Raw genomic sequence first — 57,671 nt, 5'->3', positions numbered from 1 at the left:
TCTTGGTAATTTTAATGCTACTGACATTCCAGTAGGTGAGGTCGAATCTGTGACGCATAGCAATGACTATCTGACAAGAGAGGTGTTAGTCAAACTTCAGTCTGATTCAATGAATACCAAAGTCGTAGAGTTAGTGGGGAACCAATCATGAGACTGTTGAAGCAGATAGGGATGTTTTTACTCTTGCCTATAGTTGTCTTAATAGACAGTCATTTAGGGCAATTTGTAAATAGTTTTTTTCCACATTTTCAAATTGTGAGTCACTTTATCTTCATCTTCTTGTTGTTTGAAACTATTGAAGTATCGGAGTATCTATTTTTAGTTTATTGCTTATTTATTGGTCTTATATACGATATTTATTTTTTCCATTTAGTAGGGATTGCTAGTCTTCTTTTTGTGATTATTGGTGCGATCATTTATAAAAATAATGCGATTATTTTATCAAATAGATGGACTAGACTATTAGCTATTTTAATGATGACTTTCTCTTTTGAATTTGGTAGTTTTCTTCTAGCGCAAATGATTGGATTAACTGCTGAAAGTATAACAGTCTTTATCGTTTATGGTCTAGTTCCGTCAATGATATTAAACTGTCTATGGATGTTAGTTTTCCAGTTTATTTTTGAAAAAATATATCTATAAGAAAGAAACAAAACTGTAATAAAGGCGTAATATTTATTAGGCCTTTTTTTGATATACTAGTATTGTCTTAAAAGAAGGAGTATTCACACTTATGAAGAAAAAAATCCTAGCATCACTTTTGTTAAGTACAGTATTGGTCTCACAAGGAGCTGTTCTTTCAAGTGTTAAAGCAAATACAACAGATGAAAAGATTGCTGCTCAAGATAGTAAAATTAGTAACTTGACAGCTCAACAGAAAGAAGCTCAAAAACAAGTAGACGAAATTCAAACTAAAGTTTCAGCTATTCAATCAGAGCAAGAAAAATTGCAATCTGAAAACGAAAAACTTCAAGAAGAATCTAAAAAACTTGAAGGTGAAATCGCAGAGCTTTCAAAAAATATTGTAGCTCGTAATGCATCGCTTGAAAACCAAGCTCGTAGTGCACAAACGAACGGAACTGCTACAAGCTACATCAATACGATTATTAACTCTGACTCAATCACAGAAGCTATTTCTCGTGTAGCAGCTATGAGTGAAATCGTATCAGCAAACAATAAAATGTTGCAGCAACAAAAAGAAGATAAGAAAGCTATCTCTGAAAAACAAGTTGCAAACAACGAAGCAATCAATACAGTCATTGCTAACCAACAAACACTTGCTGACGATGCTCAAGCTTTGACAACAAAACAAGCAGAATTGAAAGTAGCTGAGTTAAATCTTGCAGCTGAAAAAGCTACAGCAGAAAATGAAAAAACTAGCTTGTTGGAGCAAAAAGCAGCAGCAGAGGCAGAAGCTAAAGCGGCAGCAGAGGCAGAAGCAGCTTATAAAGCTAGACAAGCAAGTCAACAACAATCAGTTGCAGCATCAGCAAATACAAGCTTTGCTGCACAAGTGCAAGCAACTTCAAGTTCTTCATCATCAGATGATGATTCAAGCTACACACCTGTAGCTACTCGTACAACATCACGTCCAACATATAGTACAAATGCTTCAAGTTATCCAACTGGTGAATGTACTTGGGGAGCTAAAACATTGGCACCTTGGGCTGGAGATTACTGGGGTAACGGAGCGCAGTGGGCAACAAGTGCAGCTGCAGCAGGATTCCGTACTGGTTCTCAACCACAAGTTGGTGCGATTGCATGTTGGAATGATGGAGGATATGGACACGTAGCGGTTGTTACAGCTGTTTCATCATCATCAAGTATTCAGGTATCTGAATCTAACTACGGTGGAGATCGTACAATCAGTAACAAACGTGGATGGTTCAACCCAACTACAACTTCTGAAGGCTACGTTACTTACATCTATCCAAACTAATGAAAAAAACCGAGACTCAATTTGAGTCTCTTTTCTTATTTATAAGATGGTGAAATCCCAAGTTTGAGTTTTCGCTAAATACCCAAACTAAGTTCCACTATGGTAGAAGTTAGTGTGAGACGTTTGGGTTTTCATTGAAAAACTAGCAAAATTACTTGAAAAAAAGGCTCAACTATGATACAATGTAAATTGTCGTGTAAACGATAATACTCATTCTTGATGAATTGTGAAGCTGTTGCCTTCGGGTCGTTTTGCAAGCTGAAATCAAGAAGAGGAAAAAAACAAAAAGGAGAAATACTCATGGCAGTAATTTCAATGAAACAACTTCTTGAGGCTGGTGTACACTTTGGTCACCAAACTCGTCGCTGGAACCCTAAGATGGCTAAGTACATCTTCACTGAACGTAACGGAATCCACGTTATCGACTTGCAACAAACTGTAAAATACGCTGACCAAGCATACGACTTCATGCGTGATGCTGCAGCTAACGATGCAGTTGTATTGTTTGTTGGTACTAAGAAACAAGCAGCTGACGCAGTTGCTGAAGAAGCAGTACGTTCAGGTCAATACTTCATCAACCACCGTTGGTTGGGTGGAACTCTTACAAACTGGGGAACAATCCAAAAACGTATCGCTCGTTTGAAAGAAATCAAACGTATGGAAGAAGATGGAACTTTTGAAGTTCTTCCTAAGAAAGAAGTTGCGCTTCTTAACAAACAACGTGCACGTCTTGAAAAATTCTTGGGTGGTATCGAAGATATGCCTCGTATCCCAGATGTAATGTACGTAGTTGACCCACATAAAGAGCAAATCGCTGTTAAAGAAGCTAAAAAATTGGGAATCCCAGTTGTAGCGATGGTTGACACAAACACAGATCCAGACGATATCGATGTAATCATCCCAGCTAACGATGATGCTATCCGCGCAGTTAAGTTGATTACAGCTAAATTGGCAGACGCTATCATCGAAGGTCGCCAAGGTGAAGATGCTGTTGCAGCAGTTGAAGCAGAATTTGCAGCTTCAGAAGCTCAAGCAGACTCAATCGAAGAAATCGTTGAAGTTGTAGAAGGCGACAACGCTTAATTCATATAAATAGTAATTACCTAGGAGGGCGGGGCTTAGCCCGGCTCTCCTATTTTTAAAAAATATAGGAGAATCAAAATGGCAGAAATTACAGCTAAACTTGTTAAAGAGTTGCGTGAAAAATCTGGTGCTGGTGTTATGGACGCTAAAAAAGCATTGGTTGAAGTTGAAGGCGATATCGAAAAAGCGATCGAATTGCTTCGCGAAAAAGGTATGGCAAAAGCAGCTAAGAAAGCTGACCGTGTTGCTGCAGAAGGTTTGACTGGTGTTTATGTTGACGGTAACGTTGCAGCAGTTGTTGAAGTAAATGCTGAAACTGACTTCGTTGCGAAAAACGCTCAATTTGTTGAGTTGGTAAACGCAACAGCTAAAGCAATCGCTGAAGGAAAACCAGCTAATAACGAAGAAGCTCTTGCTTTGACAATGCCTTCAGGTGAAACTCTTGAAGCAGCTTATGTGTCTGCAACAGCAACTATCGGAGAAAAAATCTCATTCCGTCGCTTTGCTTTGATTGAAAAAACAGATGCACAACACTTCGGAGCATACCAACACAACGGTGGACGTATCGGTGTTATCTCTGTAATCGAAGGTGGAGACGAAGCACTTGCTAAACAAATTTCAATGCACATCGCTGCTATGAAACCAACAGTTCTTTCATACAAAGAATTGGATGAGCAATTTGTTAAAGATGAGTTGGCACAATTGAACCACGTTATCGACCAAGATAACGAAAGCCGTGCTATGGTTGGTAAACCAGCTCTTCCACACTTGAAATATGGATCAAAAGCTCAATTGACTGATGAAGTGATTGCTCAAGCTGAAGCTGATATTAAAGCTGAGTTGGCTGCAGAAGGCAAACCAGAAAAAATCTGGGATAAAATCATCCCAGGTAAAATGGATCGTTTCTTGCTTGACAACACTAAAGTTGACCAAGCATACACACTTCTTGCACAAGTTTACATCATGGATGACAGCAAGACAGTTGAAGCTTACCTTGAATCAGTTAATGCTTCAGTAGTTGAGTTCGCTCGCTTTGAAGTTGGTGAAGGTATCGAAAAAGCTGCAAACGACTTTGAAGCAGAAGTTGCAGCTACAATGGCAGCAGCCTTGAATAACTAATAAAAAGTAAGGAAGCAAATCAGCTTCCTTTTCTTTTGTTGGAGGGGAACTTAGAGGAATCTCTTTGAAGGTAAACAAAAAGCCCCATACTTAGGGCTTAATGTATTTAGGAGACTATACTTCAAACTCATAGAGTGCTGTAGATAGATAACGTTCTCCGTTATCTGGTGCAAGCGCAAGGACTTTTTTACCTGCTCCAAGTTTTTTAGCGACTTCAATTGCTGCATAGATAGCTGCTGCAGAAGAAATACCGACTAAGAATCCTTCTTTTCCACCGATTTCACGGCCAAGTGCTAGAGCATTATCTGATGTTACACGAACGATACCATCGTAAGCTTCTGTATCAAGTGTATCTGGAATGAATCCAGCAGAGATACCTTGAATTTTGTGAGGACCTGGCTTTTCACCAGACAAGATAGCTGACTCGTCTGCCTCAACAGCAAAAACTTGAATGTTTGAGTTAGCAGTTTTAAGAGCATGAGAAACACCAGAAATAGTTCCTCCAGTACCAACACCGGCAACAAAGGCGTCTAAACCATCAGCTCCGAAATCAGCTAGAATTTCAGCTCCTGTTGTTCTTTCGTGAACCTCTGGGTTAGCTTGGTTATTAAACTGTAATGGTAGGAAACCATCACGCTCAGCAGCAATTTCCTGCGCTTTTGCAATCGCACCTTTCATTCCTTCGCTACCAGGAGTGAGGACTAGTTCAGCTCCATAAGCTTGGATAATTTTACGACGTTCCACGCTCATTGTTTCAGGCATAACGATAACAACTTTGTAACCTTTAGCGGCACCAACCCATGAGAGACCAATACCAGTGTTCCCACTAGTTGCTTCTACAATGGTAGAACCAGGTTTCAATTTACCTTCTTGTTCTGCTTTTTCAATCATGCTTAGGGCGATACGGTCCTTAACTGACGATCCTGGGTTAAAAGCTTCAAGTTTTACATAAACATCTGCTGCACCTTCTGGTACAATGTTATTCAATTTAACAATCGGTGTTCTACCGATGAGTTCTGTGATATTGTTATAAATTGCCATATTAGCACCTCTTTATATAAGATGCTACTAGTATAACGCTAACTTTAACTTTTGTAAAATATAGAAATCCTATCGGAGTGATAGGATTTTTTTATATCAATGATTCAAACCATTCATATTCAAACGATTATGATAAGCTAAGTCAAATAGATAGGTGTAAAGAGGTACAATATCAGTTTTCTTTGGAAATTCAAATTTGTGAGAATTAAAATGCTCATTGTGAGATTTTAAAAAGGCATTTTCTAAATAAGTAATCGTAATCTCACTATCATCAATCCCAAGTCCAGCAGTTTCCATTTCAACATTGACAATGTTCATGAGGAAAATTGATTTGATAGACATCTTCCGTCCGGTTGCCCCTTGTTTATCTGTAAAGATGATTCGGATATTTGTAAAGATAATTGAGTCACGAATGAGTTTATATCCGCTTTGAATTTCTTCATTTTCTAATAAATATTGTCCAAACTCCTTGGTAAGAGTTTCTTTACTTTGCTCACTGAAGTTTCCAGCGAGTCCCTGAATTAATCTTCCAAAAGCCATATGATATTTCCTTTCTTTACGATAGGTTTACAGGTACTTCAACTTCACGTAAACCTTTGTCAGTTAGAGTAACTTTTCCATTGAAAAATTCAATGAGATCAGCCTTGATATCGTCTTTCCTTTCTTTGTCAACGAAAATCATTGTGTCAACTTGGTCTGTAAAGTTTGTCTCTAATTCTATAAGATTATTCTCTTTAAGAAAATTACCGTATTCTTGATATTGGGCATAAGACATTTGAATGGAGATGCCAGCTTGCTCTTTGATTTCAATAATGCCAATTTCCTTAACTGCTAGAGCAACGCTACCAGCATAAGCGCGAATCAAACCACCAGCTCCTAGTTTGATACCACCAAAATAACGAGTAACTACCACACAGACATTAGTAAGGTTGTGATTCTCCAGAACTCCTAGCATAGGAACGCCAGCAGTCCCACTAGGTTCTCCATCATCACTAGTTCGCTTGATTTCACTACGCTCACCGACAATAAAAGCAGAGCAGTTGTGGGTAGCTTTATAGTGTTCTTTTTTGATAGCTGTGATAAAGTCACGAGCTTCTTCCTCACTATAGACACGTTTGGCATGACAGATAAAGCGTGATTTTTTGATTTCTTCTTGGACTTGTCCGTCCTCTTTTATAGTTCTGTATTCCATATTTTTATTGTACTAAAAAATAGCGTAAAGTTCTACATTTTACGAATAAAGAAATATGAAAGTAAATCCAAATTATCTCGGTCGCCTTTTTACCGAGCAAGAATTAAGTCATGAGGAGAGACAACAAGCAAAACAAATTCCATCCATGAAAAAAGAAAAGGGTCAACAATATTGTCAGCGTTGTGGTAGTCAGATAGAAGAAGAATGGCATTTGCCTATTGGTGCTTTTTATTGCCGAGAATGCTTGATTATGAAGCGAATAAGAAGTGATCAAAATCTCTATTATTTTCCGCAAGAAAGGTTTCCACAGCAAGATGTACTAAAATGGTCAGGTCAACTGACTCCATTTCAAGAGCGGGTATCACAAGGACTCCTTCAGGCGGTAGATAAGAAGGAGGCTACCTTGGTACATGCAGTGACAGGAGCTGGTAAGACAGAGATGATTTACCAAGTTGTTGCCAAGGTGATTGATCAAGGTGGAGCTGTTTGTTTGGCCAGTCCACGAATTGATGTTTGCCTAGAGCTCCATAAACGACTACAAAATGATTTTGCATGTGATATTGCGCTATTACATGGGGAGTCGGATCCCTATTTTCGTACTCCTTTGGTTATAGCAACCACTCACCAGCTATTAAAATTTTATCAAGCTTTTGATTTATTGATTGTGGATGAAGTAGACGCCTTCCCTTATGTTGATAATCCTGTACTTTACCATGCTGTCAATAATTGTGTAAAGGAGACCGGATTGAGAATATTTTTAACAGCAACGTCAACTGATGAGTTAGATAGAAAAGTTAAACAAGGGGAGTTAAAGCGTCTCAGTTTACCTCGTCGTTTTCATGGAAATCCTCTCATTGTTCCCAAGCCAATCTGGTTATCGCATTTTAATAGATATTTAGAAAAAAATGGCTTACCTCCAAAATTAAAACTTTACATTGAGAAACAGAGAAAGACGGCCTATCCCTTACTAATCTTTGCCTCTGAGATTAAAAAGGGAGAAAAACTAAAAGAAATTTTGCAGGAGAAGTTTCCGAATGAGAAAATAGGCTTTGTATCCTCAATTACGGAAGACCGATTAGAGCAGGTACAGGCCTTTCGAGATGGAGAGTTGACGATATTAATAAGCACAACTATATTAGAGCGTGGAGTTACCTTCCCTCGTGTAGATGTTTTTGTGGTGGAAGCCAATCATCAACTCTTTACCAAGTCAAGTTTAGTACAAATTGGTGGGCGAGTTGGAAGAAGCATGGATCGTCCTACCGGAGAACTGATATTTTTCCATGACGGACTCAATCTGTCCATTAAGAAAGCCATAAAGGAGATTAAGCAAATGAATCAGGAGGCAGGAGTATGAAGTGTTTATTGTGTGGTAAAAGCTTGCAAACAGAGATAACTTTTACTAACCTCCTCTGTTTTAAAAAGGAGGAGGAACTAGTTTGTGAATCCTGTATTTCGTCTTTCGAGAGCATTGGTGGTAATCATTGTCCTAGTTGTTTTAAAAAAGGAATGTCAATCATCTGTCAAGATTGTCAATTTTGGTGTAAAAAAGGTGTAAAGGTTGATCATGTGGCTCTTTATTCCTATAATCAGGCCATGAAAGAATATTTTAGTCACTATAAATTTGATGGTGATTATCTTCTTAGAAAGGTATTTTCTGAGATATTGCAAAAAGAGTTAAAGAAGTATAAGGACTATCAGATTGTGATTGTTCCTCTGAGTGACGAGCGTTTTACAAGTAGAGGATTTAATCAAGTTGAGGGTTTGATAAAGGATACTGGGTTAGCATATCTGGATATTTTGGTTAAAAAAGAAGTTGAGGCTAGTTCTTCAAAAAATCGATCGGATCGCTTACTTGCAGAGTTTCCATTTTTATTGAAAGGTGGAGTGAAGCCCCCAGAAAATATCTTACTCTTTGATGATATTTATACAACTGGAACTACCTTGAATCGTCTTAAAAGTATGCTTTTAGCAGCTGGTTGTCAGAATATTAAAACTTTTTCCCTCGCAAGATGAGGAAAAAGTTTGCAAAAAAAATATGAAAGCGTTATAATATAATTAGAAAAACAAATATGTTTAGAAAGAAGGTACTTATATGATTAAATATAGTATCCGTGGTGAAAACCTAGAAGTAACAGAAGCAATTCGTGATTATGTAGTTTCTAAACTCGAAAAGATCGAAAAATACTTCCAAGCAGACCAAGAATTGGATGCGCGTGTTAACTTGAAAGTTTACCGTGAAAAGACTGCTAAAGTAGAAGTAACCATTCCGCTTGGATCTATTACTCTTCGTGCAGAAGATATTTCTCAAGATATGTACGGTTCTATTGATTTGGTGACAGATAAGATTGAACGTCAGATTCGTAAAAACAAAACTAAAATTGAACGTAAGAACAGAAATAAAGTATCAACAAGTCAACTCTTTACAGATGCTTTAGTTGAGGACTTAGATGTAGCACAACCAAAAGTTGTTCGTTCAAAACAAATTGATTTGAAACCAATGGATTTGGAAGAAGCTATCTTACAGATGGATTTATTGGGACATGACTTCTTTATCTATGTAGATGTTGAAGATGAAACAACAAATGTTATCTATCGTCGTGAAGATGGAGATATCGGTCTTCTAGAAGTTAAATAATCTTAATAATTAGTTTGTAAAAGTGGTTTACACTAGTGTAAACCACTTTTTAGTTATGTGACTATTAGTCCGTCTCGCTCCGTGAGGTGCGAGACAAATAAACCACCCGCTATTCGGGTGCGCGTCGAAGGTTATACCAAAAAAAACTCCAAACGCGATACAATAAAGATGTTCAAGCCAATTGTAAAGCGAAAGGAGAAAACCATGGTACAAAAGTCTCATAGTTTATCACACACAAAGTGGCACTGTAAGTATCACATTGTGTTCACCCCTAAGTATAGACGAAAAGTGATCTATAATCAATATCGGAGTAGTTTAGGTGAAATATTTCATCGCTTGTGTAGTTATAAAGGAGTTGAAATTATCGAGGGTCACTTAATGCCAGACCATGTACATATGTTAGTAAGTATTCCACCAAGGATAAGTGTTTCGAGTTTTATGGGTTATTTAAAAGGTAAAAGTGCACTCATGATGTTTGACAAACACGCCAACCTCAAGTACAAGTTTGGGAATCGGCATTTCTGGGCAGAAGGTTATTATGTGAGTACAGTAGGGCTTAATGAAGCCACGATAAGGAAATACATACCAGATCAGGAAAAGCATGATATAGCACTAGATAAATTAAGTGTAAAAGAATATGAGAATCCCTTTAGGGATAGTGGCAAGTAATACTCACGCCTCTTTAAGAGGCAAGTGACGAGTCAAGAGCAATGAGGCTTGAACAACGTGAAAGCTAGCGTCTTTAGGCGCTGGCTGGTAATTTGGGCTTATAGCCCTGGTGCAAACCACCCGTTAGACGGGTGGTTATGATTTAGATATTTTACGATTATCTGAATATAGGGTTCCCTCTTTAAAAGTCGCTTTTTGGCTACATTTGTGGTATAATAATGCGCAAGAGGTTTGTAATGAAAAAAAATGAAATAAATCCCTTTTTTATGTATCTGATTGCTATGGTAACCTTTACGATTATGACCATTTTGATTGTGTTAGTAAAGGATAATCTTATCACTATAGCAAGTCTATTTTTATTTATTGTATTCTATGTTTTGCTATTTAATTTCCAGAAAAAATATTACAAAAAAACAGATATCGAGCAAATCCAGTATGTCAATCATCAGGCTACGGATAGTTTGAGTGCCCTCCTAGAGCAAATGCCTGTCGGGGTTGTTAAATTAAATATGAACAGCAGTGAGATTGAATGGTTCAATCCCTATGCGGAGTTAATTTTGACAACCGAGGATGGAGAAATTGATTTTCCTCAATTTCAAAAGATTTTAAAGAGTTCGATTTCTACTCCAGGGGCTTATGCCATTGTTGGGGAGAAACGTTATGCAGTGCATTTGGATAGAAATTCGGGTGTCTTATACTTTTTTGATGTTTCTGGTGAGTATGAGGCGACTGCTGAATTGGTAACAAGTCGTCCTGTAATTGGAATTATCTCAGTTGATAACTATGATGATTTGGAAAATGAAACGTCTGAATCAGATATTAGTCATATCAATAGTTTTGTTGCAAATTTTGTTTCAGAATTTGCTGGGAAACATGCCATGTTTTCTCGTAGAGTGAGCATGGATCGCTTCTATTTATTTACGGACTATACCGTACTTGATCACTTGATGCAGGATAAATTTTCTGTGATTGATACCTTTCGTGAGGAAGCTAAGCAACGAAATTTGCCACTAACGATGAGTATAGGAGTTTCCTATGGTGATGGGAATCATGACCAGATTGGGAAGGTTGCTCTCCTCAATCTCAACTTAGCGGAAGTTCGTGGTGGTGACCAAGTAGTTGTAAAAGAGAATGATGAAACCAAAAATCCAATCTACTTTGGAGGCGGTTCAGCAGCATCTGTTAAACGTACTCGGACACGAACTCGTGCTATGATGACAGCTATCTCAGATAAACTTAAAAGTGTCGATCGAGTTTTTGTTGTTGGTCACAAGAATCTTGACATGGATGCTCTTGGTTCAGCAGTTGGAATGCAGTTGTTTTCGAGTAATGTACTGGAAGATAGTTATGTGATTTATGATCCTACACAGATGTCTCCAGATATCGCTCGAGCGGTCAATTATTTGGAAGATGAGGGTGTTTCAAAACTTCTTCCTTTAAATCAAGCGATGACAATGGTTACCAAACGCTCCTTACTGGTGATGGTTGACCATTCTAAGACAGCTTTAACCTTATCCAAAGAGTTTTATGACTTGTTTACCCAGACGATTGTCATTGACCATCATCGTCGTGACCAAGATTTTCCAGATAATTCGGTCATTACCTATATCGAGAGTGGAGCTAGTAGTGCTAGTGAACTTGTAACTGAGTTGATTCAATTTCAAAACTCTAAGAAGAAACGTTTGAGTCGTATTCAGGCTAGTGTTCTTATGGGGGGAATGATGTTGGATACTAAAAATTTCACCTCTCGGGTAACTAGTCGAACTTTTGATGTTGCAAGTTATCTCAGAACGAGAGGGAGTGATAGCATTGTCATTCAGGAAATTTCAGCCACTGATTTTGAAGAATATCGTTTGGTGAATGAGTTAATTTTACAAGGGCAGATGGTACAACCATCAATTCTGGTTGCTCAAGCTTTGGAGGATAAAGAGTACGATACGGTTGTTATTAGTAAAGCTGCTGATGCTTTGCTTGCCATGTCTGGTATAGAAGTCAGCTTTGTACTTGCTAAGAATAGTCAAGGAGCAATCTCTATTTCTGCGCGAAGTAGAAGTAAGATTAATGTTCAGCGAATTATGGAAGTGTTAGGTGGCGGTGGTCACTTTAACTTAGCTGCAGCGCGGTTGACAGATATGAGCCTGCAAGAAGCAGGAGATAAACTTAAAACAGTTATTTTTAATGAAACAAAAGAAAAGGAGTCAGAAGAATGAAAGTAATCTTTTTAGCAGATGTTAAAGGTAAAGGGAAAAAAGGTGAAATTAAGGAAGTGCCAACTGGATATGCACAAAACTTTTTAATTAAGAAAAACCTTGCTAAGGAAGCTACCGCTCAAGCTATTGGTGAGTTGCGTGGTAAGCAAAAATCAGAAGAAAAAGCACATGCAGAGATGCTTGCAGAAGCGAAGGAAATTAAAGCAAAACTGGAAGCAGAAGAAACAATCGTTGAGTTTGTCGAAAAAGTTGGTCCAGACGGACGAACTTTTGGGTCAATTACTAACAAGAAGATTGCAGAAGAATTGCAAAAACAATTTGGTATTAAAATTGATAAACGCCACATTCAAGTTCAATCACCAATCCGAGCAGTTGGTTTGATTGATGTTCCGGTTAAGATTTATCAAGATGTAACAAGTGTAATCAATCTTCGAGTCAAGGAAGCTTAATTTACGATTGGTTGACAATATTGTAAAAGGAAGGAAAGTCTGATGGCAGAAGTTGAAGAACTGCGTGTTCAGCCTCAAGATATCCTGGCAGAACAATCTGTTTTAGGAGCCATTTTTATTGATGAGACTAAACTCGTTTTTGTCCGAGAATATATCGATTCACAGGACTTCTTTAAGTATGCTCACCGTTTGATTTTTCAGGCTATGGTTGATTTATCTGATCGTGGAGATGCTATTGATGCAACCACAGTTCGGACGATACTAGATAGTCAGGGTGATTTACAAACTATTGGAGGCTTGTCTTATCTGGTTGAGATTGTCAATTCGGTGCCAACCTCTGCCAATGCGGAATACTATGCTAAAATTGTAGCAGAAAAGGCTATGCTTCGACGTCTAATTGCTAAGTTGACAGAGTCTGTAAACCTAGCCTATGAAGCTTCTCAACCTGCGGACGAAATTATCGCTCGTGCAGAAAAAGGCTTGATTGACGTTAGTGAGAATGCCAATCGAAATGGCTTTAAAAATATTCGCGATGTATTGAATATCAACTTTGGGAATTTAGAAGCTCGTTCGCAACAGACTTCAGATATCACGGGTATTGCGACAGGTTATCGAGATTTAGATCACATGACGACAGGTCTGCATGAGGAAGAATTGATTATTTTGGCAGCTCGTCCTGCGGTTGGTAAGACAGCCTTTGCTTTGAATATTGCGCAAAATATCGGAACCAAATTAGACAAGACAGTTGCTATTTTCTCTCTGGAAATGGGTGCTGAAAGTTTGGTCGATCGTATGCTGGCTGCGGAAGGCTTGGTAGAGTCGCATTCTATCCGTACAGGGCAATTGACTGAGGAAGAATGGCGCAAGTATACGATTGCTCAGGGTAATCTGGCTAATGCAAGTATCTACATTGATGATACACCAGGGATTCGGATCACAGAAATTCGCTCTCGTTCCCGTAAACTGGCTCAGGAAACAGGTAATCTAGGCTTGATTTTGATTGACTATCTTCAGCTGATTACAGGGACTGGTCGAGAAAATCGTCAACAAGAAGTATCTGAGATTTCCCGTCAGTTGAAAATCCTAGCAAAAGAACTCAAAGTTCCAGTTATAGCTCTTAGTCAGCTTTCTCGTGGTGTAGAGCAACGTCAAGATAAGAGACCAGTTTTGTCTGATATTCGTGAATCTGGATCTATTGAGCAGGATGCTGATATTGTAGCCTTTCTTTATCGTGATGACTATTATGAGCGTGGTGGTGAAGAGGAGGAAGGCATTCCAAATAATAAAGTAGAAGTGATTATCGAGAAAAACCGTAGCGGTGCACGTGGAACGGTAGAATTGATTTTCCAAAAAGAATATAATAAATTTTCAAGTATTTCGAAGATGGAGGAACCAAGATGACAGACGCATTTACAGATGTGGCTAAAATGAAAAAAATCAAAGAAGAAATTAAGGCGCATGAGGGACAAGTGGTGGAAATGACCTTAGAAAATGGTCGTAAACGCCAAAAGAATCGTTTGGGAAAACTAATTGAGGTTTATCCATCGCTCTTCATCGTTGAGTTTGGAAATGTTGAAGGAGACAAACAGGCTAATGTCTATGTTGAATCTTTCACCTATTCAGATATTTTGACAGAAAAGAACTTAATTCATTATTTGGATTAAGGATAATCATGAAAGTGAGAAATACTCTCACTTTTTTCTTTTTCTTTCGAATGATATAGATGAGGTCAACCTCAAAAATCTAATTATTTGAAGGAGAATGAATGACATTTACTAAAGCAGGACATAAAAAGGGAACTTTTCTCAGAAAGACAGCTGTAGGATCAGCTTCACTATTACTAGCAGGAGCTTTTTTGTTTGGTGGAGGAGCTGTTCATGCTAATCAGGTAAATGGTGGATCACTAGCACGTGGAGATGATTATCCCTATTATTATAAAAATGGGAGTCAGGAGATTGATAAATGGCGCATGTATTCTCGTCAGTGTACTTCTTTTGCAGCCTTTCGTTTGAGTAATGTCAATGGTTTTGAAATTCCGGCGGCTTATGGAAATGCTAATGAATGGGGATATCGTGCTAAACGAGAAGGTTATCGCGTAGATCAGCGCCCAGCAATTGGTTCTATCGCTTGGGATACGAGTGGACAGTATGGTCATGTCGCTTGGGTATCCAATGTTTTTGGTGATATGATTGAAATTGAAGAATACAATTATGGAGTCAGAGAAAGGTACAATCGACGAACGGTAAAGGCCAATTCTATGACTGGATTCATTCATTTTAAAGATGTGGGGAATACTAGCTCAGGAAATTATCAGTTATCACTCGTATCTAGTGGGACACATATTTTTACAGAAAAAGCAGCCATTATGGATCAGCCATCACTAACAGCAACGATTATCGATTATTACTATGCGGGAGAAAGTGTGCATTATGATCAAACTCTTGAAAAAGATGGGCATAAATGGATTAGTTATATTTCACGAAGCGGGAACAGACGTTATATCCCCTTAACTAAAACAAGTAGCTCTAAAAATGGTTGGGAAAAAGAAGGAACTGTTTGGTATTATTATGAAAATGGTCAGAAAGCAGTCGGTTGGAAGAAGATTAATGGAAACTGGTATCATTTGCAAGCTGATGGTACAATGACGACAGGCTGGTTAAAAGATGGTTCTAAGTGGTATTATCTGAAGTCGTCTGGCGAAATGCAGACAGGCTGGTTAAAGGATAATGGAACATGGTACTATCTTGAAAGCTCAGGTGCTATGAAGGCTAGCCAGTGGTTTCAGGTTTCAGGGAAATATTACTATGTGAATGCATCGGGAGCTTTAGCAGTCAATACGACTATCGATGGTTTCCAAGTTGATAGCAGTGGTGCACGAGTAGAAAATCCAGCATCATAAGTGTTATTCAGTATTTGGGCTCTTCCTAATGGTATTTTTCCCTGCTTTCCTTTATAATGGGTGTATGGACAAGAAAAAATTATTACTAATTGACGGATCTTCAGTTGCTTTTCGGGCATTCTTTGCACTTTACCAGCAACTGGATCGTTTTAAAAATGACAATGGACTACATACCAATGCAATCTACGGTTTTCATTTGATGCTAAATCACCTGTTGGAGCGTGTTCAACCGAGTCATATCTTGGTTGCTTTTGATGCGGGGAAGACGACTTTCCGTACAGAGATGTATGCAGATTATAAGGGTGGTCGTGCTAAGACTCCGGATGAGTTTCGTGAGCAATTTCCTTTTATTCGTGAGTTGCTAGACCATCTTGGAATTCGTCATTATGAGTTGGCCCAGTATGAAGCAGATGATATCATTGGAACTCTTGGTCGTTTGGCTGAAAAGGATGCTTTTGATGTAACTATCGTCAGTGGAGACAAGGACTTGATCCAGTTGACAGATGAACATACAGTGGTTGAGATTTCTAAGAAAGGTGTAGCTGAGTTTGAGGCATTTACACCAGAATATCTCATGGAAAAGATGGGCATCACACCAGCTCAGTTCATCGATCTTAAGGCCCTCATGGGAGATAAGTCAGATAATATCCCTGGCGTCACCAAGATTGGTGAAAAGACTGGTATTAAGCTCTTGTTAGAACATGGCTCGCTCGAAGGTATTTATGAAAACATCGATAGTATGAAGGCTTCTAAGATGAAGGAAAATCTCATCAATGATAAGGAGCAAGCCTTTCTGTCTAAAACACTGGCGACGATTGATACGAAAGCACCGATTGAAATCGGCCTAGATGATTTGGTTTATAGTGGTCCAGATGTGGAAAATCTCGGGAAATTCTACGATGAGATGGGCTTCAAACAGCTCAAGCAGGCTTTAAATGTATCATCAGCTGATGTGGCTGAGAGTTTGGACTTTACTATGGTTGACAAATTCAGTCAAGATATGCTAAGTGCGGACTCCATCTTCCACTTTGAACTCTTTGGAGAAAACTACCATACAGATGACTTGATTGGCTTTGCCTGGTCTTGCGGAGACAAACTCTATGCTACAGATAAGCTGGAACTTCTGCAGGAGCCGATTCTTAAGGATTTTCTAGAAAAAACACCTCTGAAAGTATACGACTTTAAGAAAGCAAAAGTCCTCTTAAATCGCTTTGGTTTGGACTTGCAGGCTCCTGCTTTTGACAGTCGTTTGGCCAAATACCTTCTCTCTACTGTCGAGAATAATGAAATTTCAACTATTGCTAGTCTCTATGGTCAAACTTACCTAGTCGATGATGAAACCTTCTACGGTAAAGGTGTCAAAAAAGCTATTCCAGAGCGAGAGAAACTCTTGGAACACTTGGCTCGTAAGGTTGCTGTATTGGTTGAGACAGAGCCTGTTTTACTTGAAAAATTAAGCGAAAACGGACAACTTGACCTTCTTTATGATATGGAGCAACCTCTAGCCTTTGTCCTTGCTAAGATGGAAATCGCTGGGATCAAGGTCAAAAAAGAAACCTTGCTTGAGATGCAGGCTGAAAATGAGCTTGTCATTGAAAAGCTGACGCAAGAGATTTATGACCTAGCAGGTGAGGAATTTAATATCAATTCACCTAAACAGTTGGGTGTCCTTCTTTTTGAAAAACTAGGTCTCCCTCTCGAATATACCAAGAAAACCAAGACAGGTTATTCGACAGCCGTGGATGTATTGGAGCGTCTAGCTCCTATTGCGCCGATTGTCAAGAAAATCCTCGACTACCGTCAGATTGCTAAGATTCAATCCACTTATGTGATTGGTTTGCAGGATTGGATTTTAGCTGATGGCAAGATTCACACGCGCTATGTGCAAGATTTGACTCAGACAGGTCGTCTGTCTAGTGTCGATCCAAACTTGCAAAATATCCCTGTTCGTTTGGAACAAGGGCGCCTCATTCGTAAGGCTTTCGTGCCAGAATGGGAGGACAGTGTCCTTCTCAGCTCGGACTATTCACAGATTGAGCTACGAGTTTTGGCCCATATTTCTAAAGATGAGCACTTGATTAAGGCCTTCCAAGAGGGAGCTGACATCCATACCTCAACAGCCATGCGGGTCTTTGGAATTGAACGTCCTGAGGATGTGACTCCAAACGACCGTCGTAATGCCAAGGCGGTTAACTTTGGAGTGGTTTACGGGATTTCCGACTTTGGCTTGTCTAATAATCTGGGCATCAGCCGTAAGGAAGCAAAAGCCTATATTGATACTTACTTTGAACGCTTCCCAGGTATTAAAAACTACATGGATGAAGTGGTGCGTGAGGCGCGTGATAAGGGCTATGTGGAGACCCTCTTTAAACGTCGTCGTGAGTTGCCAGATATCAATTCGCGCAACTTTAACATTCGTGGTTTTGCGGAACGTACAGCCATCAACTCACCTATCCAAGGATCAGCTGCAGATATTCTCAAAATCGCTATGATTCAGCTAGATAAAGCCTTGGTAGAGGGTGGTTATAAAACCAAGATGCTGTTACAAGTACACGATGAAATCGTTCTTGAAGTGCCTAAGTCAGAATTAGCTGCCATCAAAAAACTCGTCAAGCAAACCATGGAAGGAGCCATTCAACTTAGTGTGCCACTGATTGCTGATGAAAATGAAGGCGTAACTTGGTATGAGGCCAAGTAAAAAATAGACTATTAAACAAAAAGAAATCCCCTTGAACATCATGGTTCAAAGGGGATTTTTGGTGAGAAAATTTTTGTAAGCAAAGATAAAATCGATTTTATCTAACTAATAGTAGCATTATTTGATTTGTTTCTTTTGTTCTTTTTTGGCAAGTACTGGTAGAATCACACCTAATCCAATCAGAATAATTGGGGTCAAGATGTTTGTAAGAAGAGAGAATTGCCAAGCAGTTGGATTCTCAGCGTAGTTAATTTTTGGAACCATACCAAGGATACAAGCAAAGGCAGTAAAGAGGAAGCACCAAGTACCGATAACAAAGCCAAGTTTAGGATTGTTCACAAACTTGTATTCGGCATTTTTGTATGTTTTCCAAGCACGGTTAAGCATCATGTAGGCAAGGAATACCCAGAGATAACGCATTGGCATTACGATAGAATTGAGGTTGGTCATCCATTTTACAAGTCCGTCAATTTCCTGAATACCAAAAATTGGAAGGATGATGATAAGGCTAACGAGGACACCTGTAAGAAGGTAGCCGTTAATGAGGACACCTTTTTCAGTACGTTTGCGAAGCCAGCTTGGGATGTAGTCTTCATCAGCGTTATTGAGAAGGATTTGCAATGGTGCGTCAATAGAGAAGGCAAGCGCAGCGATTTGTCCGACCATGTTTGTAAGAGCGTAGATCACGACAAAGAGGTTTCCAACTCCCCAAGAATTTCCTAACATTTGGAAGGCTTGATAGGCTCCATTACGCATGAGGTCTTCAGGGATGTTATTGCCATCAAATAGCATTCCCATGGCAACTGAACCAAGGATAGCAGAGAGACCGACCATGATGGCCATGACAATCATACCTTTTGGAAATTCTTTTGCAGGGTTGCGAGTTTGATTCACATAAGGGGAAATTTTTTCACAGCCACCAACTGCAAAGACTAGTAGTGAAATCGTTGTAAAATAAGAAAAATCAAAGTTTGGAATGTAGGTGCTCAGTTGATCCATGTGTGGTGTAGCAAACTGAATATCTGGCTTGATGAAAGGCAGACCGACAGCCAAAAGCACAAATAGTAAAGACATAATCAGCATAGCACTTCCTGCCAAGCTACCGATGACTTTTAGAGTTGCCAATCCCTTTGTAGAAAGGTAGAGGAAAAGTCCAAAGATTAGTAAGCAGAGAATAACAATCCAGTGGAAGTCAATTTGTTTTAGAAATTGACCGTTGCCTTGCAAGGCCCATCCAAGCGGAATAAGAATTCCTTGAGGTTTTTGTGCGAGATACGGGATATGTACAACCCAGTAGGTCCAAGCAGCAAAGTAAGCTAAACGTTTGGTTGATGTTTTTTCAACCCAGTCACTAACACCGCTTCCGCTTTCCTTAAAGGTAGAACCTAGTTGTCCAACGATGAGGGAATAAGGGATGAAGTAGAGTGCGAGGATTAAAATCCAAGATACGACGACTGAAATTCCCTGTTGAGAATAGTTGTTGACGACGTTTCCTAGCCCCCAAACCATGTTGAAGGCAATCAGAGAAACCATCAGCCAATTAAGTTGGTGTTGATCTTTTTTCATAATGTCTCCTTTTCTTATAATTTCAGTATATCATGATTTTTTGAAAGCGCCTAACAAAATTTGAAATTTACTATAAAAAATGTAGGGGGGAATTTATCAGATGGAGTTTGTACTTGAGTAAAAGTTATACACAATCTGTGGATAACTTTGTGAAATAAAAAATTGTTTTCCAAATGTTAGTTTAGAAAAAAGAGATAGAATGTGTGAGTTGGGTACTAAGCTAGTCGGTTATAAAGATTGATAGAACAGGATATTGAGGGTGTTTTAGTTTAGGATGTCAAAAAAATAGTTGAGAGAAATCGTTTGGAAGTATATGAAATTGATTTGAAAGTTGATTGAAAGTTATACACAATCTGTGGATAACTTTGTGGAGGATTTGGTATAAATTAGAAAATCCCCTTGTACATGACAAAGGGATTTGAACTATTAGTGATTTGGTAACCAGCTGAGGGTAAAGTCGAGAGATTGGGCGTTTAGCAAATCCTGGTGACCAATACTCTGAACTTCTTTTCCGTCAAGATGACAGTCTTGTACAAAGTGGAAGTGTTCATGATTTTGTTGAGTACGAATATCCAACCACTGTTTTTTTTCTGCAAGATAGACACGAAGGTGATCAAAGAGCGGAATCCCAAGATCATAGCTTGCTTTTCCTGGGCAGGTTGGGTAAAGCCCAAGAGTGGACCAGACATACCAAGCCGATAAACTACCGTTATCCTCATCTCCTGGATAAGCATCCCAGCCAGCTCGAAAGGCTTTTTGACGGAGAGTCTTGATTAAGAGACTGGTATATTGGGGATAATTACTGTAGCGGAAGAGATAAGGGATGTGGAAACTTGGCTGGTTTGAAATGGCTAGTTGACCAAATGGCGCTGTTGCCATTTCACTCATCTCGTGAATTTCATATCCATAACCCGTCGTTTCAAAGAGTGGGATACTTTGACAAGCTTTTAAGAGATAGTTGCTAAAGGCTTCTTTTCCACCCATTAGTTGACTAAGTCCAGAAATGTCATGTAAGACGCCTAGGCTTGCTTGAATGGCTGAACACTCAGCATAATCACGGCCCCAACTGTAAGGAGAAAAGTCAGGACGGAAGTTACCATCTACATCACGCGCCCTCATATAACCTGTCTCAGGGTCAAATAGGTTTTGATAGTTCTTAGAATATTGAGTATAGGTCTGAGCTAGATCTGCTTGATCTAATTTTGCTGCGCAAGTAGAGATACAAAAATCACTGTAAGCATAGTCTAGTGTGTGACTGACACTTTCGTGGTGGTCTGTGGATAGATATCCTAGCTTTTGGTATTGTGCCAGGCCGTGTCGTCCGTTGATAGCTTTTGGATCTGCCTTGGTCGCAGTTTCAAGCATGGCTTTGAGAAATTCCTCCTCAAGTTCAGGAGCCATGTTTTTGCAGGCGCTATCTGCAATAAGACCATCGATCAAAGTACCAGGCATCATGCCTCGTTCGTCAGGAGCCAGCCACTTAGGGAGGTATCCGGTGTCACGGTAGCTATTGAGGAAGCCTTCGAGAAACTGGCGATAGTATTCCGGAATAATCAAGGCAAAGAGTGGGAATGAAGTGCGGAAAGTATCCCAAAAACCATTGTTGGTGAAGAGTAGACCAGGCTTGATAGTTCTCGAAGCAAGGTCCATATGGATGTTTTCACCCTGCTCATTTACCTCATAAAATGTTTGCGGGAAGAGAAAGAGTCTATAAAGACAGTGGTCAAAAAATGTTCGGTCTACTGAGCCGGTTTCCACGACATCAAAGCGGCCTAGAAGGTTTTCCCAACTTGTCTTGGCGTCTTGTTTTGTTTCTTCAAAATCCTGTTTAGGAAGATTAAAGAGGGCCTGTTCTTTGGAAATAAAAGAAGTTGCCAGTTGAACTTGAACTTCCGCTCCAGCCAAGTCAATACGCCAGTCTTGCCCCTCTTGCGTAATAGAAAGGATTTCTACAGAAAATGCGAGAGCAGTATACATGACGAGAGGACTTTTATTGGTTTCACCTTCTTGTCTCAGGGTCATAGTTCGCTTATCGACTTGTTCAACTCTCAGTTCATCTGCTGCGTGAAGATAGAGGGAGAGGGCTTTTCCTTGTATCTGTCTTAGTTGAATAGAAGATCCATAGCAAGTAGGACTTAGTTGCGTTTCAATCTGGTAGCGCAAAGAGAAGATTTTCAAATAATGAGGCTGGAAAGAAGCTTTGTCCTGAGCATAAGAAGACTGACGATGGAAGAGGGTGTCGCCGCTGATTTCTCCTGTAATTGGTGTCAGCAAGAGCCAGGAGTAATCGCCAATCCAAGGGCTAGGTTGGTGGGTTAGTCGAATACCCTGAAAGATAGGAAGATGGGGATCAAAGAACCAGGATCCTTCTTGATCACTGGTTTGGGGGACAAAGTAATTCATGCCGAATGGCACTCCGGTGTAGGGTAGTGTATTGCCTCGCGAAAAAGCGTGTTTACTGGCTGTTCCAAAACGCGTATCAATGGTTTCAAGTATAGGTTTCATAGTAATTCCTTCAGTAGTTTTATACATTATATCAGAAAAAGGAGACTTTTAGAAAGCGACTTCAAAATATAACAATTTTGTAGAAAAATGAGCCTTTTGACAAAATAAATCTCACAAAACACCGTTGTTATTGGCTTTTTGCTTTGTCTTGAAGCGTTGATTTTTGAATTTGCTCCCCTTTTTGCTCCCCTTATAGTGCTTTTAGTGCAGCTTCGTAGAATGATACTGCTTTTTTTGCGTTCTCTTTTGAGAGGTGGCTATATGTGTCCATGGTCATTGATAAAGTTGAATGACCTAGGCGGTGCTGGAGTTCCTTGTAAGGTATTCCAGAGTTAAGCAGTAAACTAGCGTGAGTATGACGGAAACCATGAAAACCTATATTCGGAACATCAGCGTGTTTAAAATGTGTTAGTAATCTTTTTTTAAGTTTTACGATGCTAGTATATTCATGAATGAAGTCAGAAAATACTACACTTTCACGTTGTCCGATCTTCCAGGCCTCTTTAGTTTGGCGTAGTTTGTACTGCTTCAGCATGCTAACAGTCTCTTGATCTATATCTATATCCCGATAACTAGACTTTGACTTTGGGCTGTTAATTTCTAAATACCGATTTAGTGTTTTGGTGACGTGTACAATGGCATTATCTAAATCTATATCAGACCAAGAAAGGGCTAAAGCTTCATTGATACGACAACCAGTAGCAAGTAAGAACTTATAGAGCGTTACATCATAGTAATAACGATATTTACAACTATCTAAATTATCAAGATAAACAAGAAACTTTTTTAATTCTGGATTATCAAAGTGTTTTACTTTTTTTCGCTTTGCTTTCTGAGTGTTACGAGGTAAAACAACATCACGGGCAGGATTGGACGGTATCGCTTGCATGGTTACGCCATACTGCAAGATACGTTTGTTTAAAGCGTGTATCATATCATAGTGTAGAAAAGCCCCTTTTTCCCCTCTATTTGCCTTGTCAGCAAGTTTGTTGATAATTGACTGGATAAGTGGAGTAGTGAGTTTGTCGAGCTTGTAAGCCCCGAAAATCGGCAATATATGATTATCGATTAGCTTTCTAACATTGCCTTGAGTGTTTGGCTTAACAGTATTTTTATAACTTTCCCACCAGAGAGTGGCTAATTCTTGATAGTTTTTTATGGTACTAGCTTTTTGTCTAGTACAACCGTCTTTCTGAAAAGCAATTTTTTCTTGAGTAGCTTTCTGTTTAACTTCCTTTTGTGTCCGCCCTGTTACCTTAGTTTTAACTTTCTTTCCTGTTATCTGGTCAATTCCTAGATATACATTAGCACGGTAAACTTTACAACCGTCTTTTTTTATAACTTCAGTTATTTTCATGATGATAAACCTTTCTAAAATACATCAGCAGGCAAGCTATTATTAAAAAGGTTTTAGATTGTGGTTTATATCATGCTAGGGCTTCACAGATTACCCTGTATTCAATTTTAAAGAGTCAGATGGTAAATAATACCAGAGTATGAAACAAGGCAAATATGGGGCTAATATTGCCCGCTATTACATATCATCAAAGAGCGAAAGTTGGTTATTATCAGCTTGTTTTTCAAGTTCTTTCTGTTTATTTTTCAACTCTTGTATACTTTCACGAGGAGTAGGGAGATTCTCCGGCATGGTTGTTCCGAGTTCTTTCATGGTATTTCTAATGGTTCGGCCTACGTTGAAATGGGTATCATTTGCGAGATCTTCGCCTTTTATGTTTCTACGTCGTAGAACTTCGTCGGTCTGAGTGGCACGGAATAAATTAGCAGCTAATTCAGCACTCCCCATAAAATCCAGAATATGCTCCCCTTCGTTTAGTTCTTTGAGGTTATGGATATCCTGCATAGTCAATCCACCATATAACCCCTGATATCCTGAGTTGTGAAATCGGCCAAAGTTTTTAACGCCAGCATTGCCAGCGGATTCGGCTAATGATTTGTTGTGGCGTTTAATTTCATCACGAATAGCTATTCGTTTTTGATCTTCGGTCAGTCGATTAAAATCATCGTGTAATTCTTGCTGACGAGTTTTAATAGCAAAATATGATTGCCCTAGTGCAATGACTTCTTTTCTAGGATCGCCATTTTGTACAATTAAATAACAGGCATAGCGTGATAGTTTAATATCTGCAATTTCTCGCGTTCCAAAATTAAGTTGTACAGTTTTGTTGACGTCAACAAAATTGGTAACCACGCGCTCTCCGGAGTTTTCACAGGCTATTTTTGCTTTGTCTATAACTTGGTTAAAGTTACGCCACTCCATATATTCTAGAATGGTTTGTAGTTCTCTGGCATACCAAAATTCTACTCCATTTTCGTCTATATGTTTGATATTTTCAAAAGTTAATTCATCGTACTGTTGGAGTTCCATAATAAAGTATCCTTTCTAAAATATTGTTAGCAGTTAAGTTACAAGCCTAGTATGGGATTGTTTGTGATAGGTGCTTTTGATATAATGTTTTTTGTCATCGGTTACCGATTACGTTCCTTACGGTTCGTGAGAGGAGGTGAAACTAATGAACCTTATCCCAGAGCTCGCTTTTACCATTATAGCGGATGTTATAGCAGGAATTATCTTGTATTTCGTCTGCAAATGGCTAGATGGTAGGAAGTAAACCGAGTGACTAGCCTAAAAACACCCGTTAAATCTATAAGATACGTCAAAAAAGCCCTTAACTACTGCAATAGTTAGGGGCTTTGGTGTTCTAATGAACCTTATCCATTAAGTTCATTCTAGCATACAAGCCCCAATATTTCAAGAGTTTTATTTTGTTAGAGTGTATTAGCTCCCTTTTAGACGTGAAAACATTTAAAATTATCAAAGCTTACCGTTTTTAGAGTGTATTAGAGAGCATTGAACTCCGAGAAAGCACGCGCTGCAGGATTGTTGAACATTGTGGCGCGTGGGTATGGTGTAGGTCGCATTTTAAATGCAAGAGTGGTATAATGATGTTGTAAATACCTGACCTTTCGCTTATTTTCAGTTAGGTACTATTAGACAAGTTGGCAGTAGCTAGCTTGTCTTTTTTTATTTCTCTCTATACAAATCCACAACTTCGCCGATAATTCGGAAGTCCGTCTCTGGTGTGATTGGCATATCTTTGTATGCAGGGTTCAAGCTATGTAAGTAGGCTTGGTCTTCATCAATAACAAGCTGCTTGATATAAGCATCACCGTTGTAGTTGAATACGCCGATAACTCCGTCATTCAAGTCTACACTTGTCTGAATGAATACCAGGTCGCCATCGTGATAGTCTGGCTCCATGGAGTCCCCTTTGATTGGTATGACAAAGTCGGCATCGATATCTACTGGTAACTCAATCCGCTCCACTCGTACATCATTCAAATACTGGCCTGTACCTGCAGAAGCTGGGTGGTCGTAGTAGTCGTAACTGTAGAGCTGAATAATATCCTCCGATACTTCGTTTATCTTCGTTTCTTCTTCGTTCTGCTCCAACAGTTGCTTTTCAAGATAAGTCAAGGCTTTTGCTTGTCTTGGTGGGGTTAATTGGTCATAGATGGCTTGAACTGGGGAAGTGGTAGCAATTTCTTCGGTTTTATTTTCTACTAAGTCAGACTTTGAAACGTTGAAAAAATTAGCCAGCATTTCAATTTTATCTATACGTGGGTAAGTTTTGGCATTTACCCAGTCGTTGACGGTTGTATACTTAAAATCTAACGCAATAGCTAACTGACGAGGGTTTAAGCCCTTTGCCTTTAAAAGTCTTTTGATATTATCCGCCATTATTTGCTTATTTCCTAATGACATGGTACAACCGCCTTTCTATAATTCACAATTTAATTATACGGTTAAAACGTAAAAAAAGCAAGTGAGGTGAAAAAAAATAAAATAAAATCAAAAAAAGTGTTGACAAATTATCGGTTATACCGTATACTGTCGTTGTATCCGATTTAAACGGATATCCAAAAGAAAGGAGTGAGGGCTATTTGCGTCTTACATTGAAAGCGTTGCGTGCTAATAGCAACATGAAACAATTAGAGGTAGTACAAAAATTAGGAATTTCTGCAACTACTTGGAGCAAGTGGGAAAATGGAAAGAGTTTCCCTGATGTTGCCCAAGTAAAAGAGATTGAAAAACTTTTCGGTGTTGCTTATGATGACATTATTTTTTTAACTTGATATCCGATTTAAACGGATATAGAAAGGAGCGAACCAATCGTAATACTACACTACATTTACAGATTTCTTAAGTGGTGCTTTACTACTTGGGATTGAAGAAAGGCAGGCAAGCAAATCAATGAGGAAACAAGTATTTACTCAGGAATTACTGAGGAACATACAGGAAGAAAATGGAATCATCACACTAGACCTAATACTGGACGCTTTACCAACTTGGTCAGAAAAAGACATCAAGGGCCGATTATCAAATTGGCGTTACCGTAAGGCTATTGACTACAAGGTAGAAGATGGGGAATTTAGTGAGATTTTCCTACTAAAAAGCAAGCAGGAAACAAAAGAAGAGATCAGCGCTGGTCAACGTTTGAAAATGGATTTATATTTCAGGCAGGTTTTAGCCTTAACTGGAATCATTGAATCAAACACCAGCAAGGACAACGATAAGACCAAGGCAGTTGAGTTGCAACAGAAAGCCATGCGAGCAATACCAGACGACATTTTCAAAGAATTGTCAGAGGTTTATGAGTAGATGGAACAGTACGGAAAGTTTCCGTAGAAAGGAGCTATCAGGAAATTAAGTTCACAGTATTCAGAAATAAAAAAACACGCCAAAGAAGCGCGTGAGAGCAACAAAAAAAGGCTTAGCAATAACCACACCGCAGAGCCTTTCACACTAACACTAAAACGAATTTAACAAAGCAGGCAAGCTGTTATTAAAAGGGTTTTAGTAACGATTTATACCTAGATTATACCATATCTAGGGCAATTTGACCATACGGAGAGCGCCAACTCTTAAAACTGGTACTTTCTCACGCTTTCAATTTGGCGAGTCTGGGTGTGGGAATTAGCTAGTATAGGAAACAACCATTAAAAAGCCCATCAAGGCAATTACACAAACACAGAAACAGAGGTAAAAAACATGACAGAAACAACATACGAGAATTTAACTAGACGTATAAACAGAATTAGCGCAGAAATGCTAGAAATTGGCGAAAAAAATGGCCTAAGAAGACTTTCTTTATTGGCAAATCAGACAAAATCAATCAAAGAAGATTTATCCCGTTTACTTTGGATTGAACTTCCTGAATTGAATGAAAGTCATAAAATCGAAACCGTTTCTAAAAGCGCTACTGGAATGTTTTTCCACCCTGGTATTTTTGAAATGGATGCTATGCGACAAGCATTCTTTAAACGTCAAGCAAAGCACTTTTTTGAGAACGAAGCAGAGCAACAGGCGTATATAGAACATGCTGAAAAGGAGTATTTAGAGGCTACTGTAACCTTAAAAGATATTCTTTTTAACTCTAAAAATGGAACTCAAAAAGTAAATAAAAGTTGTCTTATAGAGAAGTTTGAGGAGGCAATGCAATGACAACAGACCTAGACAACATGACACAAGCAGAATTTGATAAACGAATGGCTGAGATCAAGGCAAAAAATCCAAACCTATTCCAGTTTATCGCTGATTTTGTAAACAGAAAAGTAAGTACCGAAGAATTGGACGACTTCCTGAAGATGGAACGAAGTGACCAAGTGGACTACATCAAGAACTACAAGGCGAGGGCATAACATGAACGAACTAGATTTAACCAATACACAGGCGGTTATCTTCGTGATGATATTGATTGGCTTGCTGCTTTATTTAAACCACCGAGACCGCAAAAAAAGCGCCCAAATTGAGCGAGAAAGCACACAGGGGATAGAAACACCTAGCGAGAATTTAAACCCTGATTATGGGCGATACATCCAGCTTTCAGGGGTTAACGTATGGGGAGGGATTCAATGAGCCTAACAGAGAATGACAAGCGAGTATTAAGACTAATCAAGATAGGTGCGGAGAACTCCATAACGGGGGCAGAGATCAGCCTGATCACTAAGCTAGCAGAAAGAACCGTACAGGACATTATCAGCCGTCTGATCACGCGCTACGGTGTTCCTATCATCGGGGTACGTCATGGGGCTTTCAGAGGCTACTTTATCCCAGCTAACAAAGAGGAGCTACTGGACGGAGCAAAGGCGTTCTATAACCAAATACAGGAGGAACAGAAGCGCCTAACTGTCCTTTTAAATGCTGATTTAGAGAGCTACAAGCAACTACTGAAGGGAGCTGATGAATATGTTTAGTCTCAGCAAAGAAAGCGAATATGAGCTAACTCATGGCGTTCTGGAGCTTGTGGAGAATTACCTGGAAGCGCGTGATACAGTCAAACCACGATTGACAGGGTTAATCTCAGCCCAGGAAGTCATGGACGAGTTAGACGTAAAATATAAGACACTTCAAAAGTGGGAAGATGCTGGGCTAAGACGATACCAGCCCCCACTAGAAGATACTAGGAAAATCTATTATAAAATATCTGACATCTGGAAGTTTTTTGGGGTGAAAAATGGGTAGATACATGACAGAGCCAGCTTATGCTGGTATGAAGTTAGCCAAGGAAGATAAAACCAAGGTCAGACGCCCAAAGTTGAAGCAACTCAAAGCACGGAAACAACTGAAGAAACTGATGAAGAAACGAAAAAAGGGGCGATAGTATGACAATTTACGAGGCTAGAGGCTTTCAGGGTAATCTTGTCTATCCATTTGATAAGATTGAGCCTTTCCAGTATATTGAACGCTTTAAACCTTTTGTAGTCCCTGAAAGTGCTGATCCGGAGGAATACAAAAGAACCCAGGCGCCATATTGTTTAAGTGGTAAGGTTATGCCGGAGAAAAACGGGAGTTACAAGCGAAACAACTCCAGTCTAATCTATCGGGATTTGATTTTTCTTGATTATGACGATATACAGGGAACGTCTGAGGACTTCATAGAAGCCGTTTCTAGCGCCTTGTTTGGCTACTCCTACATCTTGTACCCGACTATCAAACATAGCTTAGAAAAGCCCCGTTTTCGCCTTGTAGTGAAGCCTGACAACGTGATGAATGAGGCAACCTATAAGCAGGTAGTGAAGGAGATTGCTGACAAGATAGGACTACCCTTTGACATGGCCAGTCTAACCTGGTCACAACTCCAAGGGCTACCAGTAACCACTGGAGAACCATCCGAATATCAGAAAATTGTCGAGCATGGCCTAGATTATCCAGTCCCCAAGGTTGAACCAAGAGCGAAGCAAGAAACTACTGGTAAATTCACACCCAGACCGAGGGGGCAGAGATCTATGACCATGAGGATCATTGACACGCTTTTTAATGGCTTTGGAGACGAGGGAGGGCGCAACGTAGCACTGACACGCTTCGTAGGTTTACTCTTTAACAAGTGGGTTGATTGTGACCTAGAGACCGCCTACGAACTTACAAAGATAGCTAATAGCGTGACTGCTGAACCTTTACCAATCGAGGAACTAGACCGTACTTTCAGCAGCATAGCACGGGCAGAATACAGAAAGAGAGGGTAGGACCATAGAAAAGGAAAAATTGAAAAGCCTGGAAAGTGAAATATTAGAGGTGCGTGAAAGTGAAGATAAGCACTTTAAGACTTTCAAAGGTGTTAGGGGGCAGCTTATCAAAGAGTGTCAAGAAATCAAAGACAAGGCTTATCAGCAAGCTTATGAAGAAGTTATGACAGACAGCAAACACCTTGAAAATGTAAAGGCCGGCAGGTTGACCGAGGCCCAGCATGAAGAACTAGCCCAGCAGAAAGGCGAGGAAAAGAGCAGCAAGGCTTTACCAACTAATCCGCTGGGAGTTGCTATTATGTTAAAAAAGCATATCCGATTTATTAGAATTAAGCCAGAGGCACAAGGGCAAAAAGCCCCACTATATTTCTATAATCCTGATTTTGGTATCTGGTTAGAGGATAATGAATTTTTGCAAGATCTTATTTCTGTCATTTATCCAAACACAACAGAAAAACAGGCATTTGACACGCTTTATAAAATAGCAAGACAAAGCCAAATGAGGGAAATCCAAGGCAATTATACTGTAATTGGGAAACAGCTATACAATGCTAAGACAGGCATTTTTGAAGAAACTACACCAGAGATTACAGCAACAAGAAAGATAAAAACAGGTTATAACCCTGGGGCAGAAGAGCCTATAATTAACGGCTGGAAGCCGACAGCTTGGCTTTTAGAGTTGTTTGACGGTGACGAGGAGCTTTATAACCTTGCTATCCAAATTATAAAAGCAAGCATCACAGGGCAGTCATTACAAAAGATCTTTTGGCTTTTCGGTGAAGGTGGAACAGGAAAAGGAACTTTTCAGCAGTTACTTATAAACCTAGTTGGTATGGAAAATGTGGCCAGTTTGAAGATCACTGGTTTAACAAAAAGCCAATTTTCAACTTCTATATTATTGGGAAAGTCGCTTGTAATCGGTGATGATGTACAAAAGGACGCAGTAATTAGAGACACTTCAGATATGTTTAGCTTAGCAACAGGCGACATAATGACCATAGAGGACAAAGGAAAACGCCCTTACAGCATACGCCTTAATATGACGGTGGTACAGTCATCTAATGGTTTACCAAGAATGAACGGAGATAAGTCAGCTATTGATAGGCGATTTAGAATTTTACCTTTTACCAAAGTATTTAAAGATAAACCTAATAAGGCTATCAAAGACGATTACATTAACCGCAAAGAAGTGCTGGAGTACCTGGTTAAGTTGGCCATTGAAACACCAATCGCTGACATTAACCCTACGAAGTCGATTGAAATTTTAGAAGAACACCACAAGGATATGAACCCCGTTATTGATTTTGTTTCTAAGTTTTTTACTGATGAATTGACAAGTGAGTTTATCCCTAATAGTTTTGTCTATCACGTTTGGAAAGGTTTCCTAGAATACTATGGTATTAAAGAAAACAGGTCAGAAATGGGCTTACATCGAGAAATCAAAAGCAACTTGCCTGAAGGTTTTGCAGTTGGCCAGAAGGTTATCCCTGCAGGGCAACAGATCCATAAAGGTTTTTATCCTAAAGAAGACCTACCGCCGTTTGCAAGCGTAGCCTATACTAATGGTAGGGCAACACCCGAAAAGCAGAAAAAGCCAAAGAATGAACGCGGGTATTACAACCATTGGCCAGAGTACAAAAAGAGAAGGAAAAGAAAATAAGAATTTTATACACTTTATACAGTAGGGCAAAAATTTTATACACTTAAAAACGTTGTCATATCAAGGGTTTTATACACTTTATACGAAAAACACGGAAATAAAAAAATTTCCTTATATTATGTTTCAAAAATGGGGTTCCTATTATCCCCTATATATATTTTTATTTTAATGTATAAAGTGTATAAAGTGTATAAAACAATAGCAAAACCCTTGGTACTACTGACTTTATTTTTTATACACTTTCAAAAACAAGTGTATAAAATTTTCAAGAAGCGTATAAAAAAGGAGCTAAAAATGAAAGTCAAGCTATTTTATCAGCAACAGAAGCAAAGCCTGCAGGAATTTGAAAACCAGGTAAACGACTTTATGGCAGGCGTTGAAGTTATTGACGTGAAATATACAGAGGCAACTAGTGGCGACTATGAAAATTTAGATACAATCACAGCGTTACTGGTCCTATACAAAGAATAAGGAGGAAACCCATGACAGAACCAGCATACTTTGAACAGGCAGATCAGGAACTGGAGGAACTCAACCGTAAGCGTGACGATTTTATGGCGGATGTAACACCGGTGTGTCTTGAAGATACGCCTGAATTGATTGAACTAGGTGAGAAGCTCCGGGCAGAAGACACCAGCATAAACGCCTATGAGTTATACAGACACCCTGAAGCGCGTGCAAAGTTATTCGCCCAAATCGCGGAAGCCTGCTTCTTGCTGATTGCAGATAGTTCACCAGTACCAGTGCAGCCAACACAAGCACAGCGGATCCATTTTTGCGAGTACCTAGAAGGGCAGTTCCAGAATATCATTAAAAAGTTGATTGCAAGCACAGACAAGCAAGCTCTGGAGTCTTTGCTTGAAGCCCTGCAACTGCCCAAAGAAAAACAAGCTCAGTTTATCCGTAATGTGGTAGTAAGCGGCTTACTCAGTGAAGAATAGCAGCAAAGGGGCATTGCCTCTTTTTGTGGTTTCATTGCTACTAAACCCAATCAATTTGGGTTTTTCTATATAGGGGGATTTTTGAACGAATGGAAGTTATAAAATCAATAACCATAGAGACATTTATAAAGCCAATGAAAAACAAGAATATCAGTCACGGTATAGCTGAGTTGGACGGTAGAAAACTAGAAATAGACCTAGATAATCTGTGTATCACCTTTGAACGTGATCGTTTTGATTTAGCAAGAATACCAGGAACTAAGGGAGGAAATCGCTACTTTTTTCTCTGTCCTATTTGTGGTAAACGATGCAGAAAACTCTATAAGAGACTTTTGCTATATGGTTGTGGATCATGCCAGAAAATACACAAGTCAACACTGAACCGAAGTAAGACAGATTGCCAATACTATTGGGAGCTTGCGCTTAGGGAAGCTAGAAAGGTAGAACCAGGTTGGAGTCCCAAACGTGGCGGATATATGTTTGACAGTTTTCCTGAAAGACCAAAGTATATGAAGCGTGACAAGTATTACAAGCATTATCAAAAGTTTGTTAACTACACCAGAAAAGGGGATAGCTTTTGGCTGAATGGTTTGAGATTGTGAGACAATATGAAGTAGTTTTTTGGAACATTTTCAAACAAATCTAAATAAAGAACACAGTTACAACAGTCAATTACAAGATACTAAACATGTATGAATACGAGACAAGAGGCAGAGATACCCCCTTTATTTTCAGACGGGGGTATATTTTGCTAGAGGAAAAGAACGCTGCCCTCTTCTGTCCGAAAAATTCCCTTTTTGAAATGTTTAAAGGTATTAGGGAATGTAGTGCTATCAGGAAGTTAGCTTGATTTTTTCACCTCTAAAGCTACCCATTAACTAAGTAGTTTAGGAGGCCTTAGATAATTTGTAGTAATGGAACAATTCTACCAAACGAACACCGTAGAAAGGTGCAATATGGAACGTGATAGCCGAGGGAGATTTTTGCCGGGCAACCAAGTAGCAAAAGGCAACAGGGGAAACAGAAAACCAAAATATGGCAATAGCAACGCTTTGAATCATGGACTACGCAGAGGATATACTGGACTGTTACCAAGCCAAAAAGGTGGGGTATCTATTTATAAAATGGGTGCATACCTTGGAACGCTACCAGATAAGTATTTCCACCACTCAGAAGATGGAGCGCTTTGGGTAGATTATAACGCTTGTCAGTATTTAATTTCAGTTTGTGGCTTTCCTGAAAGTATGTTTAGCGAACCAGAGGAATGGTAAGGTTTTGGTAAGGTAGTGGCAAAAAATATGCCTGACAAATGGCAGGGTTATGTGTGTTGAACTCCGAGCGAACGCCGAGAAAATAGCTCTTGAACAGAGAACGAACAGAGAAGATTACATAGCTTGAAGCTAGAGCGAAGCCTGAGAAAGTGGGGTATATCCCCTATCATTTATCAAGCAGAGAAGGAACAAATAACTTGCCTTATTTACACTTACAACATGCTTTCGAATATGGACATTTATGAACATATCCCGCCCGTCGTTGAAAATGCAAAAAAGCCAAGGCTTACCACCTCAGCTATAATTAACACAATAAAATTATACCATACAGGAGGCCAAGGTATGACACCAGAGCAGGTAAAAGAAAAACTAGAGGGCGTTAAGTGGATAAACAAGGAGATCAAAGGCTTATATTTGGAATTGGAAGCCTTGGAAGGTGGTATTATCAAAAAGCAAGAACTGAGCACTACCAGAGTACAAACAAGCCGGGTAAATACAGCAGAGAATAACCTTATAAGTGTTCTGAAGTTGAAAGAGGACACTTTACAGAGAATTGAGCGACTTACTGAGGAGAGAATGGCAATATCTGGGCTAATTGATAAACTGGACAATCCGCTTGAGCGATCTGTTCTAAGACTTTTTTACTTGAACGATCTTGTAGCTTTGGAAGTCGCTGAAGAAATAGGAAAATCAAAGACTGCAGTATACCTTATAAGGCAAAAAGCTATAGAACACTTAGCTGATATGGTAAATGGGGATTGATTTAACCTTACCACATAGACTAGTACATATAGGGAGCCCTAGGCTTCATATTCGCCCCTATTTCGCTTTGTTTCGTACTGGACAACTAAAACACCACGGACAAACTACAAGTCTCCCAGAGAAGACTGCTTGATGACTAACTTGAACTTGAAATTTGGCTTTAAAAAAATATGTTTTAACTTAATTTTAAAGCGAAATAGATTGACATAAGTATAGTGAGCTGTTATAATTTTTTTAGAAAGGAGTAGAAAAGAGATGAAAAAATATAGCATTTTTAATATTTCTGATTGGTTTCTATCAAAAGAAGCAATGACTCCTAAAAAGTTACAAAAACTTTCTTATTATTTTGAAGCATGGAGTTACGCATTGTTTAATGACTCTCTTATATCTGATACAAAATTTGAGGCGTGGGTACATGGTCCTGTCTCTCCAGAATTGTATAGCAGATATAAAGAATTTGGATGGAATGATATTGAACAAACAGAAGATAATTCAGATTTGTTTGATAATAAGACATTAGATTTATTGGAATCTGTATGGATTACATACGGGTCAAAATCTGCAAACGAATTAGAAGCATTGACACATAGTGAACTTCCTTGGATAAATGCTCGTAAAGGTTTAGGGGAAACAGAACCTAGTCATGAACTGATTAATGCCGAAGACATGAAAGAGTACTATCTTTCAATTTATATTGGAGACTAATTCTTGAAGAAACTAACAAACAAAAATAGTGCTTCTTCGAGTAAGGGCGCTTCATTAACAGCTTTACGAGATGTTCCTTTTAAATTCTCAATTAGTGAGCAATTAGATAACAATTTCGCATTTAAAGACTTAAAAGCTGCAGATATTAAAGCCTTACACAACTTCATTGATATAACTATTGGAAAGAAATTAACGATAACTCAAGTAGATAAACTGTATTTGAGAACAAAAGGTGGGGTAACACAAACCATCAATAACAAAGATGTTGTACATTACGGGAAAGATTGTAATTCATTTAGAGTGTTTGGATATTACAATAGTGAAAACTATTTTAATATAACCCGTATAGATCCCAAACATAAAACAAATGCTGAGTAATGGAGAAATTTACTAAACATATATACGTTTGTTTGCTTTTAGTAAACGTATACCTTGATTTCCTAATAAAAAAGCACGTTTGACCGTGCTAGTTTCTTGCCTGCTGAACTCGTCAAATCCTAGCCCTTTTGTGGGGCTTTTTTGCTCCCCTTTTTGCGTACTTTGGGGGAGCAAGTAGTAAACAGTAATATTAGTGATTTTTGTCAAAAATCGCGTAATATAAGGGTTAGGGAACTATAAAGAAACATAAAATAAGCAATTTTTGATTTTGTAGAATAATGACTAACATTTGTGTATATATTTTCTGGACTAAAAGCTATATACTGAAAATGAAAATTTGTTTGAAAGAGGCAAAATAGTTTATGGTATATTCAAAAGAAATTGTCAGAGAGTGGCTAGATGAGGTGGCAGAGCGTGCTAAAGATCATCCTGAATGGGTAGATGTCTTTGAACGTTGCTACACAGACACTTTAGACAATACAGTTGAGATCTTAGAAGACGGCTCAACTTTTGTACTGACAGGAGATATTCCAGCCATGTGGCTTCGTGACTCAACTGCTCAGCTGAGACCTTACCTCCATGTGGCTAAAAGAGATCCTCGTTTACGTCAAACCATTGCTGGGTTGGTCAAACGTCAGATGACTTTGATTCTCAAAGATCCCTATGCCAACTCCTTCAACATTGAAGAGAACTGGAAGGGTCACCACGAGACAGATCATACAGACCTCAATGGCTGGATTTGGGAGCGCAAATATGAAGTGGATTCGCTTTGCTACCCCTTGCAGTTAGCATATCTTCTGTGGAAAGAAACTGGTGAGACTAGCCAATTTGATGAAACCTTTGTCACAGCTACTAAGGAAATTCTTCATCTGTGGACGGTAGAACAAGACCACAAGAACTCTCCTTATCGCTTTGTCCGTGATACTGATCGCAAGGAGGATACCTTGGTAAATGACGGCTTTGGGCCAGACTTTGCTGTGACAGGGATGACCTGGTCATCCTTTCGTCCAAGTGATGACTGCTGTCAGTATAGCTACTTGATTCCATCAAATATGTTTGCAGTGGTTGTCTTAGGTTATGTCCAGGAAATCTTTGCAACATTGAATCTAGCTTATAGTGAAAGTATTATTGCTGATGCCAAACGCCTCCAAACTGAGATTCAAGAAGGGATCGAAAACTACGCCTACACCACTAACAGCAAGGGTGAGAAGATTTATGCCTTTGAGGTAGATGGTTTAGGAAATGCTAGTATCATGGACGATCCTAACGTGCCAAGTTTGTTGGCTGCTCCATATCTTGGTTACTGTGATGTCAATGACGAAGTGTATCAAGCAACTCGTCGCACTATTCTGAGCCCTGAAAATCCTTACTTCTACCAAGGAGAATACGCTAGTGGGCTCGGAAGTTCTCATACCTTCTACCGCTATATCTGGCCGATTGCTCTATCTATCCAAGGCTTAACTGCTACAGATAAAGCAGAGAAAAAATACTTGCTAGACCAACTAGTTGCCTGCGATGGTGGAACAGGTGTCATGCACGAAAGCTTCCACGTAGACGATCCGACTCTCTACTCTCGTGAATGGTTCTCATGGGCCAACATGATGTTCTGCGAATTGGTCTTGGATTACTTGGATATCCGCTAATGAGCTGTCGTTCGACAGATTATTATCAAGAATCACAAATATATTTTTAAATTTAAGTTAGAATGAGGTTTTACTCATGGAAAATGTTGTTGTACATATCATCTCTCACAGCCATTGGGATCGTGAGTGGTATTTACCGTTTGAAAGTCACCGTATGCAATTGGTGGAACTTTTTGACAATCTGTTTGATCTTTTTGAAAATGACCCTGAGTTCAAGAGTTTCCACCTGGATGGACAAACCATCGTCCTCGATGACTATTTAGAAATTCGTCCCGAAAACCGTGACAAGGTTCAGCGTTATATCGATGAAGGGAAACTCAAGATTGGACCTTTCTACATCTTGCAGGATGATTACTTGATCTCCAGTGAAGCCAATGTCCGCAATACCTTGATTGGTCAAGCTGAATGTGCAAAATGGGGCAAATCTACGCAGATTGGTTACTTCCCAGATACCTTTGGGAATATGGGGCAAGCTCCTCAAATCCTTCAAAAATCAGGTATTCACGTAGCAGCCTTTGGTCGTGGTGTCAAACCGATCGGCTTTGACAACCAAGTCCTCGAAGACGAGCAATTCACCTCTCAATTCTCTGAGATGTACTGGCAGGGAGCTGATGGTAGCCGTGTGCTTGGGATTCTCTTTGCTAACTGGTACAGTAACGGGAATGAAATTCCAGTTGATAAAGATGAAGCCTTGACCTTCTGGAAACAAAAATTGGCAGACGTCCGTGATTATGCATCGACCAACCAATGGTTGATGATGAACGGTTGTGACCACCAACCAGTTCAACGAAACTTGAGTGAAGCCATTCGTGTGGCAAACGAACTTTTCCCTGATGTGACCTTTGTTCACAGCTCCTTTGATGAATACGTTCAAGCAGTGGAAAGTGCACTTCCTGAACACCTATCAACAGTTACAGGTGAGTTGACTAGCCAGGAAACGGATGGTTGGTACACCCTTGCTAACACCTCTTCTTCACGCGTTTATCTCAAACAAGCCTTCCAAGAAAACAGCAACCTGTTAGAGCAGGTCGTGGAACCATTGACCATCATCACGGGTGGACACAACCACAAGGATCAATTAACCTATGCTTGGAAAGTGCTTTTGCAAAATGCACCACATGATAGTATCTGTGGATGTAGTATTGACGAAGTTCACCGTGAAATGGAAACTCGTTTTGCCAAGGTCAACCAAGTTGGAAACTTTGTCAAGACCAACCTTCTCAATGAGTGGAAACATAAAATAGCAACTCAGGAAGCACAAAGCGACCACCTCTTTACAGTCATCAACACTGGATTACATGACAAGGTTGATACTGCCAGTGTTGTGGTAGATGTAGCCACTTGTGATTTCAAGGAATTGCACCCGACAGAAGGCTTCAAGAAAATGGCGGCTTTGAGTTTGCCAGATTACCATGTTCAAGATTTGGATGGTCATGTCATTGAAGCGAAGATTGAAGACTTGGGGGCAGGTTTTGGTTATACCTTACCCAAGGATAAATTCCGTCAACCTTATATTGCACGTCAAGTGCGCGTGACAATCCCAGTTCACCTTGCTCCGCTTTCTTGGGCAAGCTTCCAATTGGTTGAAGGTCAAGTAGAATACCGTGATGGTATTTACCAAAATGGAGTCATTGATACACCATTCGTAACAGTGAGTGTAGACGAAGGAATTACAGTCTACGACAAGACTACTAACGAAGCCTACGAAGATTTCATCCAATTTGAGGACCGTGGTGATATTGGTAACGAGTACATTTACTTCCAGCCAAAAGGAACTGAGCCAATCTACGCTCAACTGAAAGGCTATGAAGTCTTAGAAAATAATGCTCGCTATGCTAAGGTCTTGCTCAAACATGACTTGACTATCCCAGTCAGCGCAGATGACAAATTGGATGCAGAGCAAAGAGGTATCATCGAGTTCATGAAACGAGATGCAGGTCGTTCAGAAGAGTTGATAACCATTCCTCTTGAAACAGAAATGACTGTCTTTGTGGACAATCCACAGATTCGCTTCAAGACTCGCTTTACCAACACTGCTAAAGACCACCGCATCCGCCTCTTGGTCAAAACTCATAACACACGCCCAAGTAACGATTCTGAAAGCATCTATGAAGTTGTAACAAGACCAAATAAACCAGCAGCTTCTTGGGAAAATCCTGAAAATCCACAACACCAACAAGCCTTTGTCAGCTTGTATGATGATGTTAAAGGGGTGACAGTAGCCAATAAAGGATTGCACGAATACGAAATCCTTGAGGACGATACCATGGCTGTAACACTTCTCCGTGCTTCAGGTGAGCTAGGTGACTGGGGCTACTTCCCAACACCAGAAGCCCAGTGCTTGCGTGATATTGAAGTTGAGTTTGCAGTAGAATGCCATCAAGCAGGGGAACGCTTCTCGGCCTTCCGTCGTGCAAAAGCCTTCCAGGTGCCATTTACAGCTCTTCAAGTTGCAAAACAAGAAGGTAGCGTTGCTGCAACAGGTAGTCTCTTCAACCATGCAGCACTGAACTTGCCACAAGTCTGCCCAACAGCCTTTAAAGTTGCTGAAAATGAAGAAGGATACGTTCTTCGTTACTACAATATGAGTAATGAAAATGTACGTGTACCTGAAAGTCAACATCTCTTCCTTGACCTACTTGAACGACCATACCCAGTTCATAGAGGTCTCATTGCACCGCAAGAGATTCGTACAGAATTGATCAAAAAAGAAGAAATTTAATTTCAAAAAGATAACATAAAAAGAAAGGAGGAGCGAAAAAGTAAGAACAGACTGCTGATTCGCTCCTTTTTACAGGTAAAAGCAATGACCATTGCAACGATTGATATCGGAGGGACTGGGATTAAGTTTGCTAGTCTCACTCCTGATGGAAAAATTTTAGATAAGGCCAGCACCCCAACTCCAGAAACTCTAGAAGATTTGTTGGCTTGGCTGGATCAACGGTTGTCAGAACAGAACTATCGTGGAATTGCCATGAGTGTGCCAGGTGCAGTTAATCAGGAAACAGGTGTGATTGAGGGGATTAGTGCCATTCCTTACATCCATGGTTTTTCTTGGTATGAGGCCCTTGCCCATCACCAGCTACCTATCCACCTAGAAAATGATGCCAACTGTGTTGGACTCAGTGAACTGCTGGCTCATCCTGAGATTGAAAATGCAGCCTGTGTCGTGATTGGTACAGGAATCGGTGGGGCTATGATTATCAATGGTAAGCTTCACCGAGGACGTCATGGTTTGGGTGGTGAGTTTGGCTACATGACAACTATCGAGCCTGCAGAAAAGCTCAACAACTGGTCGCTACTAGCTTCTACAGGAAACATGGTTCGTTACGTCATTGAAAAATCAGGTCAGTCAGACTGGGATGGCCGTAAGATTTACCAAGAGGCTGCGGCAGGAAACGCCCTCTGCCAAGAAGCCATTGAGCGTATGAATCGAAACCTAGCCCAAGGGCTTCTCAATATCCAGTATCTCATCGATCCAGATGTGATTAGCCTAGGTGGCTCTATCAGTCAGAACCCTGATTTTATCAAGGGTGTGCAAAAAGCAGTAGACTCCTTTGTGGAGAGATATGAAGAATATACAATTGCACCAGTCATCCAAGCCTGCACCTATCACGCAGATGCCAATCTCTACGGTGCCCTTGTCAACTGGTTACAGGAGGAAAACCAATGGTAATTTTTACCGGAATTAGCAGTAAACAAGCTCAAGCTTTAGAGTTGCTTCAAAATCACATTTCCCTACCAGACGTAGAAGTGGCAGTCGCTCAGTCTGACCAAGCTTCTATCTCTATCAAGGGTGAGGGCGGAGAATATCAATTGACTTATCGCAAACCTCATCAACTCTATCGTGCCTTGTCTGTGCTAGCAACAGCTTTAGAAGAAGGTGATAAGGTGGATATTGAGGAGCAGGCAACTTATGAAGATTTAGCCTACATGGCGGATTGTTCCCGTAATGCGGTTCTAAATGTTGCATCTGCCAAGCAGATGATTGAAGTCTTAGCTCTCATGGGTTATTCAACTTTTGAGCTCTACATGGAAGATACCTATCAGATTGAAGGGCAACCTTATTTTGGTTATTTCCGAGGGGCTTATTCAGCTGAAGAGTTACAGGAAATCGAAGCTTATGCCCAGCAGTTTGATATGACTTTTGTTCCTTGTATTCAGACCTTGGCTCACTTATCAGCCTTTGTTAAATGGGGTGTTAAAGAAGTCCAGCAACTTCGTGATGTAGAGGACATTCTCCTCATCGGCGAAGAAAAAGTTTACGACCTAATCGACGGCATGTTTGCTACTTTGTCTAAACTACAAACACGCAAGGTCAATATCGGCATGGACGAAGCCCACTTGGTTGGTTTGGGACGCTATCTCATCTTAAACGGTGTTGTGGACCGTAGCCTCCTCATGTGCCAACATTTGGAGCGCGTGCTGGATATTGCAGACAAGTATGGTTTCCACTGCCAGATGTGGAGCGATATGTTCTTCAAACTCATGTCAGCAGATGGCCAGTACGACCGTGATGTGGAAATTCCAGAGGAAACACGAGTTTTTCTTGACCGCCTTAAAGACCGTGTGACCTTGGTTTACTGGGATTATTATCAGGATAGCGAAGAAAAATACAATCGTAACTTCGGTAACCACCACAAGATTAGCCAGGATATTGCCTTTGCAGGTGGTGCTTGGAAGTGGATTGGTTTCACACCACACAACCATTTCAGTCGTCTCATCGCTATCGAAGCAAACAAAGCCTGCCGTGCAAATCAGATTAAGGAAATCATTGTGACTGGTTGGGGGGACAATGGTGGTGAAACAGCTCAATTCTCTATCTTACCAAGTTTGCAAATTTGGGCAGAACTCAGCTACCGAAATGATTTAGAGCGCTTGTCTGCTCATTTCAAGACTAATACAGGTCTATCGGTTGAGGACTTTATGCAGCTTGATTTGGCCAATCTTTTGCCAGACCTACCAGGAAATCTGAGTGGGATTAACCCCAACCGCTACGTCTTTTATCAGGATGTTCTTTGCCCAATTCTTGACAAGCACATGACTCCTGAACAGGACAAGCCTCACTTTGCCCAAGCAGCTGAGACTCTTTCTGACATTAAAGAAAAAGCTGGCGCCTATGCTTATCTTTTCGAAACTCAGGCCCAGTTGAATGTTATTTTAAGTAGCAAGGTTGATGTAGGACGACGCATTCGTAAAGCCTATCAAGCAGATGATAAAGACAGCTTGAAACAAATCGCCAGAGAAGAATTGCCAAAACTCAGAAGCCAGATTGAAACCTTCCACAAGCTCTTTAGCCAGCAATGGTTGAAAGAAAACAAGGTCTTTGGTTTGGATACGGTAGATATCCGTATGGGTGGGCTCTTGCAACGAATCAAGCGAGCAGAAAGCCGTATCGAGGCTTATTTGGCTGGTCAAATTGACCGCATCGACGAGCTGGAAGTAGAGATTCTTCCATTTACTGACTTCTACGCAGATAAGGACTTCGCAGCTACAACAGCCAACCAATGGCATACTATTGCGACAGCTTCGACTATTTATACGACCTAGAAATTTATCACAAATAGTTAAAACATCTCCTTTTTAATACATGGAGATGTTTTTTTGATTTGGAGGTTGGGAAGGAGTATAATGAAGGTATAATACTCTTCTAAAATCAAATTCAAACCACGTCAGCTTCGCCTTGCCGTACTCAAGTACAGCCTGCGGCTCGCTTCCTAGTTTGCTCTTTGATTTTCATTGAGTATAAGGATAGTTTGGAGGTTTGACTATGAAAAAGCTACTACTAGTCCTAGGTGCGAGTGTGCTAGTTTTATCTGCTTGCCACAAGGCGACAGAAGATAACACAACTAGTCCATCGACACCGAGGGAGCAACAAACCAAGGAAGTAACCAACTATTTTCACTACCTAGCGGATTCCTATCAAAAGGCTCTTGCGCACGAAAAAGAATCCAAGGATGCAACTGTTCAATCACCTATGGCTGCTACTCTTGTAGCCATGGAAGAACTTCAACTATCTAATCCGACTGGTCAAGCCTTGATTATGAAGAACTACTCGGATTTTCAGAAGCTAATCCAATACAATACCGAAAAGTGGCAGGAAGAGTTTGCAAGCTGGGCTTCTTCTATGGGGCAGTCCTATCATAGACTAGAGCATAGAAATTTTGATGAAAAAAATGAACTCATTGAAAAATTAGAAACAACAACTGTTTCTCAGAAAAAAGTCAGATGGAATATTTTCGGGGTGTCCAGTGACAATGCCTATGATTACTTGGTTTTGGATGCCTACTATGACAATCAGGACAAACATTTCTACTTATTTACACTGAAAGATGGGCAAGCACAGGTCTTACATGCCGATAAGACGTTAGAAACTGTCAGTGCTGCAAACTTTGAAGAGACTGAAAACACAGATTTAGCACAAGGCTTTAAGGAGTTTCTATTAAAAACGAGTGTCACTAGAGAGAATGAGCCAGATACAGACTATAGTGCTCTAGCAGACAAGATAAAACTAGCCATGGAATCCTACTCGGATAGTAGTGGTGAAAGATATAAGTCGGCTAGCCTAGCAACATATGGTCGCTATTATGGGCTTGCAGTTCCGGATCAGATGATGCAATTTGGACAAGTCGATGGAGTTAAATATACTTTTAAATGGCATGGCTATACTGCTGGTCTTGGAGAAAAACGCTTTGAAATCTTGGCCTGTTATGTGAATGAAGCAGGGACAGAAGTGATTCTTTTTGGCTACATGGATGGTCGCCCTACTATTTTACATACTGAGGGGCAACCAGAGATTTATAAAAACGAAGCAGGTGCTATTATAGATGCCCAGGTTCATTTTGTTGAATTTCACCAACCGATATTAGAACAAGTTTTCAAGTAACAAATATGGGCAACACCTCTTGCAAGCAAGACGTTTCTCGTGAAACATCCTTCTTATATAAAAAAGTTCTCCACATAAAATAATTTGTGGAGTTTTTTCTATAATTAGTAGTTTAAACTATCCTTAAAATAGGAGTATACTATTTTTGTAAACGTTATCAAGTCTAAAAATTGTGAGATTATCAAGTTTTAGAAAAATAAAAAGGGAGGAAATTATGAACAAGTTTTCAAAAACTTTGAGAGATAATTGGATATTTCTCTTAATGGTTTTACCAGGGACACTTTGGTTGATCTTATTCTTCTACATCCCAGTATTTGGAAATGTGGTTGCCTTCAAAGACTACCATATGACTGGTGAAGGATTCGTTCACAGTATTATAAATAGTAAATGGGTTGGACTAGATAACTTCAGATTCTTATTTAGTTCAAAAGATGCCTTTGTCATCACTCGAAACACTGTCCTTTACAACCTTGGATTTATCTTTATCGGTTTGATCGTATCGGTTGGGATTGCCATTATCCTTAGTGAACTTCGCTCTAAGCAAATGGTTAAAATCTACCAAACTTCTATGTTATTCCCGTACTTCCTATCTTGGGTTATCATCAGTTTCTTTACAGATGCTTTCCTAAATATCGATAAAGGGCTTATCAATCACACCTTAGAAGCTCTCGGAATGAAAGGGATTAACTTCTACGCAGACATCAGTATCTGGCCTTACCTCCTCCTTTTCCTAGGTATCTGGAAAGGCTTCGGATACAGTAGTGTTATGTACTACGCTACAATCATGGGTATTGACCCAACTTACTACGAAGCAGCGACAGTGGATGGCGCTAGCAAATGGCAACGTATCCGTAACGTAACCATCCCTCAGTTGACACCACTTGTGACAGTATTGACCATCCTTGCAGTCGGAAACATCTTCCGTGCAGACTTCGGTCTTTTCTACCAAATCCCTCACAACGCTGGTCAGCTCTATAGCGTAACAAACGTATTGGACGTTTATGTCTTTAACGGATTGACCCAAACAGCAGATATCGGTATGGCATCAGCAGCCGGTCTCTATCAGTCAGTCGTCGGTTTGATTCTCGTTATTCTATCAAACTTACTTGCAAGACGTGTTGATCCTAACTCAGCACTATTCTAGAAAGGAGGAGCATATGGCAAAAAAAATTCAAAAAGAAAAAATTGATAATGTTGGCATACACTCCTTCAGCAAAAAAGCAGATATCTTCTTTAGTATCATTTCTGGTTTGCTGGCCTTCTCTTGTATCTTGCCTTTCATCTTTGTCATCATTATCTCAATTACAGATGAGAAGAGTATCGTTCAATATGGATATAGCTTCTTCCCATCACAATTTGGATTAGATGGTTTTGAGTTTTTGGCTCAGTTCAAAGATAAGATTTTACAAGCGCTCTTTATCTCAGTATTTGTGACAGTTGTCGGTACATTGACAAACGTCTTCATCACGACAACTTACGCTTACGCCATCTCACGTTCAACATTTAAGTATCGTAAATTCTTTACAATCTTCGCTCTTCTTAGTATGTTGTTCAATGCTGGTTTGGTACCAGGCTATATCGTGGTGACTCAATTGCTTCACCTTGGTGATACTATTTGGGCCTTGATTGTTCCAATGCTTCTATCACCATTTAATATCATGTTGATGCGTTCCTTCTTCAAGAAAACCATCCCAGAAGCAATCCTCGAATCAGCTCGTATCGATGGAGCTAGTGAAGCTCGTATCTTCTTCCAAATCTGTTTGCCACTGTCACTACCAGGTATCGCAACGATTACACTATTGACAGCGCTTGGATTCTGGAATGACTGGTTTAACGCCCTTCTTTACATCAAGAGTGATAACTTGTATCCATTGCAATATTTGCTCATGCAAATTCAAAACAACATGGATTACATTGCTAAGTCAGTTGGTATGTCAGGACAGCTTGCAGTTGCCCTACCAAAAGAAACAGGTCGTATGGCCATGGTCGTTGTTGCGACTGTTCCAATTGCGATCCTCTACCCATTCTTCCAACGTTACTTTGTAAAAGGTTTGACTATCGGTGGTGTTAAAGAGTAAGGAAGTCTAAGAAACATTGTTTCTTCTCTAACTCTGATTTTTCTGACAAAGGAAAATCAACAATTTAATTTTGTTAATAACTTTAAAAATAAAAAAAGGAGTTTTTATAATGAAAAACTGGAAAAAATATGCGTTTGCATCTGCTAGCCTTGTCGCTTTAGCTGCTAGCCTTGCAGCTTGTGGAAACCTTAAAGGAAACAACCAAAAAGCTGCTGACTCTGCTTCAGGTGACAAACCTGTTATCAAATTGTACCAAATCGGTGACAAACCAGATAACTTGGATGAATTGCTAGAAAATGCAAACAAAATTATCGGAGAAAAAGTTGGTGCTAAATTGGATATCCAATATCTTGGATGGGGTGACTATGATAAGAAAATGTCAGTTATCACATCATCTGGTGAAAACTATGATATCGCCTTTGCATCTAACTATGTTGTAAATGCTCAAAAAGGTGCTTATGCTGACTTGACAGAATTGTACAAGAAAGAAGGAGCTGACCTTTACAAAGCACTTGACCCAGCTTACATCAAAGGTAACACTGTAAACGGTAAGATCTATGCAGTTCCAGTTGCAGCCAACGTTGCATCTTCACAAAACTTTGCCTTCAACGGCCCACTTCTTGAGAAATATGGAATCGATATCTCAGGTGTAACTTCATATGAAACACTTGAACCAGTATTGAAACAAATCAAAGAAAAAGCTCCAGATGTAATGCCATTCGCTGTTGGTAAAAACTTTATCCCATCAGAAAACTTTGACTACCCAGTTGCAAACGGACTTCCATTTGTCATCGACCTTGAAGGTGACACTACTAAGATCGTAAACCGTTACGAAGTTCCTCGTTTCGTAGAACACTTGAAGACTCTTCACAAATTCTATGAAGCAGGATACATTCCAAAAGACGTAGCAACAAGCGAAACTTCATATGACCTTACTCAAGATACTTGGCTTGTTCGCGAAGAAACAGTAGGACCAGCTGACTACGGTAGCAGCTTGCTTTCTCGTGTTGCTAACAGAGACATCCAAATCAAACCATTTACTAACTTCATCAAGAAAAACCAAACAACTCAAGTTGCAAACTTTGTAATCTCAAACAACTCTAAGAACAAAGAAAAAGCAATGGAAGTGTTGAACCTTTTGAACACTAACCCAGAACTCTTGAACGGACTTGTTTATGGACCAGAAGGCAAGAACTGGGAAAAAGTTGCAGGTAAAGAAAACCGTGTTAAAGTCCTTGATGGATACAAAGGAAACACTCACATGTCAGGATGGAACACTGGTAACAACTGGATCCTTTACATCAACGAAAACGTTACAGATGAGCAAATTGCACAATCTAAGAAAGACTTGGAAACTGCAAAAGAATCTCCAGCGCTTGGATTCATCTTTAACACTGACAACGTGAAATCTGAAATCTCAGCTATCACTAACACTATGCAACAATTCGATACAGCTATCAACACTGGTACTGTAGACCCAGAAAAAGCTATTCCAGAATTGATGGAAAAACTTAAATCTGAAGGTGCTTACCAAAAAGTATTGGATGAAATGCAAAAACAATACGACGAATTCTTGAAAAGCAAAAAATCATAAGAATAATTGATTTCGTGTATTCATTCCTAAAAAGAGCGATCACTGCCTTATCTGGTTTTTCCGGATGAGGTGGTGATTCTTTTTATAATAAATGCATATAATTATCTGCATTTTGTTCAGAGTTTTGCTCTAACAGTTAACATTGGTTATAGACATATGAAAAAATACTATCCTCTTTTCAAAATCAGTGCAATCTTATCCTACTTATTTTTCGTATATGGGCTTTCTCAGTTGACTCTTGTTATCCAAAACTATTGGAAATTTTCTTCTCAGATTGGCAATTTTTTCTGGATCCGAAACCTTATCAGTCTTGTCTTTATTAGCATCATGATAGGGATTTTAATCAAGACAGGCCATGGTTATCTTTTTGTCATTCCTAAGAAAAATGGTTGTGGTATGGACTACTAACAGTTCTTGTAGCTGTACTCCTTATAACTTTTAATTTCCAAACAGCTAGACATGTACAATCAACTTCTGAAGGTTGGGCTGTGTTGATTGGCTATAGCGGGACAAATTTTGCTGAGTTGGGTCTCTACTTGACCTGATTCTTCCTTCGGTTTTATTTGCTCTTCCTCACTTTTCAAGCTTTCCCAATTTCCTAGATATTCTTGTTTTTTCGTCATTTGGAGTGTTTTGTGCGGGTTTAACTCGCTATACAAAGAGTATCTATCCTGGTTATATCGTTCATGTTATCAATAATATTGTCGCAACCTTACCATTTTTGGTAACCTTTCTTCATCGAATATTCAGCTAAGACCTGTTTTCAGGTCTTGTTTTCATTTTTCGGTCAAATAAATTGCATTCGCTTTCTTGAGGGAGTATACTGGTATAGTTGAATGAAAAATTCTGATAATTTAATCTTAGAAAAGAGAATCAATCTTATGTCAAAAGATATTCGAGTTTTACTTTACTATAAATATGTCCCAATCGAGAACGCAGAACAATTTGCTGCAGACCACTTGGCTTTCTGTAAGTCAATCGGCCTCAAAGGTCGTATCCTAGTCGCTGACGAAGGGATTAACGGAACCGTTTCTGGTGACTACGAAACAACCCAAAAATACATGGACTATGTTCACAGCCTTCCAGGTATGGAAGACCTCTGGTTCAAGATTGACGAAGAAAGTGAGCAAGCCTTCAAGAAGATGTTTGTTCGCTACAAGAAAGAGATTGTCCACCTTGGCTTAGAGGATGATAACTTTGACAACGACATCGACCCACTTGAAACAACAGGTGCTTACTTGTCTCCAAAAGAATTCAAAGAAGCCCTCCTAGACGAAGATACAGTTGTCCTTGATACTCGTAATGACTATGAGTACGACCTTGGACACTTCCGTGGGGCTATCCGTCCAGACATCCGCAACTTCCGTGAATTACCACAATGGGTTCGTGATAACAAGGAAAAATTCATGGACAAGCGTGTCGTAGTTTACTGTACAGGTGGAGTCCGCTGTGAGAAATTCTCAGGTTGGATGGTCCGTGAAGGCTACAAAGATGTCGGTCAATTGCATGGAGGAATTGCGACTTACGGGAAAGATCCAGAAGTTCAAGGGGAACTTTGGGATGGGAAAATGTATGTCTTTGACGAGCGTATTGCAGTCGATGTCAACCATGTCAATCCAACCATTGTAGGGAAAGATTGGTTTGATGGAACACCATGTGAACGCTATGTCAACTGTGGAAATCAATTCTGTAACCGTCGTATCTTGGCATCAGAAGACAACGAAGATAAATATCTCCGTGGCTGCTCACACGAGTGCCGTGTTCATCCACGCAATCGTTATGTTTTAGAGCATGAATTGACACAAGATCAAGTCATCGAGCGTTTAGCAGCGATTGGTGAGAACTTGGATCATTCTGAAGTTGTATAAAAGTAGGACAGTCCTGACGGGCTGTTTTTCTATGCTTTTGACCAAAAAATCTTAAATTTGTTTCTGCATCTTTCAGGAAAATGGTGTATACTATATGTAAACGATTTCAAAGGAGACCATTTATGGTGAAAACATTTTTTATTCCAAATAAACAAAGTATTTTAGGACAACAGGAGATTCTTACAGCCAAATCAATTTTAGGTTTAGTAGAAGGCTTAGAGTCGCATAGTTATGATGCTGTTTACCTCCGTCAACCCCTCAATCGTCTTGAGTATATCGAGTGCGGCATCGTAGGACAGTCTCAATTTCTCTTTAAAGTTCGATATGCAGATGCTCAAAAAGGCTACCAAGTAATCATTCCTGACTTGATTACAAGAGCGGATTGGGAAATTGTCGAGTCTCTCTTGCAAGCCTTGTCTAGCAAGGTTGGTGAAGCAGTTGAAGGCTTGGCAGACTTTGACTTGGAAAACTATTTCCAAGAAACTGTTAAAAACTATCTAGCTGATAAGGATGCTCATTTGGCCTTCTGCCAAGGAATTCTATCAACTATTTACTTTGATAAGAAGGATTTAGAAAGCTTCTTGGAAGAAGATGGAGTAGCACGTTTTGAAGCATTAGTCAAAAAGGTTCAAGAGTCAGATGCCTACCCTGCAAGTGCAAAATTCTACCCAGATAGTGAGGGTAAGGTTCATGGCATCTATCACCTGGCTCAGGGGGTTAAGACGATTTTGCCGAAAGGTCCTGTTGTTCCCGTGCCTTATGTTGAGCAGTTGGCTGGTAAGGACCTTGTCTGGGAGATTGATTTGGTAAAAATCTCTGGAGACGGTTCTAAGCCTGAAGACTATGAAGCAGTAGCTAGACTGGATTATCAAGCCTTTTTAGAAGCTCTTCCAAAGGAACTTTGTCAGGATTTGGATGCCAACCAAGTAGAGGTAGGACCAGTTTTAGGGGAAGATTTTGAAGCATTAGTAAATAGATAAAAAAGAAATTTGGGGTAAAAGTCCAAATATAAAGTTAAAAAGCGGACAAGATTAGTTTTCTGATTATCAGAATTCTGTCTTGTTCGCTTTTTTGTTTCTAAAATTTTATAGTAATGATCCTCTAAAGCTAATATCTTTCTATCTCGCTACCTTTATCTTACATAAAAGCTAGGATTCGGAGATAGTCAGAAATCAGTGCCATTTCTGCTAGGAAAAAGAGAAATAGGACGCTTCCGTTGACGAGGACTGCGAAGAGAAGACGGTAGAAAGGATCAGTTTTACTATCCTTACTCGGTCTTGAGATGATGTAGAGGTTGCCAAGTAGGACCATACCTAGACTAATGAGGCTGAGAAGAGCTGCAAAGCGTAGGCCGTTAAAGAAGGCAAAGAAGCTAGCGACTCCTGTGAGTAGGATAGGAAGGGCGAAGAGCCTACTGTACTCTTGAAAGGCTCTTTCCAGTGTCCAATCGCTGTCCTGATCTACAAAACGTTTGACTACGAATCCACCCATAAGGATAGAAAAGAAGAAGAGACTTGTCGCTACTAAAATAGAGAAGACAGAAAAGAGATTGAGAGATGGGAATTGTTCTACGAAGTTGGCATCGATGCTTGCCATGCGACCATAGTAGCTATGTTTGGCGTGGTAAACAGTAAAGAGAAAACTCGTAGCAGAAAAGAGGGTCAGTAGCACAAAGGCGGTGTAACTATTTTTTTTATCTGTGTCAAAACGAGCTGTTGGCTCTTTAAGAGCACCTTGTAACCAGACCCAAAAATCAGCCAATTCTTCTTTGAAGATTGCAGTTTTTGTAGGTGCAGAGTCTGGTAAAAATGGGCTTTCCAAAGATTTGCTGGTTAAAGGTTTGCTTGTCTGAGAAACTTCTTTAACAGGTTCTTCTGACTTATCTGTTTTTGTTGCCAGTTCTTCTTCAGCTTCTTGTTCAGCCTCTACTTTCTCTAGGTCAGCTTCTTGTTCTTCAGGGTTGGCTTGAAGGCTTTCTTCAACCACTGGCAACTCTTCTTTTTCTTTTAGTTCTTCCTCGGAAATGACTGGATCAGATGGACTTTCTTTTTTATCATTGATGGCTGTTTTATCGAAATCAGCACTTTCAAACCATTCTTGAGTCATGATGAGACCTCCCTTTTGATTAGTAACTTTTTATTCATGATGTCTATAAGAAGGCGAGCGAACATCCTCTTTTGGTAGATTGATGTCTTGACCAGCTTTTGCGACAAGTAAATCTTGCGTATCTTTTTTCTCTGATTTGTAAGGATTAGAGAACTCTTCATCTTCCTTGTTTTCCTCGTTTGGATTATATCCTTCCCGACTACGATGATAGATGGAACCATGGTCAGAAGAAAGTTCTACATTAATTCTCTCAAGTTCTTTTTTAGCTAGTTTGATGACTATATCTTTTTCTGACTCTAGCTCTACCTTACCATGTACTTGAATATCCTCAGCAGAGATATGTTCATGGTCTGCTTGGATGCGGCTATCTGTTAGACTGGTTTCAAATACATTGACAATTCCAGTTGTGATCAGTTGGCTATTTTTAATCTCGCTATCAGTGATACGAAGAAGATAGCCATTTGACAGAATCTTGGCATTGCTGAGTTTTGCATTAGCAATTGAAAGGATACGATGGTTTACCTGGGCAGTTAGATTTTTTAAGTATTTTCCTCTTGGTAATGAGAGAACAACTTCATCATTGCGGCTAGAAATTCCGCTTGCGATAAAGAGGATACCTTCGATACTAGAACCTATAGAGCGACGTGTAGTTGATTTGGTATCAGTTATTTCAAGACTTTTCTCTTTGATAGAGTGTTGAAGATTTTCTTTTTCAGAGATGGTCGGGTGATACTGAAGGTGAATCTTATCATCGTTTGACTCCGTAATGACGAGCGAATGTTCTTTCAGTGAGATGTTAAGGTTTTCGATATCTTGATCAAAAACGAGTTCTTCCATTCGACTTTCAAATACTGGATTTTGAGACATTGCAAGGAGGCTTCTGACTCCGTCTGTTTGGATGCCGATGATCATCATGGAAAAACCGATGATACTGGTAACAACACCAAAGATAAGAAATCCTTTTGTCCATTTACGCATATCTTTCACCTCTCTTTCCTCTATTAAGAATCCATTGGATAAGTCGAAGGACTAGTAATCCAAAGAAACGTGCTACATAGGAAGTCGCTAGTAAGACTAGAGACGAAGCTCCGATCGCTAGTAAACCTCCACCAAAAATTAGTACAAAAGCAGATGTCGATTCAGCCAGAACGTAGAAGCTTTCAAATAGGAGAACGCCTCCTAGGATTAGTCCAGCTACTGATACAGCAAAGAAGGCTATAAGTACGCTGACAGCAGCGATAAAAATCCCGATGATAGACATGAGAAGAGCAATTCCGACCGGAATTCCGATAGGAGCTGCAAGAAGGGCTAGTAGAGCGATGCGTAAAATATGGCGGTCGTTCTTGCTGGAATTTTCTTCGTTGATTTTCTTATCAAGAAGTGTAGTCAGGACATCATGGGCAGCTTCTTTTGGACTTCCCAGGCTAGCGATAAGTTCCTCCTCACCCTCTGGACCCGCATCATCAAAGAGTTCTTTGAAGTAATCCATGGCTTCAATGCGATCAGATTGAGGAAGCTTCATCAGATAGGCTTCAAGCTGATTCAAATATTCAGTTCTTGTCATGGCGAATGCTCCCTTCTATGATGCCATTGATAGTGTCAGTGTAGAGTGTCCATTCTTCTCTGAGTACAAATAGTTGCTCCTCCCCAATCTCTGTCAAGGAGTAGTACTTCCGCATCCGACCTTGGTATTCGCGAGAGTATGTAGTCAGATAGCGGTTGGTATCCAGTTTTTTCAAGATGGGGTAGAGGGTAGATTCCTTGATTTTGGCAATGAGTTTAATGGTTTGGCTAATCTCATAACCATAGGAATCCCCTTGTTCTAGGATGGCCAAGATGAGAAATTCAATCAAAGCCGCTGATGTTGGAAAATACATGGGGCACCTCCTTTTTTAGTATGTAAAAATTTTATATATAATTATTCTACACATACATCATACATCTATTTGTAAGCCCTGTCAATTAATATGTGTAAAATTTTTATATATAAAAAATCTCCTAGTAAAAACTAGAAGATTAGAGGATTTTCTCTGCTCGATCCACCATAAAGAGGGCGATTGTCATGATGATATCAATTACTAGAAGAATCAGTACCGCTGGAACACAAGACTGGAACATGTTAAAACTGTAACCAAAGAGAGTTGGTCCAAAGGCGGCTAGAATGTAACCACCAGTCTGGGCAAACCCAGATAATTGGGCTGTCTTTTCAGGAGAGCTGGTTTTGATGGAGAAACAAACCATGAGGTAAGGGAAAAGAGCGCTACAAGCAGTACCAATCAAGAGATGGGCTACTAACCAGTAAAGGAAACTATTGCTTGGGTATAAAAGCATGGCAATTCCTACCATACCAGCCAGAGAGATGACTGTTAACATGATTTGACGGTGACGATTGGACAAACGAGTTGTGAGACTTGGAATGGTCATCGAGAAGGGGATACTAATCAGTGAAAAGATAGAAGCCAGAAGACCAGCGTCCGTATGAGCTAGCCCTGCACTGATGGCCATGGTTGGTAACCAGGTCATACTGGTATAGAAGAGTAAGGACTGTAGTCCACCGAAGACAATAATAGCCCAAACTTGCTTGCTTTTTAGGATATTCTCTTTTTCTTTTTTCTCTTCATGCCTTTCTAGGAAATGATTGTGGCCATGGTTGGGGAACCAGACAAATAAGGTTAGTAGGCAGACCAAGGATAGGCAGAGAATCAAGCCCTTCCAAGATGTTGCCTGAGTAATGGGGACAGATAGATAAGAGGCTAGTGCTGTCGCGATTCCCATAGTCGTCACATAAACCGTTGTCAGGAAGCTAATCTTTTGTGGGTAGTTTGCCTGAATCAGGCTAGGAAGAAGTACGTTAAAAATAGCGATACTTGCTCCGATGAGTAAGGTTCCCAGATAGAGAAGGGGGAGATTGAAGATACGAATCACTGAACCCACAGTCAAGACGATAAGACTATAGGTGAAAAGGTGCTCGAGTCCAATTTTTTGAGCCAAACGAGTCGCAAAAGAGGAGAAGAGGGCAAACATCAAGAGAGGGAGACTGGTCAAAACACCAAGTGAACTAACTTCCACGCCTAAACCTTGGGCAATATCTCCTAAAATAGTCGGTAAGGCCGTAAAAGGAGCTCTTAAGACCGCTCCGATTAAGATAATTCCTAGAATAAAAAAGAGTGATCGTTTGTTCATGTGCACCTCAATAAACTGATTTTGATAACAGCTTATTTTAAGGCTTTTTCCCATAGATGTCAAGATGGTGTGAGAAACTCCGCTCCTTAGTTGAGCGAAATCATGGGTAAAAAGAAGGAGAGATTTACTAGTTTTTTTCTGGGATTCAAATAAAAATAGGAAAGTCAGGAAATTTGTGATAAAATAGTGAAAGAAAATATATACATTGGAGAAAAACTGTGTCTGAAAATAGGAAATTTAGCGTCTTGATGTCAGTCTACATCAAAGAAAATCCTGTCTTTTTAGAAGAGGCTGTAAAAAGTATCTTACATCAAACGCTCAAACCTAGTGAAGTGGTTATCGTTGAAGACGGTCCACTGACACCTGAACTATATCAAGTGTTGGAAAAATTGGCAGCACAGTCAAGTATTCCAATCAAACGTTGTCCACTGGAGCAAAACCGTGGCCTAGGCCTGGCACTACAGTATGGTGTTTTGCAGTGCCAGTATGACATCATTGCCCGTATGGATACGGATGATATTGCTGTTGAAGATCGTTTTGAACAGCAGTTTGACTTGATGGAAAAGGAAAACTTGGCTCTACTAGGCGGCCATATCGCAGAATTCATCGATCAACCTGATGAAATTGTTTCTTACCGTCGTGTGCCGACTAAGCACGAAGAGATTATCGCCTACCAACGTATGAGAAGTGCCTTTAATCATATGACGGTTATGTTTAAAAAAGAGATGGTTCTCAAGGCAGGTAACTACGAAGATGGGCTCTATATGGAAGACGATTTGCTCTGGCTTAATATGATTAGCGCTGGAGCTCGAACTGGGAATGTGGATCAGATTCTTTGTAAGGTGCGCGTGGGAGCGGGGATGTTTGAACGCCGTGGTGGCCTTCGCTATCTCAAACTCTATCGCCAGGCACGAAAGAGAATGCACGAGCGTGGACAGATTTCTTACGGTGAATATCTGAAAAGTGTCTTAATCCAAGTTGTTGTTGCCCTCTGCCCAGGATTTGTCCGACAGTTTATATTTTTAAAACTATTGAGAAAAAGTAAATAGCTAATCAGTTTGAAAAAAACGTCTTGTAATTACTAGAAAATGTGATTTTGTGTAGGAGGATACCATTCACATGAATAAAAAAATGACAGATTATGTAATTGATCTGGTTGAAGTATTAAATAAACAACAGAAACAAGTCTTTTGGGGGATTTTTGATGCTGCCAGCATGATTTCCTCAATCATTGTTTCTTATATCTTGTTTTATGGATTGATCAATCCAGCTCCTGTGGACTATGTCATCTATACAAGCTTGACCTTCCTTTTCTATCAAATCATGATTGGATTCTGGGGGCTCAATGCTAGCATTAGTCGCTATAGCAAAATCACAGACTTTATGAAGATATTCATCGGAGTAACTGTCAGCAGTGTCTTGTCTTATCTTCTTTGCTATGCCTTCTTGCCACTTTTCTCAGTGCGTTTCATCGTTCTCTTTATCTTGCTCAGCACCTTCTTGATCTTGCTCCCACGTATTACTTGGCAGTTGATCTATTCAAGACGTAAAAAGAGTGATGGAGAAGGGGAACACCGTCGTACCTTCTTGATTGGTGCAGGAGACGGTGGAGCTCTCTTTATGAACAGCTACCAACATCCTACGAGTGATCTTGAGTTAGTGGGTATTTTGGACAATGATGAAAAGAAAAAAGGCCAAAAACTAGGTGGAATCCCAGTCTTAGGATCTTATGAACAGTTACCAGAACTCTCAAAACGTCATCAGATTGAAAAAGTTATCGTTGCGATTCCTTCTCTCGATCCATCAGAGTATGAGCGTATCCTAAAAATGTGTAACCAACTTGGCTTGAAGTGTTATAAGATGCCCAAGATTGAGTCAGTTGTACAAGGATTGCATCCTCAGGTAGGTGGTTTCCAAAAAATCGATATTACGGACCTTTTGGGACGTAAAGAAATTCAACTAGATGAGTCACGCCTAGGCTCAGAAATTACTGGAAAAACTATCTTAGTGACAGGTGCAGGAGGTTCTATCGGGTCTGAGATTTGCCGTCAGGTTAGTCGCTTTAATCCAGAGCGCGTGGTTCTCTTGGGTCATGGGGAAAACTCCATTTATCTGATCTATCATGAATTGATTCGTAGCTTCCAAGGAATTGACTATGTTCCTGTGATTGCAGACATCCAAGACTACGATCGCTTGCTTCAAGTATTTGAGCAGTACCAACCAGCCATTGTTTACCACGCTGCTGCCCATAAGCACGTGCCAATGATGGAACGTAATCCAAAAGAAGCCTTTAAAAATAATATCCTCGGAACTTATAATGTTGCCAAGGCAGTTGATGCTGCTAAGGTACCGAAGATGGTTATGATTTCGACCGATAAGGCCGTTAATCCACCAAACGTAATGGGAGCTACTAAACGTGTGGCAGAGTTGATTGTTACAGGATTCAATCAACGTAGTCAGTCTACCTATTGTGCGGTTCGTTTTGGGAATGTTCTTGGTAGCCGTGGTAGTGTGATTCCAGTCTTTGAGCGTCAGATTGCAGAGGGTGGTCCAGTGACTGTGACGGACTTCCGTATGACTCGTTACTTTATGACCATTCCAGAAGCTAGTCGTTTGGTGATCCATGCAGGAGCTTATGCCAAAGATGGAGAAGTCTTTATCCTTGATATGGGCAAACCAGTTAAGATTTATGATTTGGCCAAGAAAATGGTTCTTCTCAGCGGACGTACTGAAAATGAAATTCCGATTGTAGAAGTGGGGATTCGTCCAGGTGAGAAACTCTATGAGGAGTTGTTGGTATCTACTGAATTAGTTGATAATCAAGTCATGGATAAGATTTTTGTTGGTAAGGTTAATGTCATGCCACTTGAAGTCATCAATCAAAAAATTGAAGAATTCCGTGCTTTGCAAGGTTCAGAGTTGAAGCAAGCTATTATCGGTTTTGCTAACGAAACAACTCACACTGATTAAAAACAAAACTAAGGTATTATCCCTGGAACTCTTTTTGACAGGAGGGAAGGGATAGTATCTTTTTTTCTAGATTTGG

Annotated in this window: 57 protein-coding genes and 1 pseudogene (1 of these 58 running past the window's edge); 45 read left to right on the top strand and 13 right to left on the bottom strand. The window is 39.8% G+C overall.

The window, feature by feature from the left end; translation table 11 throughout:
* The 5 genes from mreC to tsf all read left to right on the top strand — a co-directional run.
* Nucleotides 1-151, top strand: partial view of a rod shape-determining protein MreC gene (mreC, locus tag O3611_RS06145; protein WP_315640208.1) — the final stretch only. The gene continues 671 nt to the left of window position 1, outside the view; 151 of the gene's 822 nt are visible here — the last part of the coding sequence; the start codon falls outside the window, past its left edge; its stop codon occupies nt 149-151.
* Nucleotides 148-642 (top strand): rod shape-determining protein MreD, encoded by a 495-nt coding sequence (gene mreD / locus O3611_RS06140; protein ID WP_153224649.1) that lies wholly within the window; start codon nt 148-150, stop codon nt 640-642. The genes mreC and mreD overlap by 4 nt, the downstream gene beginning before the upstream one ends.
* A gap of 91 nt (nt 643-733) precedes the next feature.
* On the top strand, nt 734-1,939 hold the full coding sequence (gene pcsB, locus O3611_RS06135) for a peptidoglycan hydrolase PcsB (protein WP_371608098.1): 1,206 nt from the start codon (nt 734-736) through the stop codon (nt 1,937-1,939).
* Nucleotides 1,940-2,239: 300 nt separating this feature from the next.
* Complete coding sequence (rpsB, locus tag O3611_RS06130) at nt 2,240-3,022, top strand: 30S ribosomal protein S2 (RefSeq protein WP_000268462.1); 783 nt, start codon at nt 2,240-2,242, stop codon at nt 3,020-3,022.
* Nucleotides 3,023-3,100: 78 nt separating this feature from the next.
* The gene (tsf, locus tag O3611_RS06125) at nt 3,101-4,141 is read left to right on the top strand and encodes a translation elongation factor Ts (RefSeq protein ID WP_000808094.1); all 1,041 of its coding nucleotides are present in this window, start codon (nt 3,101-3,103) and stop codon (nt 4,139-4,141) included.
* A gap of 114 nt (nt 4,142-4,255) precedes the next feature.
* Here the strand turns inward: tsf and cysK are convergent, their stop codons facing one another.
* The 3 genes from cysK to O3611_RS06110 form a co-directional block, all read right to left on the bottom strand.
* Nucleotides 4,256-5,182: a cysteine synthase A gene (gene cysK / locus O3611_RS06120; RefSeq protein WP_371608097.1), complete on the bottom strand. Its 927-nt coding sequence runs from the start codon at nt 5,180-5,182 to the stop codon at nt 4,256-4,258.
* A gap of 96 nt (nt 5,183-5,278) precedes the next feature.
* Entirely contained in the window at nt 5,279-5,722 is a 444-nt protein-coding gene (locus tag O3611_RS06115; RefSeq protein WP_153224652.1) for a PH domain-containing protein, read from the bottom strand.
* Nucleotides 5,723-5,738: 16 nt separating this feature from the next.
* Nucleotides 5,739-6,374, bottom strand: a complete 636-nt coding sequence (locus O3611_RS06110) for a YigZ family protein (protein ID WP_153224653.1) — start codon at nt 6,372-6,374, stop codon at nt 5,739-5,741.
* 55 nt (nt 6,375-6,429) lie between these two features.
* Between O3611_RS06110 and O3611_RS06105 the strand changes: the two genes are divergently transcribed.
* The 10 genes from O3611_RS06105 (at nt 6,430) to polA (ending at nt 17,934) form a co-directional block, all read left to right on the top strand.
* Nucleotides 6,430-7,728, top strand: a complete 1,299-nt coding sequence (locus tag O3611_RS06105) for a DEAD/DEAH box helicase (protein ID WP_153224654.1) — start codon at nt 6,430-6,432, stop codon at nt 7,726-7,728.
* Nucleotides 7,725-8,387 carry a ComF family protein gene (locus O3611_RS06100; protein WP_153224655.1) on the top strand — a complete coding sequence of 221 codons (663 nt, stop codon included), beginning with the start codon at nt 7,725-7,727 and terminating at the stop codon, nt 8,385-8,387. Before O3611_RS06105 ends, O3611_RS06100 begins: the two co-directional genes overlap by 4 nt.
* Before the next feature lie 79 nt (nt 8,388-8,466).
* Nucleotides 8,467-9,009: a ribosome hibernation-promoting factor, HPF/YfiA family gene (gene hpf / locus O3611_RS06095; protein ID WP_045762429.1), complete on the top strand. Its 543-nt coding sequence runs from the start codon at nt 8,467-8,469 to the stop codon at nt 9,007-9,009.
* 204 nt (nt 9,010-9,213) lie between these two features.
* Nucleotides 9,214-9,678: an IS200/IS605 family transposase gene (gene tnpA, locus O3611_RS06090; RefSeq protein ID WP_281334971.1), complete on the top strand. Its 465-nt coding sequence runs from the start codon at nt 9,214-9,216 to the stop codon at nt 9,676-9,678.
* 236 nt (nt 9,679-9,914) lie between these two features.
* Nucleotides 9,915-11,888, top strand: a complete 1,974-nt coding sequence (locus tag O3611_RS06085) for a DHH family phosphoesterase (RefSeq protein WP_371608096.1) — start codon at nt 9,915-9,917, stop codon at nt 11,886-11,888.
* Nucleotides 11,885-12,337, top strand: a complete 453-nt coding sequence (gene rplI, locus O3611_RS06080) for a 50S ribosomal protein L9 (protein WP_000864204.1) — start codon at nt 11,885-11,887, stop codon at nt 12,335-12,337. The genes O3611_RS06085 and rplI overlap by 4 nt, the downstream gene beginning before the upstream one ends.
* A gap of 42 nt (nt 12,338-12,379) precedes the next feature.
* A complete protein-coding gene (gene dnaB / locus O3611_RS06075; RefSeq protein WP_000852500.1) occupies nt 12,380-13,738 on the top strand; it encodes a replicative DNA helicase in 1,359 nt (452 codons plus the stop codon).
* A complete protein-coding gene (locus tag O3611_RS06070) occupies nt 13,735-14,001 on the top strand; it encodes a Veg family protein (RefSeq protein ID WP_000128621.1) in 267 nt (88 codons plus the stop codon). The genes dnaB and O3611_RS06070 overlap by 4 nt, the downstream gene beginning before the upstream one ends.
* 101 nt (nt 14,002-14,102) lie before the next feature.
* Entirely contained in the window at nt 14,103-15,236 is a 1,134-nt protein-coding gene (locus tag O3611_RS06065; RefSeq protein WP_371608095.1) for an SH3 domain-containing protein, read from the top strand.
* A gap of 64 nt (nt 15,237-15,300) precedes the next feature.
* A complete protein-coding gene (gene polA / locus O3611_RS06060; RefSeq protein WP_371608094.1) occupies nt 15,301-17,934 on the top strand; it encodes a DNA polymerase I in 2,634 nt (877 codons plus the stop codon).
* Between the two features lie 117 nt (nt 17,935-18,051).
* Here polA and O3611_RS06055 read toward each other — a convergent pair whose 3' ends face one another.
* The 5 genes from O3611_RS06055 to O3611_RS06035 form a co-directional block, all read right to left on the bottom strand.
* The gene (locus O3611_RS06055) at nt 18,052-19,500 is read right to left on the bottom strand and encodes an APC family permease (RefSeq protein WP_371608093.1); all 1,449 of its coding nucleotides are present in this window, start codon (nt 19,498-19,500) and stop codon (nt 18,052-18,054) included.
* Nucleotides 19,501-19,926: 426 nt separating this feature from the next.
* Nucleotides 19,927-22,005, bottom strand: a complete 2,079-nt coding sequence (locus tag O3611_RS06050; RefSeq protein WP_371608092.1) for a GH92 family glycosyl hydrolase — start codon at nt 22,003-22,005, stop codon at nt 19,927-19,929.
* 190 nt (nt 22,006-22,195) lie between these two features.
* Entirely contained in the window at nt 22,196-23,362 is a 1,167-nt protein-coding gene (locus O3611_RS06045; RefSeq protein ID WP_371608091.1) for a site-specific integrase, read from the bottom strand.
* Between the two features lie 177 nt (nt 23,363-23,539).
* Complete coding sequence (gene dinD / locus O3611_RS06040; protein WP_371608090.1) at nt 23,540-24,391, bottom strand: DNA damage-inducible protein D; 852 nt, start codon at nt 24,389-24,391, stop codon at nt 23,540-23,542.
* Between the two features lie 657 nt (nt 24,392-25,048).
* A complete protein-coding gene (locus O3611_RS06035) occupies nt 25,049-25,789 on the bottom strand; it encodes an XRE family transcriptional regulator (RefSeq protein ID WP_371608089.1) in 741 nt (246 codons plus the stop codon).
* A gap of 179 nt (nt 25,790-25,968) precedes the next feature.
* Between O3611_RS06035 and O3611_RS06030 the strand changes: the two genes are divergently transcribed.
* From O3611_RS06030 to O3611_RS05895, 28 genes and pseudogenes are all read left to right on the top strand, one after another.
* A complete protein-coding gene (locus O3611_RS06030) occupies nt 25,969-26,160 on the top strand; it encodes a helix-turn-helix transcriptional regulator (protein ID WP_371608088.1) in 192 nt (63 codons plus the stop codon).
* A gap of 118 nt (nt 26,161-26,278) precedes the next feature.
* Nucleotides 26,279-26,686, top strand: coding sequence for a hypothetical protein (locus tag O3611_RS06025; protein ID WP_371608087.1), 408 nt, complete (start codon nt 26,279-26,281; stop codon nt 26,684-26,686).
* 447 nt (nt 26,687-27,133) lie between these two features.
* Entirely contained in the window at nt 27,134-27,529 is a 396-nt protein-coding gene (locus O3611_RS06020; protein ID WP_371608124.1) for a hypothetical protein, read from the top strand.
* Nucleotides 27,526-27,726 (top strand): hypothetical protein, encoded by a 201-nt coding sequence (locus O3611_RS06015; protein WP_371608086.1) that lies wholly within the window; start codon nt 27,526-27,528, stop codon nt 27,724-27,726. Before O3611_RS06020 ends, O3611_RS06015 begins: the two co-directional genes overlap by 4 nt.
* 1 nt (nt 27,727) lies before the next feature.
* On the top strand, nt 27,728-27,943 hold the full coding sequence (locus O3611_RS06010) for a hypothetical protein (protein ID WP_371608085.1): 216 nt from the start codon (nt 27,728-27,730) through the stop codon (nt 27,941-27,943).
* Entirely contained in the window at nt 27,940-28,281 is a 342-nt protein-coding gene (locus O3611_RS06005) for a DNA-binding protein (RefSeq protein WP_371608123.1), read from the top strand. The genes O3611_RS06010 and O3611_RS06005 overlap by 4 nt, the downstream gene beginning before the upstream one ends.
* The gene (locus tag O3611_RS06000) at nt 28,274-28,549 is read left to right on the top strand and encodes an XRE family transcriptional regulator (RefSeq protein WP_333502604.1); all 276 of its coding nucleotides are present in this window, start codon (nt 28,274-28,276) and stop codon (nt 28,547-28,549) included. Before O3611_RS06005 ends, O3611_RS06000 begins: the two co-directional genes overlap by 8 nt.
* A complete protein-coding gene (locus O3611_RS05995; protein ID WP_333502603.1) occupies nt 28,542-28,688 on the top strand; it encodes a hypothetical protein in 147 nt (48 codons plus the stop codon). Before O3611_RS06000 ends, O3611_RS05995 begins: the two co-directional genes overlap by 8 nt.
* Before the next feature lies 1 nt (nt 28,689).
* The gene (locus O3611_RS05990) at nt 28,690-29,550 is read left to right on the top strand and encodes a primase alpha helix C-terminal domain-containing protein (protein WP_371608084.1); all 861 of its coding nucleotides are present in this window, start codon (nt 28,690-28,692) and stop codon (nt 29,548-29,550) included.
* A 19-nt stretch (nt 29,551-29,569) separates the two neighbouring features.
* Complete coding sequence (locus O3611_RS05985; protein ID WP_333502601.1) at nt 29,570-31,210, top strand: phage/plasmid primase, P4 family; 1,641 nt, start codon at nt 29,570-29,572, stop codon at nt 31,208-31,210.
* Between the two features lie 294 nt (nt 31,211-31,504).
* Nucleotides 31,505-31,681 (top strand): hypothetical protein, encoded by a 177-nt coding sequence (locus O3611_RS05980; RefSeq protein WP_333502600.1) that lies wholly within the window; start codon nt 31,505-31,507, stop codon nt 31,679-31,681.
* Between the two features lie 11 nt (nt 31,682-31,692).
* Nucleotides 31,693-32,151 carry a hypothetical protein gene (locus O3611_RS05975; protein WP_268710293.1) on the top strand — a complete coding sequence of 153 codons (459 nt, stop codon included), beginning with the start codon at nt 31,693-31,695 and terminating at the stop codon, nt 32,149-32,151.
* Nucleotides 32,152-32,249: 98 nt separating this feature from the next.
* Complete coding sequence (locus tag O3611_RS05970; RefSeq protein ID WP_371608122.1) at nt 32,250-32,753, top strand: hypothetical protein; 504 nt, start codon at nt 32,250-32,252, stop codon at nt 32,751-32,753.
* Nucleotides 32,754-33,107: 354 nt separating this feature from the next.
* Nucleotides 33,108-33,422: a hypothetical protein gene (locus tag O3611_RS05965; RefSeq protein WP_045616698.1), complete on the top strand. Its 315-nt coding sequence runs from the start codon at nt 33,108-33,110 to the stop codon at nt 33,420-33,422.
* Nucleotides 33,423-33,764: 342 nt separating this feature from the next.
* A complete protein-coding gene (locus tag O3611_RS05960) occupies nt 33,765-34,184 on the top strand; it encodes a DUF1492 domain-containing protein (protein WP_371608083.1) in 420 nt (139 codons plus the stop codon).
* 255 nt (nt 34,185-34,439) lie between these two features.
* The gene (locus O3611_RS05955; RefSeq protein WP_049530336.1) at nt 34,440-34,889 is read left to right on the top strand and encodes a Panacea domain-containing protein; all 450 of its coding nucleotides are present in this window, start codon (nt 34,440-34,442) and stop codon (nt 34,887-34,889) included.
* A 3-nt stretch (nt 34,890-34,892) separates the two neighbouring features.
* A complete protein-coding gene (locus tag O3611_RS05950) occupies nt 34,893-35,267 on the top strand; it encodes an MAG6450 family protein (protein ID WP_049530335.1) in 375 nt (124 codons plus the stop codon).
* A 362-nt stretch (nt 35,268-35,629) separates the two neighbouring features.
* Nucleotides 35,630-36,910, top strand: a complete 1,281-nt coding sequence (locus tag O3611_RS05945) for a glycoside hydrolase family 125 protein (RefSeq protein ID WP_311522894.1) — start codon at nt 35,630-35,632, stop codon at nt 36,908-36,910.
* A gap of 76 nt (nt 36,911-36,986) precedes the next feature.
* Nucleotides 36,987-39,632 (top strand): alpha-mannosidase, encoded by a 2,646-nt coding sequence (locus O3611_RS05940; RefSeq protein ID WP_371608082.1) that lies wholly within the window; start codon nt 36,987-36,989, stop codon nt 39,630-39,632.
* 84 nt (nt 39,633-39,716) lie between these two features.
* Nucleotides 39,717-40,586, top strand: a complete 870-nt coding sequence (locus tag O3611_RS05935) for an ROK family protein (RefSeq protein WP_371608081.1) — start codon at nt 39,717-39,719, stop codon at nt 40,584-40,586.
* The gene (locus tag O3611_RS05930) at nt 40,580-42,460 is read left to right on the top strand and encodes a beta-N-acetylhexosaminidase (protein WP_371608080.1); all 1,881 of its coding nucleotides are present in this window, start codon (nt 40,580-40,582) and stop codon (nt 42,458-42,460) included. The genes O3611_RS05935 and O3611_RS05930 overlap by 7 nt, the downstream gene beginning before the upstream one ends.
* 220 nt (nt 42,461-42,680) lie before the next feature.
* Nucleotides 42,681-43,796 (top strand): DUF4767 domain-containing protein, encoded by a 1,116-nt coding sequence (locus O3611_RS05925; protein ID WP_371608079.1) that lies wholly within the window; start codon nt 42,681-42,683, stop codon nt 43,794-43,796.
* A 214-nt stretch (nt 43,797-44,010) separates the two neighbouring features.
* The gene (locus O3611_RS05920) at nt 44,011-44,940 is read left to right on the top strand and encodes a sugar ABC transporter permease (RefSeq protein ID WP_001032156.1); all 930 of its coding nucleotides are present in this window, start codon (nt 44,011-44,013) and stop codon (nt 44,938-44,940) included.
* A gap of 13 nt (nt 44,941-44,953) precedes the next feature.
* Nucleotides 44,954-45,874 carry a carbohydrate ABC transporter permease gene (locus O3611_RS05915; protein WP_001074703.1) on the top strand — a complete coding sequence of 307 codons (921 nt, stop codon included), beginning with the start codon at nt 44,954-44,956 and terminating at the stop codon, nt 45,872-45,874.
* Nucleotides 45,875-45,983: 109 nt separating this feature from the next.
* Nucleotides 45,984-47,468, top strand: a complete 1,485-nt coding sequence (locus tag O3611_RS05910; protein ID WP_371608078.1) for an ABC transporter substrate-binding protein — start codon at nt 45,984-45,986, stop codon at nt 47,466-47,468.
* 156 nt (nt 47,469-47,624) lie between these two features.
* Nucleotides 47,625-48,222, top strand: a pseudogene (locus O3611_RS05905) (type II CAAX prenyl endopeptidase Rce1 family protein).
* Between the two features lie 127 nt (nt 48,223-48,349).
* Entirely contained in the window at nt 48,350-49,336 is a 987-nt protein-coding gene (locus O3611_RS05900) for a rhodanese-related sulfurtransferase (RefSeq protein WP_371608077.1), read from the top strand.
* Nucleotides 49,337-49,458: 122 nt separating this feature from the next.
* Nucleotides 49,459-50,316, top strand: coding sequence for a DUF4299 family protein (locus O3611_RS05895; RefSeq protein WP_371608076.1), 858 nt, complete (start codon nt 49,459-49,461; stop codon nt 50,314-50,316).
* Nucleotides 50,317-50,473: 157 nt separating this feature from the next.
* Here O3611_RS05895 and O3611_RS05890 read toward each other — a convergent pair whose 3' ends face one another.
* The 5 genes from O3611_RS05890 to O3611_RS05870 form a co-directional block, all read right to left on the bottom strand.
* Nucleotides 50,474-51,442 (bottom strand): DUF6574 domain-containing protein, encoded by a 969-nt coding sequence (locus O3611_RS05890; RefSeq protein ID WP_371608075.1) that lies wholly within the window; start codon nt 51,440-51,442, stop codon nt 50,474-50,476.
* Nucleotides 51,443-51,472: 30 nt separating this feature from the next.
* A complete protein-coding gene (locus tag O3611_RS05885) occupies nt 51,473-52,420 on the bottom strand; it encodes a DUF4097 family beta strand repeat-containing protein (RefSeq protein WP_371608074.1) in 948 nt (315 codons plus the stop codon).
* The gene (locus O3611_RS05880; protein ID WP_371608073.1) at nt 52,413-53,006 is read right to left on the bottom strand and encodes a DUF1700 domain-containing protein; all 594 of its coding nucleotides are present in this window, start codon (nt 53,004-53,006) and stop codon (nt 52,413-52,415) included. The genes O3611_RS05885 and O3611_RS05880 overlap by 8 nt, the downstream gene beginning before the upstream one ends.
* Entirely contained in the window at nt 52,993-53,319 is a 327-nt protein-coding gene (locus O3611_RS05875) for a PadR family transcriptional regulator (RefSeq protein WP_006149048.1), read from the bottom strand. Before O3611_RS05875 ends, O3611_RS05880 begins: the two co-directional genes overlap by 14 nt.
* 139 nt (nt 53,320-53,458) lie before the next feature.
* Nucleotides 53,459-54,625, bottom strand: coding sequence for a CynX/NimT family MFS transporter (locus O3611_RS05870; RefSeq protein WP_371608072.1), 1,167 nt, complete (start codon nt 54,623-54,625; stop codon nt 53,459-53,461).
* A 248-nt stretch (nt 54,626-54,873) separates the two neighbouring features.
* Here O3611_RS05870 and O3611_RS05865 point away from each other — a divergent pair, with 248 nt between their 5' ends.
* The gene (locus tag O3611_RS05865; RefSeq protein WP_371608071.1) at nt 54,874-55,674 is read left to right on the top strand and encodes a glycosyltransferase; all 801 of its coding nucleotides are present in this window, start codon (nt 54,874-54,876) and stop codon (nt 55,672-55,674) included.
* A gap of 70 nt (nt 55,675-55,744) precedes the next feature.
* Entirely contained in the window at nt 55,745-57,595 is a 1,851-nt protein-coding gene (locus tag O3611_RS05860) for a polysaccharide biosynthesis protein (RefSeq protein WP_371608070.1), read from the top strand.
* The last annotated feature ends 76 nt before the right edge of the window (nt 57,596-57,671 follow it).

The sequence above is a fragment of the Streptococcus sp. 27098_8_91 genome, assembly GCF_041432385.1.
Lineage (GTDB): Bacteria > Bacillota > Bacilli > Lactobacillales > Streptococcaceae > Streptococcus.
This window is presented reverse-complemented; position numbering and strand designations above follow the sequence as displayed.

What these genes read in the sequence shown, in the direction of transcription:
- O3611_RS05990 (WP_371608084.1), top strand. Translation starts at nt 28,690, where the DNA reads ATGACAATTTACGAGGCTAGAGGCTTTCAGGGTAATCTTGTCTATCCA.
- O3611_RS06065 (WP_371608095.1), top strand. Translation starts at nt 14,103, where the DNA reads ATGACATTTACTAAAGCAGGACATAAAAAGGGAACTTTTCTCAGAAAG.
- O3611_RS05955 (WP_049530336.1), top strand. Translation starts at nt 34,440, where the DNA reads ATGAAAAAATATAGCATTTTTAATATTTCTGATTGGTTTCTATCAAAA.
- O3611_RS06045 (WP_371608091.1), bottom strand. Translation starts at nt 23,362, where the DNA reads ATGAAAATAACTGAAGTTATAAAAAAAGACGGTTGTAAAGTTTACCGT.
- tsf (WP_000808094.1), top strand. Translation starts at nt 3,101, where the DNA reads ATGGCAGAAATTACAGCTAAACTTGTTAAAGAGTTGCGTGAAAAATCT.
- O3611_RS06035 (WP_371608089.1), bottom strand. Translation starts at nt 25,789, where the DNA reads ATGTCATTAGGAAATAAGCAAATAATGGCGGATAATATCAAAAGACTT.
- O3611_RS05890 (WP_371608075.1), bottom strand. Translation starts at nt 51,442, where the DNA reads ATGACTCAAGAATGGTTTGAAAGTGCTGATTTCGATAAAACAGCCATC.
- dinD (WP_371608090.1), bottom strand. Translation starts at nt 24,391, where the DNA reads ATGGAACTCCAACAGTACGATGAATTAACTTTTGAAAATATCAAACAT.
- O3611_RS06070 (WP_000128621.1), top strand. Translation starts at nt 13,735, where the DNA reads ATGACAGACGCATTTACAGATGTGGCTAAAATGAAAAAAATCAAAGAA.
- O3611_RS05920 (WP_001032156.1), top strand. Translation starts at nt 44,011, where the DNA reads ATGAACAAGTTTTCAAAAACTTTGAGAGATAATTGGATATTTCTCTTA.
- O3611_RS06000 (WP_333502604.1), top strand. Translation starts at nt 28,274, where the DNA reads ATGTTTAGTCTCAGCAAAGAAAGCGAATATGAGCTAACTCATGGCGTT.
- O3611_RS05940 (WP_371608082.1), top strand. Translation starts at nt 36,987, where the DNA reads ATGGAAAATGTTGTTGTACATATCATCTCTCACAGCCATTGGGATCGT.
- O3611_RS05965 (WP_045616698.1), top strand. Translation starts at nt 33,108, where the DNA reads ATGGAACGTGATAGCCGAGGGAGATTTTTGCCGGGCAACCAAGTAGCA.
- O3611_RS06105 (WP_153224654.1), top strand. Translation starts at nt 6,430, where the DNA reads ATGAAAGTAAATCCAAATTATCTCGGTCGCCTTTTTACCGAGCAAGAA.
- O3611_RS06050 (WP_371608092.1), bottom strand. Translation starts at nt 22,005, where the DNA reads ATGAAACCTATACTTGAAACCATTGATACGCGTTTTGGAACAGCCAGT.
- O3611_RS05975 (WP_268710293.1), top strand. Translation starts at nt 31,693, where the DNA reads ATGACAGAACCAGCATACTTTGAACAGGCAGATCAGGAACTGGAGGAA.
- O3611_RS05870 (WP_371608072.1), bottom strand. Translation starts at nt 54,625, where the DNA reads ATGAACAAACGATCACTCTTTTTTATTCTAGGAATTATCTTAATCGGA.
- O3611_RS06015 (WP_371608086.1), top strand. Translation starts at nt 27,526, where the DNA reads ATGACAACAGACCTAGACAACATGACACAAGCAGAATTTGATAAACGA.
- O3611_RS05980 (WP_333502600.1), top strand. Translation starts at nt 31,505, where the DNA reads ATGAAAGTCAAGCTATTTTATCAGCAACAGAAGCAAAGCCTGCAGGAA.
- O3611_RS06110 (WP_153224653.1), bottom strand. Translation starts at nt 6,374, where the DNA reads ATGGAATACAGAACTATAAAAGAGGACGGACAAGTCCAAGAAGAAATC.
- O3611_RS06025 (WP_371608087.1), top strand. Translation starts at nt 26,279, where the DNA reads ATGAGGAAACAAGTATTTACTCAGGAATTACTGAGGAACATACAGGAA.
- O3611_RS05995 (WP_333502603.1), top strand. Translation starts at nt 28,542, where the DNA reads ATGGGTAGATACATGACAGAGCCAGCTTATGCTGGTATGAAGTTAGCC.
- O3611_RS05930 (WP_371608080.1), top strand. Translation starts at nt 40,580, where the DNA reads ATGGTAATTTTTACCGGAATTAGCAGTAAACAAGCTCAAGCTTTAGAG.
- rplI (WP_000864204.1), top strand. Translation starts at nt 11,885, where the DNA reads ATGAAAGTAATCTTTTTAGCAGATGTTAAAGGTAAAGGGAAAAAAGGT.
- hpf (WP_045762429.1), top strand. Translation starts at nt 8,467, where the DNA reads ATGATTAAATATAGTATCCGTGGTGAAAACCTAGAAGTAACAGAAGCA.
- O3611_RS06100 (WP_153224655.1), top strand. Translation starts at nt 7,725, where the DNA reads ATGAAGTGTTTATTGTGTGGTAAAAGCTTGCAAACAGAGATAACTTTT.
- O3611_RS06115 (WP_153224652.1), bottom strand. Translation starts at nt 5,722, where the DNA reads ATGGCTTTTGGAAGATTAATTCAGGGACTCGCTGGAAACTTCAGTGAG.
- O3611_RS06005 (WP_371608123.1), top strand. Translation starts at nt 27,940, where the DNA reads ATGAGCCTAACAGAGAATGACAAGCGAGTATTAAGACTAATCAAGATA.
- O3611_RS05860 (WP_371608070.1), top strand. Translation starts at nt 55,745, where the DNA reads ATGAATAAAAAAATGACAGATTATGTAATTGATCTGGTTGAAGTATTA.
- O3611_RS05865 (WP_371608071.1), top strand. Translation starts at nt 54,874, where the DNA reads ATGTCAGTCTACATCAAAGAAAATCCTGTCTTTTTAGAAGAGGCTGTA.
- mreD (WP_153224649.1), top strand. Translation starts at nt 148, where the DNA reads ATGAGACTGTTGAAGCAGATAGGGATGTTTTTACTCTTGCCTATAGTT.
- O3611_RS06010 (WP_371608085.1), top strand. Translation starts at nt 27,728, where the DNA reads ATGAACGAACTAGATTTAACCAATACACAGGCGGTTATCTTCGTGATG.
- polA (WP_371608094.1), top strand. Translation starts at nt 15,301, where the DNA reads ATGGACAAGAAAAAATTATTACTAATTGACGGATCTTCAGTTGCTTTT.
- O3611_RS06055 (WP_371608093.1), bottom strand. Translation starts at nt 19,500, where the DNA reads ATGAAAAAAGATCAACACCAACTTAATTGGCTGATGGTTTCTCTGATT.
- O3611_RS05945 (WP_311522894.1), top strand. Translation starts at nt 35,630, where the DNA reads ATGGTATATTCAAAAGAAATTGTCAGAGAGTGGCTAGATGAGGTGGCA.
- O3611_RS05910 (WP_371608078.1), top strand. Translation starts at nt 45,984, where the DNA reads ATGAAAAACTGGAAAAAATATGCGTTTGCATCTGCTAGCCTTGTCGCT.
- O3611_RS06020 (WP_371608124.1), top strand. Translation starts at nt 27,134, where the DNA reads ATGCTAGAAATTGGCGAAAAAAATGGCCTAAGAAGACTTTCTTTATTG.
- pcsB (WP_371608098.1), top strand. Translation starts at nt 734, where the DNA reads ATGAAGAAAAAAATCCTAGCATCACTTTTGTTAAGTACAGTATTGGTC.
- O3611_RS05960 (WP_371608083.1), top strand. Translation starts at nt 33,765, where the DNA reads ATGACACCAGAGCAGGTAAAAGAAAAACTAGAGGGCGTTAAGTGGATA.
- O3611_RS05880 (WP_371608073.1), bottom strand. Translation starts at nt 53,006, where the DNA reads ATGACAAGAACTGAATATTTGAATCAGCTTGAAGCCTATCTGATGAAG.
- dnaB (WP_000852500.1), top strand. Translation starts at nt 12,380, where the DNA reads ATGGCAGAAGTTGAAGAACTGCGTGTTCAGCCTCAAGATATCCTGGCA.
- O3611_RS05925 (WP_371608079.1), top strand. Translation starts at nt 42,681, where the DNA reads ATGAAAAAGCTACTACTAGTCCTAGGTGCGAGTGTGCTAGTTTTATCT.
- tnpA (WP_281334971.1), top strand. Translation starts at nt 9,214, where the DNA reads ATGGTACAAAAGTCTCATAGTTTATCACACACAAAGTGGCACTGTAAG.
- O3611_RS05875 (WP_006149048.1), bottom strand. Translation starts at nt 53,319, where the DNA reads ATGTATTTTCCAACATCAGCGGCTTTGATTGAATTTCTCATCTTGGCC.
- O3611_RS05900 (WP_371608077.1), top strand. Translation starts at nt 48,350, where the DNA reads ATGTCAAAAGATATTCGAGTTTTACTTTACTATAAATATGTCCCAATC.
- O3611_RS05885 (WP_371608074.1), bottom strand. Translation starts at nt 52,420, where the DNA reads ATGCGTAAATGGACAAAAGGATTTCTTATCTTTGGTGTTGTTACCAGT.
- rpsB (WP_000268462.1), top strand. Translation starts at nt 2,240, where the DNA reads ATGGCAGTAATTTCAATGAAACAACTTCTTGAGGCTGGTGTACACTTT.
- O3611_RS05915 (WP_001074703.1), top strand. Translation starts at nt 44,954, where the DNA reads ATGGCAAAAAAAATTCAAAAAGAAAAAATTGATAATGTTGGCATACAC.
- cysK (WP_371608097.1), bottom strand. Translation starts at nt 5,182, where the DNA reads ATGGCAATTTATAACAATATCACAGAACTCATCGGTAGAACACCGATT.
- O3611_RS05935 (WP_371608081.1), top strand. Translation starts at nt 39,717, where the DNA reads ATGACCATTGCAACGATTGATATCGGAGGGACTGGGATTAAGTTTGCT.
- O3611_RS05895 (WP_371608076.1), top strand. Translation starts at nt 49,459, where the DNA reads ATGGTGAAAACATTTTTTATTCCAAATAAACAAAGTATTTTAGGACAA.
- O3611_RS06085 (WP_371608096.1), top strand. Translation starts at nt 9,915, where the DNA reads ATGAAAAAAAATGAAATAAATCCCTTTTTTATGTATCTGATTGCTATG.